At 43.3% G+C, this 57,671-nt stretch carries 56 protein-coding genes and 1 tRNA gene; 29 read left to right on the forward strand and 28 right to left on the reverse strand.

The annotated features are described in order from the left end of the window. A partial coding sequence (locus CCS90_RS15030; RefSeq protein ID WP_211336972.1) for a hypothetical protein occupies positions 1-251 on the forward strand: 251 nt, incomplete at its 5' end. 99 nt (positions 252-350) lie between these two features. Here the strand turns inward: CCS90_RS15030 and CCS90_RS00165 are convergent. From CCS90_RS00165 to CCS90_RS00195, 7 genes are all read right to left on the reverse strand, one after another. Further along, the gene (locus CCS90_RS00165) at positions 351-914 is read right to left on the reverse strand and encodes a YjaZ family protein (RefSeq protein WP_211336970.1); all 564 of its coding nucleotides are present in this window, start codon (positions 912-914) and stop codon (positions 351-353) included. A 471-nt stretch (positions 915-1,385) separates the two neighbouring features. Beyond that, entirely contained in the window at positions 1,386-1,784 is a 399-nt protein-coding gene (locus tag CCS90_RS00170) for a hypothetical protein (protein ID WP_099017492.1), read from the reverse strand. Then, positions 1,781-2,005 carry a hypothetical protein gene (locus tag CCS90_RS00175; RefSeq protein WP_099017493.1) on the reverse strand — a complete coding sequence of 75 codons (225 nt, stop codon included), beginning with the start codon at positions 2,003-2,005 and terminating at the stop codon, positions 1,781-1,783. The genes CCS90_RS00170 and CCS90_RS00175 overlap by 4 nt, the downstream gene beginning before the upstream one ends. Positions 2,006-2,008: 3 nt before the next feature. Continuing rightward, a complete protein-coding gene (locus tag CCS90_RS00180) occupies positions 2,009-2,329 on the reverse strand; it encodes a hypothetical protein (RefSeq protein WP_099017494.1) in 321 nt (106 codons plus the stop codon). Then, positions 2,319-2,519, reverse strand: a complete 201-nt coding sequence (locus tag CCS90_RS00185; RefSeq protein ID WP_099017495.1) for a helix-turn-helix transcriptional regulator — start codon at positions 2,517-2,519, stop codon at positions 2,319-2,321. The genes CCS90_RS00180 and CCS90_RS00185 overlap by 11 nt, the downstream gene beginning before the upstream one ends. Before the next feature lie 475 nt (positions 2,520-2,994). Continuing rightward, positions 2,995-4,224 carry a tyrosine-type recombinase/integrase gene (locus CCS90_RS00190; protein ID WP_099017496.1) on the reverse strand — a complete coding sequence of 410 codons (1,230 nt, stop codon included), beginning with the start codon at positions 4,222-4,224 and terminating at the stop codon, positions 2,995-2,997. A gap of 185 nt (positions 4,225-4,409) precedes the next feature. Then, positions 4,410-4,485: transfer RNA gene (locus CCS90_RS00195), tRNA-Thr, on the reverse strand. A 164-nt stretch (positions 4,486-4,649) separates the two neighbouring features. Between CCS90_RS00195 and CCS90_RS00200 the strand changes: the two genes are divergently transcribed. From CCS90_RS00200 to CCS90_RS00260, 13 genes are all read left to right on the forward strand, one after another. Then, on the forward strand, positions 4,650-5,402 hold the full coding sequence (locus tag CCS90_RS00200; RefSeq protein ID WP_099017497.1) for an FAD-binding oxidoreductase: 753 nt from the start codon (positions 4,650-4,652) through the stop codon (positions 5,400-5,402). A gap of 119 nt (positions 5,403-5,521) precedes the next feature. Further along, positions 5,522-6,955, forward strand: a complete 1,434-nt coding sequence (locus CCS90_RS00205) for an alpha/beta hydrolase (protein ID WP_099017498.1) — start codon at positions 5,522-5,524, stop codon at positions 6,953-6,955. After that, positions 6,952-7,680 (forward strand): ABC transporter ATP-binding protein, encoded by a 729-nt coding sequence (locus tag CCS90_RS00210; protein WP_099017499.1) that lies wholly within the window; start codon positions 6,952-6,954, stop codon positions 7,678-7,680. The genes CCS90_RS00205 and CCS90_RS00210 overlap by 4 nt, the downstream gene beginning before the upstream one ends. Continuing rightward, positions 7,677-8,864: an ABC transporter permease gene (locus CCS90_RS00215; RefSeq protein ID WP_099017500.1), complete on the forward strand. Its 1,188-nt coding sequence runs from the start codon at positions 7,677-7,679 to the stop codon at positions 8,862-8,864. Before CCS90_RS00210 ends, CCS90_RS00215 begins: the two co-directional genes overlap by 4 nt. Positions 8,865-8,866: 2 nt before the next feature. After that, positions 8,867-9,400, forward strand: coding sequence for a DUF4124 domain-containing protein (locus tag CCS90_RS00220; RefSeq protein WP_099017501.1), 534 nt, complete (start codon positions 8,867-8,869; stop codon positions 9,398-9,400). A 45-nt stretch (positions 9,401-9,445) separates the two neighbouring features. Further along, positions 9,446-9,952 carry a hypothetical protein gene (locus CCS90_RS00225; protein ID WP_099017502.1) on the forward strand — a complete coding sequence of 169 codons (507 nt, stop codon included), beginning with the start codon at positions 9,446-9,448 and terminating at the stop codon, positions 9,950-9,952. Positions 9,953-10,127: 175 nt separating this feature from the next. After that, positions 10,128-11,834, forward strand: coding sequence for a proline--tRNA ligase (locus CCS90_RS00230; RefSeq protein ID WP_099017503.1), 1,707 nt, complete (start codon positions 10,128-10,130; stop codon positions 11,832-11,834). Further along, on the forward strand, positions 11,831-12,415 hold the full coding sequence (locus tag CCS90_RS00235) for a class I SAM-dependent methyltransferase (RefSeq protein ID WP_099017504.1): 585 nt from the start codon (positions 11,831-11,833) through the stop codon (positions 12,413-12,415). Before CCS90_RS00230 ends, CCS90_RS00235 begins: the two co-directional genes overlap by 4 nt. 36 nt (positions 12,416-12,451) lie before the next feature. Further along, a complete protein-coding gene (locus CCS90_RS00240) occupies positions 12,452-13,174 on the forward strand; it encodes an aspartate/glutamate racemase family protein (RefSeq protein ID WP_099017505.1) in 723 nt (240 codons plus the stop codon). A gap of 163 nt (positions 13,175-13,337) precedes the next feature. Continuing rightward, positions 13,338-14,009 carry a hypothetical protein gene (locus tag CCS90_RS00245; protein WP_099017506.1) on the forward strand — a complete coding sequence of 224 codons (672 nt, stop codon included), beginning with the start codon at positions 13,338-13,340 and terminating at the stop codon, positions 14,007-14,009. A 93-nt stretch (positions 14,010-14,102) separates the two neighbouring features. After that, a complete protein-coding gene (locus tag CCS90_RS00250) occupies positions 14,103-14,993 on the forward strand; it encodes a hypothetical protein (RefSeq protein WP_099017507.1) in 891 nt (296 codons plus the stop codon). Positions 14,994-15,005: 12 nt separating this feature from the next. Beyond that, on the forward strand, positions 15,006-15,536 hold the full coding sequence (locus tag CCS90_RS00255; protein ID WP_099017508.1) for an RNA polymerase sigma factor: 531 nt from the start codon (positions 15,006-15,008) through the stop codon (positions 15,534-15,536). Position 15,537: 1 nt separating this feature from the next. Beyond that, positions 15,538-15,927 carry a hypothetical protein gene (locus tag CCS90_RS00260; RefSeq protein ID WP_099017509.1) on the forward strand — a complete coding sequence of 130 codons (390 nt, stop codon included), beginning with the start codon at positions 15,538-15,540 and terminating at the stop codon, positions 15,925-15,927. Positions 15,928-15,972: 45 nt separating this feature from the next. Here CCS90_RS00260 and CCS90_RS00265 read toward each other — a convergent pair whose 3' ends face one another. Then, on the reverse strand, positions 15,973-17,835 hold the full coding sequence (locus CCS90_RS00265; protein ID WP_099017510.1) for an ABC-F family ATP-binding cassette domain-containing protein: 1,863 nt from the start codon (positions 17,833-17,835) through the stop codon (positions 15,973-15,975). A gap of 77 nt (positions 17,836-17,912) precedes the next feature. Between CCS90_RS00265 and CCS90_RS00270 the strand changes: the two genes are divergently transcribed. Next, positions 17,913-18,128: a hypothetical protein gene (locus CCS90_RS00270; protein WP_099017511.1), complete on the forward strand. Its 216-nt coding sequence runs from the start codon at positions 17,913-17,915 to the stop codon at positions 18,126-18,128. A gap of 825 nt (positions 18,129-18,953) precedes the next feature. Here the strand turns inward: CCS90_RS00270 and CCS90_RS00275 are convergent. The 3 genes from CCS90_RS00275 to CCS90_RS00285 all read right to left on the reverse strand — a co-directional run bounded on the left by CCS90_RS00275 (position 18,954) and on the right by CCS90_RS00285 (position 20,972). Further along, positions 18,954-19,949 (reverse strand): NAD(P)H-dependent glycerol-3-phosphate dehydrogenase, encoded by a 996-nt coding sequence (locus CCS90_RS00275; RefSeq protein WP_099017512.1) that lies wholly within the window; start codon positions 19,947-19,949, stop codon positions 18,954-18,956. Further along, positions 19,949-20,434 (reverse strand): protein-export chaperone SecB, encoded by a 486-nt coding sequence (gene secB, locus CCS90_RS00280; RefSeq protein WP_099017513.1) that lies wholly within the window; start codon positions 20,432-20,434, stop codon positions 19,949-19,951. Before secB ends, CCS90_RS00275 begins: the two co-directional genes overlap by 1 nt. Positions 20,435-20,546: 112 nt before the next feature. After that, positions 20,547-20,972, reverse strand: a complete 426-nt coding sequence (locus tag CCS90_RS00285) for a rhodanese-like domain-containing protein (RefSeq protein WP_099017514.1) — start codon at positions 20,970-20,972, stop codon at positions 20,547-20,549. A 195-nt stretch (positions 20,973-21,167) separates the two neighbouring features. Here CCS90_RS00285 and CCS90_RS00290 point away from each other — a divergent pair, with 195 nt between their 5' ends. Beyond that, positions 21,168-22,298, forward strand: a complete 1,131-nt coding sequence (locus CCS90_RS00290) for a murein hydrolase activator EnvC family protein (RefSeq protein WP_099017515.1) — start codon at positions 21,168-21,170, stop codon at positions 22,296-22,298. Positions 22,299-22,524: 226 nt separating this feature from the next. After that, positions 22,525-22,926 (forward strand): hypothetical protein, encoded by a 402-nt coding sequence (locus tag CCS90_RS00295; protein ID WP_133566439.1) that lies wholly within the window; start codon positions 22,525-22,527, stop codon positions 22,924-22,926. Positions 22,927-23,037: 111 nt separating this feature from the next. On the opposite strand, the gene CCS90_RS00300 is transcribed toward CCS90_RS00295, so the two are convergent. Further along, the gene (locus tag CCS90_RS00300) at positions 23,038-24,054 is read right to left on the reverse strand and encodes an isoaspartyl peptidase/L-asparaginase family protein (protein WP_099017517.1); all 1,017 of its coding nucleotides are present in this window, start codon (positions 24,052-24,054) and stop codon (positions 23,038-23,040) included. Between the two features lie 70 nt (positions 24,055-24,124). Here CCS90_RS00300 and CCS90_RS00305 point away from each other — a divergent pair, with 70 nt between their 5' ends. Both CCS90_RS00305 and CCS90_RS00310 read left to right on the forward strand, forming a co-directional pair. Continuing rightward, positions 24,125-27,163 carry an aminotransferase class III-fold pyridoxal phosphate-dependent enzyme gene (locus CCS90_RS00305; protein ID WP_099017518.1) on the forward strand — a complete coding sequence of 1,013 codons (3,039 nt, stop codon included), beginning with the start codon at positions 24,125-24,127 and terminating at the stop codon, positions 27,161-27,163. A gap of 81 nt (positions 27,164-27,244) precedes the next feature. Continuing rightward, complete coding sequence (locus CCS90_RS00310) at positions 27,245-27,706, forward strand: FKBP-type peptidyl-prolyl cis-trans isomerase (protein WP_099017519.1); 462 nt, start codon at positions 27,245-27,247, stop codon at positions 27,704-27,706. 627 nt (positions 27,707-28,333) lie between these two features. On the opposite strand, the gene CCS90_RS00315 is transcribed toward CCS90_RS00310, so the two are convergent. The 5 genes from CCS90_RS00315 to CCS90_RS00335 all read right to left on the reverse strand — a co-directional run bounded on the left by CCS90_RS00315 (position 28,334) and on the right by CCS90_RS00335 (position 34,708). Next, on the reverse strand, positions 28,334-30,385 hold the full coding sequence (locus tag CCS90_RS00315) for a choice-of-anchor Q domain-containing protein (RefSeq protein ID WP_099017520.1): 2,052 nt from the start codon (positions 30,383-30,385) through the stop codon (positions 28,334-28,336). Positions 30,386-30,592: 207 nt separating this feature from the next. Next, the gene (locus tag CCS90_RS00320; protein WP_099017521.1) at positions 30,593-31,789 is read right to left on the reverse strand and encodes a HEAT repeat domain-containing protein; all 1,197 of its coding nucleotides are present in this window, start codon (positions 31,787-31,789) and stop codon (positions 30,593-30,595) included. 69 nt (positions 31,790-31,858) lie between these two features. Next, a complete protein-coding gene (locus CCS90_RS00325; protein ID WP_099017522.1) occupies positions 31,859-33,403 on the reverse strand; it encodes a HEAT repeat domain-containing protein in 1,545 nt (514 codons plus the stop codon). 10 nt (positions 33,404-33,413) lie between these two features. Next, positions 33,414-34,163, reverse strand: a complete 750-nt coding sequence (locus CCS90_RS00330; protein ID WP_099017523.1) for a hypothetical protein — start codon at positions 34,161-34,163, stop codon at positions 33,414-33,416. Next, on the reverse strand, positions 34,160-34,708 hold the full coding sequence (locus CCS90_RS00335; RefSeq protein WP_162846746.1) for an RNA polymerase sigma factor: 549 nt from the start codon (positions 34,706-34,708) through the stop codon (positions 34,160-34,162). Before CCS90_RS00335 ends, CCS90_RS00330 begins: the two co-directional genes overlap by 4 nt. A gap of 132 nt (positions 34,709-34,840) precedes the next feature. On the opposite strand from CCS90_RS00335, the gene CCS90_RS00340 reads away from it, so the two are divergent. Beyond that, a complete protein-coding gene (locus CCS90_RS00340; RefSeq protein WP_099018690.1) occupies positions 34,841-35,446 on the forward strand; it encodes a DUF4166 domain-containing protein in 606 nt (201 codons plus the stop codon). After that, on the forward strand, positions 35,430-36,551 hold the full coding sequence (locus CCS90_RS00345) for a saccharopine dehydrogenase NADP-binding domain-containing protein (RefSeq protein WP_099017525.1): 1,122 nt from the start codon (positions 35,430-35,432) through the stop codon (positions 36,549-36,551). Before CCS90_RS00340 ends, CCS90_RS00345 begins: the two co-directional genes overlap by 17 nt. A gap of 7 nt (positions 36,552-36,558) precedes the next feature. On the opposite strand, the gene CCS90_RS14885 is transcribed toward CCS90_RS00345, so the two are convergent. After that, entirely contained in the window at positions 36,559-36,711 is a 153-nt protein-coding gene (locus CCS90_RS14885; RefSeq protein ID WP_162846745.1) for a hypothetical protein, read from the reverse strand. A gap of 161 nt (positions 36,712-36,872) precedes the next feature. After that, on the reverse strand, positions 36,873-37,064 hold the full coding sequence (locus tag CCS90_RS00350; protein ID WP_099017526.1) for a hypothetical protein: 192 nt from the start codon (positions 37,062-37,064) through the stop codon (positions 36,873-36,875). Positions 37,065-37,270: 206 nt separating this feature from the next. On the opposite strand from CCS90_RS00350, the gene CCS90_RS00355 reads away from it, so the two are divergent. From CCS90_RS00355 to CCS90_RS00380, 6 genes are read left to right on the forward strand one after another with little or no spacing between them, the layout of a single operon-like run. After that, positions 37,271-38,170, forward strand: a complete 900-nt coding sequence (locus CCS90_RS00355; protein WP_099017527.1) for a recombination-associated protein RdgC — start codon at positions 37,271-37,273, stop codon at positions 38,168-38,170. Continuing rightward, positions 38,170-38,817, forward strand: coding sequence for an HD domain-containing protein (locus CCS90_RS00360; protein WP_099017528.1), 648 nt, complete (start codon positions 38,170-38,172; stop codon positions 38,815-38,817). The genes CCS90_RS00355 and CCS90_RS00360 overlap by 1 nt, the downstream gene beginning before the upstream one ends. A 4-nt stretch (positions 38,818-38,821) precedes the next feature. Further along, positions 38,822-40,822 carry a transglycosylase SLT domain-containing protein gene (locus tag CCS90_RS00365; RefSeq protein ID WP_099017529.1) on the forward strand — a complete coding sequence of 667 codons (2,001 nt, stop codon included), beginning with the start codon at positions 38,822-38,824 and terminating at the stop codon, positions 40,820-40,822. Next, positions 40,768-42,057, forward strand: coding sequence for a multifunctional CCA addition/repair protein (locus CCS90_RS00370; RefSeq protein WP_306475071.1), 1,290 nt, complete (start codon positions 40,768-40,770; stop codon positions 42,055-42,057). The genes CCS90_RS00365 and CCS90_RS00370 overlap by 55 nt, the downstream gene beginning before the upstream one ends. Before the next feature lie 4 nt (positions 42,058-42,061). Next, a complete protein-coding gene (locus tag CCS90_RS00375) occupies positions 42,062-44,584 on the forward strand; it encodes a M14 family zinc carboxypeptidase (RefSeq protein WP_099017531.1) in 2,523 nt (840 codons plus the stop codon). Positions 44,585-44,586: 2 nt separating this feature from the next. Beyond that, positions 44,587-45,228 (forward strand): sulfotransferase family 2 domain-containing protein, encoded by a 642-nt coding sequence (locus tag CCS90_RS00380; protein WP_133566438.1) that lies wholly within the window; start codon positions 44,587-44,589, stop codon positions 45,226-45,228. A gap of 291 nt (positions 45,229-45,519) precedes the next feature. Here CCS90_RS00380 and ggt read toward each other — a convergent pair whose 3' ends face one another. Further along, positions 45,520-47,214, reverse strand: a complete 1,695-nt coding sequence (gene ggt, locus CCS90_RS00385; RefSeq protein WP_099017532.1) for a gamma-glutamyltransferase — start codon at positions 47,212-47,214, stop codon at positions 45,520-45,522. 97 nt (positions 47,215-47,311) lie between these two features. Here ggt and CCS90_RS00390 point away from each other — a divergent pair, with 97 nt between their 5' ends. Together CCS90_RS00390 and CCS90_RS00395 are read left to right on the forward strand one after the other, a co-directional pair. Then, complete coding sequence (locus CCS90_RS00390; protein ID WP_133566437.1) at positions 47,312-47,839, forward strand: hypothetical protein; 528 nt, start codon at positions 47,312-47,314, stop codon at positions 47,837-47,839. Continuing rightward, complete coding sequence (locus tag CCS90_RS00395) at positions 47,832-48,422, forward strand: hypothetical protein (RefSeq protein ID WP_099017534.1); 591 nt, start codon at positions 47,832-47,834, stop codon at positions 48,420-48,422. The genes CCS90_RS00390 and CCS90_RS00395 overlap by 8 nt, the downstream gene beginning before the upstream one ends. Here the strand turns inward: CCS90_RS00395 and CCS90_RS00400 are convergent, their stop codons facing one another. From CCS90_RS00400 to upp, 8 genes are all read right to left on the reverse strand, one after another. Beyond that, positions 48,423-48,884 (reverse strand): GNAT family N-acetyltransferase, encoded by a 462-nt coding sequence (locus CCS90_RS00400; protein WP_099017535.1) that lies wholly within the window; start codon positions 48,882-48,884, stop codon positions 48,423-48,425. 175 nt (positions 48,885-49,059) lie between these two features. Beyond that, entirely contained in the window at positions 49,060-49,473 is a 414-nt protein-coding gene (locus CCS90_RS00405; protein WP_099017536.1) for a helix-turn-helix domain-containing protein, read from the reverse strand. 159 nt (positions 49,474-49,632) lie between these two features. Next, entirely contained in the window at positions 49,633-50,112 is a 480-nt protein-coding gene (locus tag CCS90_RS00410) for a YybH family protein (protein ID WP_099017537.1), read from the reverse strand. A gap of 578 nt (positions 50,113-50,690) precedes the next feature. After that, positions 50,691-53,822, reverse strand: coding sequence for a VPS10 domain-containing protein (locus tag CCS90_RS00415; protein WP_099017538.1), 3,132 nt, complete (start codon positions 53,820-53,822; stop codon positions 50,691-50,693). A 14-nt stretch (positions 53,823-53,836) separates the two neighbouring features. After that, entirely contained in the window at positions 53,837-54,601 is a 765-nt protein-coding gene (locus tag CCS90_RS00420; RefSeq protein WP_133566436.1) for a hypothetical protein, read from the reverse strand. Positions 54,602-54,904: 303 nt separating this feature from the next. Next, positions 54,905-55,960, reverse strand: coding sequence for a 2OG-Fe(II) oxygenase (locus CCS90_RS00430; protein ID WP_099017541.1), 1,056 nt, complete (start codon positions 55,958-55,960; stop codon positions 54,905-54,907). A gap of 18 nt (positions 55,961-55,978) precedes the next feature. Next, positions 55,979-56,686 (reverse strand): SGNH/GDSL hydrolase family protein, encoded by a 708-nt coding sequence (locus CCS90_RS00435; RefSeq protein ID WP_162846744.1) that lies wholly within the window; start codon positions 56,684-56,686, stop codon positions 55,979-55,981. A 9-nt stretch (positions 56,687-56,695) separates the two neighbouring features. Beyond that, on the reverse strand, positions 56,696-57,322 hold the full coding sequence (upp, locus tag CCS90_RS00440; protein WP_099017543.1) for a uracil phosphoribosyltransferase: 627 nt from the start codon (positions 57,320-57,322) through the stop codon (positions 56,696-56,698). Positions 57,323-57,671 lie beyond the last annotated feature (349 nt).

Here is a 57,671-nt window from a genome sequence, read left to right on the forward strand (position 1 = left end):
CATTAAGGGACACAGGGAATGGCAATTATCAGTACAACGGTACGGCCAAAGAAACCGGTGCCGAATACAAAATGAATCAGCGCACCATAAATCACAAAATTACACTAAATCATATTGAATCAAATCGACTTGTTTATTCTGGCTACATGGACACTACTAGAGGCGGAATACTTTCGGGCAATGCTAGCATGATTAAATCGGCAATGAAAAAATTATCAAAAGTCTTTAAAAAGCTAGAACTTATTAAGTAACTGTTAAACTATAATCATTTACAACTTTGACTAGTCATTTTATATATGTATGGAAACTAATTATATCCAACTATTCAGTAAATCGTTACTGTGTGACAGTTAAAAGCCAGGGGATGGCAACTTTTTACCTATCGCAAGATTGAAGCAAATAAACCAAAAATTAACTTTTTTAATTTTCCCTTTTGAGCCTGGATGAACGTTTAATGGATATGCACTTTCAATGTGAAGTCTTAGTTTATTCTGTGACCTAAAGGCCTTAAAAACTACTTGATAATATCTAAGATTACCGTTTGCATCTTCATATTCACATGTACAGTACTTCCCATAATGCCCATGATAACAGAACTTTTCGGGCAAGTTTTCAATAATTTCTGGCAACATAAGCGACAACTCATATCTATCTATATCAAATAATCTAACGTCATTTGGCTTAACAGAATATAAATCATTTGGATCTACTAAGTCCTGTTGTTTTACACCCTCTGTAAATACATGATGTGAGAATGTAATAAAAAATTTATATTTTGCACCGGTTTCCCTTCGATTGTACGTGATTTTTTTTGCATTTAGATGCTCAAATGTATATTCAACACCTTTGTATTGAAATGGCAACCAGTATTGATATTCTTGGTCTGATAATGAAAAAAATCTATTAGAAGGCAAATGAAATCCTTTTAGCTATGTGCAGAAATAACAAAGGCTCCAACTAGGGAGCCTTCGCTGAGTAATAAATCACTCAGTATTCAGATCACCATTACCGGACATCGCCTCGACTCCATAAAGAGTTGTGTGGTGGCGTGTAACAACACGTCTGCAAACACCATAGACGTATTATATGTAATCATAAAGATTATTTCAACTAAATTTAAAATGCTGTTAATTTATTTTGGTGGCTACCCTAGAGAGTCAATGCAATCAACTCTTTAGGGTATAGTAGGCTTCAAATGTTATTATGGTAATTCCAGCACCTACAACCACGCTGGAAATTAGTTAAAATCATTTACTCTTATATATATCTTTTCTTTTCCCATCTAATCATTTCAACTCACTCTATAGCACCATCTAATAAAAGGTGCTTAAAAACGTTGGTATATTTAACTTTGGGCTTGATAACAATAAGTGAAAAATGGCAAATCATAAAGGCTTCAACTTAACAATCTTTGACGTTCTAAGCGGTAAAGGTATTTCATTTTGTTCAAAGTCATGGGTGCGGTCTTTAACAACTGCAAGCAATACCAAACCTTTCAACTTTGATAGTGGAAACCTGTCCATTCTTGAAAAGTCATGAGTTGGAAAAATCGAAAACCAAAACCGTGCAAATTCCTGTGTTTTCTTAACAGAGAAACCGCCTTTTTTATTGAACTTCTTTAATTGAAAATACTTAGTTAAAATCGCGTTCTGATGCTCTGTAAGCTGTGCAATTGTAAATTGTAGCAATAAGGTAGGCCGTCCGAACTTAGACTCAAAGCGGTGGCCAAAATAGGCCACCTCATAATCACCTTCTTTAACATGTGGCTCAAAATCCCATCTCATGACAAACCGCCTTGATTGATTTTTTTTAAGGCTGTAGCATGATCCTTGAAATGACCGTTTATAAAAAGCACGTTTGCAAAATAACCAACATCATCCGATTGATAACTGGTTATATACCCACTTCCAACATCAAAAACCAACTCAAGCGAACCTGAACCCAACCAGCGCCACAACTTAACATCTGGCGCAATGTCCATAACCAAACTTCTTGTTTCTTGCATATATCACCCTTTAACCGTTTGATATGGTCTAACTGGCCATAATGGACAACCATTAATTTCACAATTCCTTATTGCATCAGTTGGTTTAGGGTCAAAACCACAACCTATACAATCAAAACATTTAGCATTTATTGCCAATCTTAAACTAGTGGGCTTTTCGAGTGCTTTTTCAATTGGTGTTTTCTTGGTTGAAAAACCCTTCGTGTAGGGTGTTTCTATCTGCTCTCTTTTAAAAGTAGCACCATTGTATGCGTTTGACCTAGTTGAGTTTAAAAACAAGCTGTCACGCCCACTTTTATGAACAATTTTTTGATTATCTATCACTACGAACCTCCATACAATTATCAATAAATTGCTGAACGTCCTCTCTTTTATAACCAACGGCCATTTGTGAAAGTTTGATTTTTTTTAATTTTCCAGCTTTGACCAAACGGTCTAAAGTGGATTGTGAAATGCCTAAAATATTGATAACTTCATTGTTACGCAATATTGACAATTGACTTTTATCACTCATATTTTGCACCTTTAAAAGTGTAATTAAATATCGCAACTTCAAAAAAAACTGCGCCTTTAAACAGCAAAACTAAAGATTATGAACAAGATGACATGCAACCTTGAGAATGACAAAAACACTATTATTCTCTTTACATTTAACACTCAATGGTTAATATTGTGAATGCTTACTGTAAACTTCTTGTTTATTGTATGTAATAAATTTTGGATCGAAAACTGAAATTTAAAAACAACTTGGTCGTGAATTATTTTGATGTGGTAGTTAAATTAATTCACGGCCATTTCTTTAATTTGCTATTAAGATTTACAAGCAGAATAAAACTAACTTCTACTTACTTTAAATCAAAGCATTTCGCTCTGACTTCCCTCAATATACTATAACTTCTCACTGCAAATCCATTCAAAATTGCTAACTTTTATTTTTTCAAAAAAAAGTGTACCAAAAATTTTTATCTAGTAGCTATTCAACGACATCGTTATTTAATTTTCTTATGGCCTATTGGAACAATATTAGAACCATCTGCCCTATCAACAAAATCGGCATATTCTTGCATCATGATTGTTCTGTCATGAATGAATTCAGCACGGTTGTATCGCTTCTCTGTTTTGTTTTTTATCTGATGGCTCATTTGCTTTTCTACATGCCGTCTATCAAAACCCAATTCATTCAATATGGTTGTGGCAAGGTGTCTAAAACCGTGAACGGTATGCTTTCCACGATAACCCATTCGATACAAAGCATAAAGCATGGCGTTCTCACTGAATGGCTGTGTGTCTGGCCTGTGTCGTGAAGCAAAAACAAATGGATAATGACCCGTGTATGGATGTAAGTCCTTTAATACCTGAATAGTTTGTTTAGATAACGGCACGATATGATCTCGACCCATTTTCATGCGTTTAGCTGGTATCAACCATTGTCTGTGATCAAAGTTAATTTCATCCCATCGAGCAAACCTTATTTCACTGGTTCTTAGGAAGGTATAAAGGGCAATCAATAACCCTGCTTTGGTTGTCGGCTCCATTGATGTGGTTCTGATGGCTTTAACCAATGCAGGCAATTCTTTAACGTCTATACTGTTAAAACTTTTATCTGATTCATTATCCTTCAAAAGCAACTCTTGACCCTCGCATGGGTTTGTTTTAATCAATTGCTTAACTTTGGCATAAATGAAAATGCCGTTGCATCTTTGACGTACCTTTTTCAGTATTTCATAAGAACCACGATTTTCAATTGTCTTTAGAACCTCGGTTAATTTTATTGAATCAATTTTATTGATTGCCGTGTCACCAATAAACGGGAAAACATTTGACTCAAGTGATTTTAGAACGTCCTTTGTATAATCTGGCTTCCAAGCATTGCTTTTTAATTCAAGCCACTCAAGAGCAACTTTCTTGAAAGTGTTTCTTATTTGCTTGGTGGTGGCGTTGTTTGTCTTCTTTCTTTCAGCTGATGGGTCAACTTCATTGGCAAGTTGGCTTCGTATCTCAGCAACTTTCAATCTTGCATCAGTGAGTGCAACATGTGGAAAAACACCTAATCCAAGGGTTTTTTGGATTTTATTAAAGGTGTAATTAACTCGAAAATATTTAGAACCGTTCGGATGAACCAAGACAAACAGACCTTTTGTGTCGGTGTCATGCACCTTGTAAGGTTTGTCTTTTATAGATAAATTCTCAATAACCTTGTGGTTTAGCTTTTTTTTCATAACTTGGTACAAATCAATAAAACACCATCATCGAACTGATGTACCAATTAATGTACCACTTTAATTCATGGGTTGTAAAGAAGTTTTATGACGCCTAATGACGACATAGATTGGGCGTAAACAGCTATATATGGGGGCTTTTTTGGTATGGATGATGCTTTTTGAAGTGTTTTGAATGAAAGAAATGGTGCCGACACCAAGAGTCGAACTCGGGACCTACTGATTACAAGTCAGTTGCTCTACCAACTGAGCTATGTCGGCACTTAAATTTCCGCCTCGTCAGAAACGAGGATGCGAAGTATAGACAAAAACATTTGATTGTTCAACTTTTTTTTAATCAATCGATTGTCAACAGGAATGGGCGTTTGTCTTCTCATTTGGGGCAAATCTTGCGATAATGTGATTTTGACCTCAAGACAACTGACATGACCCCACTTAAATTAACCATGCAAGGCGTTGAATCTTTGAATGATTCTACGGTAAACATCACTTTCAATATCGAGTCCGAACAGCCCTTTGTGGTGATTGCTGGACAGTTTTTAAGGCTTCATTTTACCCAAAATGATGGGATTGAAACATTCCGAAGCTATTCCATTGCCAATATTTTTCCTGAAGAAAAGAGTGTCTTGTCTCAAGTTGAAATTGCGGTTTCCTGGGTTCCTGGTGGATTAGCCACAGAGAAACTGTCAAACATGGCGGTGGGCGAACAGATGGAAGCCACCGGTCCCTATGGTCGTTTTTGTTTATTACCGGATCGACACGAAAGGTATTTTTTGATTGCCACTGGAACAGGGGTTACACCCTATCGAGCCATGCTGAAAGAAATCGAGTTAAGGTTACAAGCGGGTTCTGAGTTTTATGTGGTAATGGGCGCACAAAAGGAATCAGGCTTATTGTATGAGTCAGACTTTGTGAATCTAGACAAGCAATATGAAAATTTTCATTACGTGCCTTGTTTATCTCGTGAGTCCAGACCAAACCCAGGTCCCAATGACCAATCAGGCTATGTACAAAATTATTTGGCTGGACATCAATTTGATGCTGAGAATGACATCGCCTACCTGTGTGGCAACCCCAATATGGTTGATGATGCATTTGCCTTGTTGAAAGAAAAAGGGTTGCCAGTGCCATTGATTAAACGTGAAAAATACATCAGCCCTGCCACCAAGAAAAAATAATCATGACAAGTTCTCATGACCACAATAAATTGTGTGCACGCCACTATATGACCATTGGGACATGATTACTTCATGACATTTTAATTATAATCATTTACGTTAAACAGCAAAAATCTCTTATGAAAAAACTCTTAATCACATGGGTGACTTGGTTAACTGTCGCCAATGTTCAAGCACTTGAATTAGAACCATGCTTTATTGGAGCCATTGGTTCAGGCGTCAGCACTGCTGCAGAATGCGGCCAGTTAACGGTCCCTGAAAACCGACAAAACCCCGATAAAACCATTGATTTGAATTTGGCCGTTATTCGTTCAACGTCAAATGAAAAGTTAAATGATCCTTTGTTATTATTGGCAGGAGGACCCGGCCAAGGCGCGGTTGATACTTTTGCCGGCATTGTGAAAATATTTGATGCCATGCTGCCATTAAGGGACATTGTTTTGGTTGACCAAAGGGGAACCGGCAAATCCAATCCGCTGCGCTGTGAAATTGACCCCGATGAATACGAAGCTTTGAGTGACATGGATTCAGATGCTTGGAAAGACTGGACCAAGAAATGTCACCAAGGATTGGATGCCGACACCCGTTATTACACCACTACAGAAGCCATCAACGACCTTGAAGCCGTGCGTGAAGCTTTGGAGATTGAACAGTGGAACTTATATGGGGGCTCTTATGGCACCAGAAAAGCACTGACCTACATGAAAATGTTTCCTGATTCCATTCGCTCCGTAATTTTAGATGCCTCGGTTCCTCAAGAACAGGCATTGGGTGTCGAACATGAAACCAATTTACGCAATACTTTACAGCAAATTTTTGCCTTGTGTGAAGCGGATGAAGCCTGCCAAACTGCTTTTGGTGACGCTGAACAGCAATTATGGAAATTCCTGGATCAGTTGAAAGAAGCGCCGATTAATTTGCGCATTCAAAATTCGAGTACAGGCACATTTGAAGATGTGCTGATGACTCGTGAGTACGCAGTGATTGCTATGCGCATGTTTGCCTATTCACCTGAAACCATGGGACTGATTCCATTGATGGTTTCTTTGGCCAATCATGGACAACCGGAAACCATGGCGGCGCAAGCTCAAATGGTGATGAACAGTTTAAATGAAGGCTTGAACAATGCCTTGGAAATTTCAGTTTCGTGTGCAGAAGACGTTCCGTTTATGCCCAAAACAAGCAACACCACGAACTCATTATTTGGTGACGAATTATTTGAGTTGATGCATGCCAGGTGCGAGTTGTGGGATTCAATTGCTGTTGATCCATCATTCAAGGAACCCGTGGTTTCTGACATTCCTACCTTATTGTTGTCTGGAGAATATGACCCAGTCACACCACCGAAAAACGCAGAACAAATCATGCAAACACTCAGCAATGCACAACACCTGGTGGCCAAAGGCCAAGGTCACATTGTCGGTACTCGTGGCTGCATGCCAAAAATTGTGACGGCATTTATTAAAGATCCAAGCAAAGAACTCGAAACAGAATGTATGAATGATTTCAGAGATTTTTCATTTTTCATTAACATGAATGGGCCAAAAGAATGATTACAGTACAAAACATCAGCAAATCCTTTGGCGAAGTCCAAGCGGTAAAAGACGTCAGTTTGGTCGCTGAAGATGGCCAAATCACTGCACTTTTGGGTGCCAATGGTGCAGGAAAAACCACTTCAATGCGCATGATTTATGCCCTGATCACCCCTGAAACCGGTGTGGTCACAGTTGATGGCATCAATTCCACCGAAAACCCCATTGCTGCCAGAGGCCGAATGGGCGTTTTACCCGATGCACGGGGGATATACAAAAGATTAACTGCACGTGAAAACATGGCCTATTTCGGTCGCCTACAAGGGATGAGTGAAGCGGACATCAAAACCCGTTCTGAAGAATTAATCGCACGACTTGGCATGGAAAAGTTTGCCGATCGCCAAACAGATGGTTTTTCCCAAGGGCAAAGGGTCAAAGTGGCCATCGCACGTGCCATCATTCATGACCCACAAAACATCCTGTTGGATGAACCCACCAATGGTTTAGATGTCATGAGTACCCGTGCCATTCGCGCTTTTTTAAGGGACGAGAAAGCCCGCGGTAAATGCATCTTATTTTCATCGCATGTGATGCAGGAAGTTTCTGCTGTTTGCGACGTCATTACTGTGGTCGATGCTGGCATCATTCGGGCCACTGGCACCGAACAAGAACTGTTGGCAATGACTGATGAGAACAATTTAGAAGATGCCTTTGTGAATTTAGTGACTCAAGGAGAAGTGAAATGATCAGCAACGTATTCAAAGTGGTCTTCCTCAAAGAGGTGACAGAAAACCTAAGAGACAAGCGAACCATCATGTCTTCTTTGGTCATGAGTGCTGTATTTGGTCCACTGTTCATGCTTGGACTGATTCACATGATGACCAACATCAGTAAAGGCAAAGCCGAAGAACAACTAGAACTTCCGGTCATCAATATGGAAGGTGCACAGAACTTAGAGAAACATTTGCTCAGTCAAGGTGTGAAAATATTGACCCTGGGTGAGAAGTCACCTGAACAGAGCATCTTGGACAAAGACCATGATGTTATTTTAGAAATTGACGAGAGCTATGCTGATTCATTCACTCAAGGACAACCGGCCAAAGTCAAATTGTATTTTGACGGTTCGGCCAAAGGCTCCACCAATATATCAGTAAGAAAAGCCAGGTCCATCATCAATGGCTACTCTTCCAGCATTGGTGCCATCAGGCTCCAGCTGCGCGGCGTCTCTCCCAGTATCATGAAAGCCGTCAGTATTGAAAATCATGACCAAGCATCGGTTCAATCCAAAGGTGCGCAGTTTATGAACTTCTTGCCATACTTTTTGATCATTATTTTGTTTTCTGGAAGCATGTATTTGGCCATCGATACCACGGCTGGAGAAAAAGAAAGGAAATCACTAGAACCTTTGTTCCTCAACCCTGTCAGCAGAAAAGAAATTTTAGCGGGCAAGTTGGCAGCCACCATCACTTTTGGGGTGATCACTTTAATCCTCAGCATCATCGTATTTAAGCTAACCATTCCTTTTTACCCGATGAAAGCAATGGGGATCAGCCTAGAATTGGGATTCTCAAAACTCATTACCATGGTTTTGGTTTTGATGCCGTTGGCCGTTGTGGCCGGTGCCATCCAAACCATCATTGCCTCATTCAGTAAGTCATTCAAGGAAGCACAAACCTATGTCGGCCTGCTGATATTGATCCCAATGGTGCCGAGCATGGTGTTGATGTTTTTATCGATCAAAGAAAAACTTTGGATGATGGCCATTCCCATTTTGAATCAAAATTTAATCATCAATCAAATCATCAGAGGCGAAGAACCAGGTCTTGCTGCCATTTTGGTCACTGTTTTTGGAACACTATTCTTTGGCTTGATACTTGCATCGATTGCAGTGAGGTTGTATAACAAAGAAAGTATGTTATTTGCGGATTGATTATGAACAAACATGGTTTAATATTGGGCTTACTGGTTGTTGCAACTTGGGCACAAGCTGCCGAAGAGAAAAAAACGATATATAAATACACCGATGAAAAGGGTGTCACCCATTACTCTGAAACCAAGCCAAACGAAAACTACAAGGAAGCTGACTTACCTCAGCTTTCTGTCGTTCCCTCAACCCCGATAAAAAACACTGCCAGCAGCAGTTCCAGTACCGAAGCAGTTGATCCTTCGGTGGTCACTGAATTTGAAATCCTGTCTCCAAGCAATGAACAAAACATTTGGGGCAGTGGCAATAAATTAACTGCCACGGTGACCGGTTTAACTGAGGCGCAACAAGAAATTTATACCATTCAGTTTTCAATCGATGGGGAAAAACAAAAACCCTCTGATCAACGCACCCAAACTTTTCAGAACATTCACCGAGGTGAACACACTGTACAAGCCTTCCTATTGAATAAATTCACTTTAAAACAAGTCAGAAAAACCAACACAGTCACTTTTTACATGCATCAACATTCAATTAAATAGTCAATACAGTCATTAACCACCTTATTGAATGAAAGTTGAAACCATATGACTGAAATCTTACTGGGCTTGTTAATTGGCTTGCTGCTGACGCATGCTTTGCGGTTAAAGTCCTGGGTAGTCAGCATGACTTTGTTGTTACTGACCAGCTCCGTATTGGCGGCTGAATTGACAGCTGTTCATGCCGTTATGCCTTTTGTTTCTGTTTTATTGTTACTGGCTGTAAACGTTCTTCTCAACCAAAATCAATTTGCCTTCGGCGACCTGTTGGCACTGAATTTATTGCTGTTGTTTCATGTGATAGCTGGCTACGTCAGCCCACACAGCATCCTGATAATAATCAGTCTTTTTGCTTTGGTCTATACAAGCATTCGAATCATCAGAAAACAAGCATGGCTCAATGCACTGTTGCTGTTGTTGATGGTGTTGTGGAGCTTGCTGGTAGAACCCGCTTTTTGGCATTTCATGGCTTACGCTTTCTGGATATTGCTGTTATTCAAACAACAACACCAATTGATCAGTGACCAACAATTCACATCTCAAGCCAAAGGGTAGTTAAACCTGGTTTAACTTGTCACAGCGTCTAGGCAATGTCCTCAACTCCAATAATTAAACATGTCAGTTTTAAATAGTGCCATAGAATAAATGGCAACATTGAAAGCAACATTTACTGAAGCAGACGGTGAGATTATCAGTTAAAATATCGCTACTTTAATAAAAAAATAAGCCCATGAGAACCACAGCTTTTCATTTAGTCACCCGCAAGGAAACCCCACAAGACGCTGAGATCATTTCTCACCAACTGATGATCAGAACTGGTATGATCCGAAAACTAGGAGCCGGACTGTATACTTGGGCACCCTTGGGCTTAAAAGTTTTACAAAAAATTGAAAACATCATCCGCGAAGAAATGAATGCAGCCGGCGCATTGGAAATGTTAATGCCAGCGGTTCAACCAAAAGAATTGTGGCAAGAAACCGGACGCATTGAAGATTTTGGCGGACAACTATTGGCCATTCATGACCGTGCTGAAAGGGACTACTTTTTTGGCCCAACCCATGAAGAAGTGATCACAGATTTCGTGCGCAATGAAGTCAATTCATACAAACAACTGCCCATTAATTTCTATCAAATTCAAACCAAGTTCAGAGATGAAATCAGGCCTCGATTTGGGGTGATGCGCTCACGAGAATTCATCATGAAAGACGCGTATTCATTTCACTTGAATCACGAGTCACTGGTAGAAACTTATGAAAAAATGAAACTAGCGTATACCAACATCATCAGCCGCATAGGCTTGGATTTTAGGTGTGTATTGGCAGATTCAGGTGCCATTGGTGGCTCTGGATCACAAGAATTTCATGTCATCGCGGACTCTGGCGAAGACGCCATCATGTATTCAGAAACCGGAGAATATGCTGCCAATTTAGAAAAATGTGAAGCCGTAGGTTTGCTTGACAGTCGAGCAGCAGCCACGGCTGAAATCGAAAAAATCCATACCCCGGAACAAAAAACCATAGATTCTGTTGCTGCCTTTTTGCAGGTGGACAAAACCCAAACAATCAAAACTTTGTTGGTTGCAGGCGTTGATGAACCAGTTGCATTGGTGGTGCGTGGTGACCACAGTTTGAATGAAGTCAAAGCAAATAACCTGGCCAGTGTTGCATCGCCTTTGAGGATGCTAGATGATGATGAAATCAAAGCCGTTGCCGGCTGTGATGCAGGTTCGATCGGCGTAAAAGGGTTCAAAGGTCATGTGGTGGTTGACCGCACGGTTGCTAATATGAGCGACTTTATTTGTGGCGCCAACGAAAACGACTACCATTTCACAGGTGTCAATTGGGACCGAGATGCGTCATTTGATGAAATACAAGACATTCGAGATGCACAAGTTGGTGATCCCAGTCCTGATGGTGTTGGTACATTAAATGTCGCCAGAGGTATTGAGGTGGGTCATATATTTCAATTGGGCAACAAATATTCTAAAGCCATGAATGCTGTGGTATTGAATGAGCAAGGCAAATCACAAGCCATGGAAATGGGCTGTTATGGTATGGGCGTAACCCGCATGGTTGCCGCTGCCATAGAACAAAACCACGATGACAAAGGCATCATTTGGCCAGCCAATATTGCACCCTTTGCAGTGGCTATTTTGCCCATGAATTACCAAAAATCTGAACGGGTGCGTAGAACAGCAGATGAACTGTATGAATCTTTAACTTCACAAGGCATTGAAGTCATTTTGGATGACAGGAAAGTCAGGCCCGGTTTTATGATGTCGGATTTTGAGTTGTTGGGCATTCCTCACCAAGTCATCATAGGCGACCGTGCTTTGGATGAAAATGAAGTGGAGTATCGCAACCGCACAGACATGGAATCAATCAGAGTAAGCCGTGATACAATCAATGACTTCTTAGCCGAACAAATCAAGGCATGACTAAAAAAGTAACAAACTCATTGAAGGACTCCGCCTTGTTTTTAAAACATGCCTTGAAATCCCCGATGCAGGTTGCTTACTTCATGCCCTCATCCCCCTGGCTGATTGATCAAATAGCCAAATGCGCCCATTTGCACGACGCCAAACACATCATGGAACTGGGCCCTGGAACCGGAGGAACCACCAAAGGCATCCTCAAATACATGCAAGATGATGCCCAATTAATCAGTGTGGAGATCAATCAGAAATTCATTGATCATATAGAAAAAACCATAGACGACAAACGCCTTTCCATGAACAACAAAGGCGCTCAAAACCTGGTTGAAATCATGGATGAATATGACTGGGAATCTGCTGATGTCATCATTTCAGGCATCCCATTCACCACCTTGCCTAAAGGCATGGACAAAGCCATCATGCAATCGATATATGATGCACTCAAACCAGGTGGTATTTTCTTGGCCTATCAGTTGAGAGACCATGTCAGCAAATTGGCTCAACCACTTTTTGGTGATTACACCTTTAAAAAAATCGAATTCAAAAACATCCCACCGATGCGAATCTATACTTGGATGAAGTGATTTGTTTGCTTTGACCCTTTCCACACAAGCATACAGATGAAAACCATTGGTCTATTGGGTGGCATGAGCTGGGAAAGTACTCAGGTTTATTATCGACAATTGAACCAACTCATCAACCAACAACTGGGTGGTTTGCATTCTGCTGAATTGGTTTTGGTGAATGTCGATTTCGAGCCAATAGAAAAACTGATGGTCCAAGGCGAATGGGCTCAAATTGCTGATATTCTGATCAAACATTGTTTACAAATTCAAGCCGCTGGTGCTGACTTCCTGCTGATTGCCACCAACACCATGCATCAATTGTGCCAGCCCATCGAACAAGCCCTTGACATTCCTTTGCTGCACATAGCCGATGCGGTTGGACAAGACATCAGTTTACAGAACAAACAAAAAGTGGGCTTATTGGGCACTGAATTCACCATGGAGCAGGCGTTTTATCATGAACGCTTGTCGACTCAATTTGGCATTGAAACAATCACCCCAAACCAGGTTGATCGAACAACCATCAACCAAATCATCTTCAAAGAATTGTGCCAAGGCATTTTCAGTGAATCAGCCAAACAATGTTACTTGGCAATCATTGACAAATTGGCCGCGCAAGGCGCCGAAGCCGTGGTATTGGCATGTACTGAAATCGGCTTGCTGATCAATCAAACAGACAGCAAAGTACCCTTGATAGATGCCACTGAAAGTCACATCAGAAAAGCCGTCCAATTGGCCACAACAGACCAGACCAGCATTAATACATTTTCAATGTAATTGAAATTTTGTGACTGGTTCAATGGCCAGCAAAACGGGGTGGCGGCCATGCTGTCTTGGTTTTATGTTTGTATTTTCTGTTAACCTTCAATACGCGGTGAACCCTTTAATTTAATAACCACATGGGTGTTCCCAAACCACTCTTTTTGGTTAAAATTCAGCCATGAACTATTTTTTCAGAGAACTCAAAGAGCTGTATATGGCATGGCTTGCGATGCTGACCTTTTACGCCTACCCCAAATGGCTGGTCAACCGCACCCAGCAACACCACAATGCCATTGAATTTTCCATGCAAAATGTGAAGAAATCGATTGCCTTGATGGTCATCATCATCACGGTATTGTCCTTGATATTTTCAACTTTTGAGTTTGTTCAGGACAACGAGAAACCAGGAGAAATTTTTGCGGTGCTGTTGGTTCATGGTGCCATATCGTCTCTCATCGTGGCATTGCTTGCTTGGTTGGGCTTAAAAAACCGGCATCAGGTTGGTTTATTGATTGGCTGGTTTATATTGGTTTATTGGATCCCATTATGGCTATGGAATATGGTGTTCGAAATTCATGTTGGATTCTCAGTTGAACACAACACCCATTTGTTTTTGCAACTGGCTCATGACGAATCGTTGCTTGATTGGCACATGTATTTTCTTGGCATTATTTGGGTTCATGCCACGGCCGTTGCTGTCTATGGGATACGCCACTTGCTCAATGTCAATTCCAGGTACTTGAGCTTTTTGGTCTTGTTGTCATCCATCTTGTACCTGTGTTCTTTTTTGTTGTTGCATCGCACGCATAAAACGGTGGAAGTCATCTACTTAATATTTGGCATGGGTTAATGACATAAACTGAACATTAATTTTCATAATTTGTAACCTTTGGCAGTTACCAAGCCTATAAGTTTTCATATCTAATAGTTACAGGAGCCAATTATGAAGCACACATTACTCACAATCACCTTTTTAATCACCTTGTCCTTTACCAGCCAAGCCGTTTCTTATGACAAAGCCAATTGGTACGTCAGCGTAGATGTAAGCCAAGTCCGCAGTAAAATCATTCCCTTATTACCACAAGCAAAAAGTGCCCGCATTCAATTTTCAATCAACAAACATTTGCCACCTGAAGTTCAACAAATCAGTCTTTATGGCCACAGTGAGGTTGAAGATGACCTCTCTCTGGTTATCAATGGTGACTTTGCCACATTCGAACTCAACAACTATATCAACAACCTGATGTACTTGGTTCCAGCCGAAGAAGACATCACTGTGGCCCTGTTTGACACCCATAAATACCAAGGCAGCCTCATTGAACAGTATAAAGTCGCGGATGACGATGAATCCAAAGCTTTCTACAGCGCCAAAATAAACAGTGACTTGATTGTGGTTAGTTTAGAGCAAGAAGAAATTAAAAACTGGATCGATCAGAAGTACAACAGTCACGAGTTGAAAAATTCTGGGCTGGTATCGGTGTTGGTTAACATTGAATCTGCCATGGCACACATGGGTGCTGATTTAAGCAGCAACAGGCAATCATTCAATTCAGCGATGTTCCAAAAAATAACTCAATTTTCTGCCAGCGTATTCGAATCAAGCGAGCACTTAGCCATCGATGCGGCGCTGAGTACCGCCGATGAAGCCACCGCCAAGCAACTTGAACAGGTTCTCAATGGACTGATTGCAATGAATGCCTTGTCGAATTTAGACCAAGACAAGCCGTTAATGTCTGCATTGATGTCTAACTTATCCATCAGTAACCAGGGCAATGCGCTGTTAGTTTCAAGTCAATTCGCACTCAGTTTAATACCTGAAATCAATCTGGATTGATGCGCCCATCGCATGAACGAACAACAACTCATCAGTAAAGCTCAACAAGGAGCCACCGATTGTTTTACCCAATTGGTGGCTTGCTACCAAGCACGACTATACAGTTATTTGCTGGCTCGTTGTCAAAACAGTTATGATGCCGATGATGTGCTACAAGAAACTTTTTTCAGTGCCTATAAATACCTGAAAACTTACGACGCCCAATGGCAATTCAGTACTTGGTTATTCACCATTGCCAGACGCATCTTAAGCAATCTAAAAACGATATACCATGTAGCCATTGATGCCATCTCAGGTCATGAGTGCGTCAGCGAAATAGATCCCTATGTGCTAGACCGCAACAACATCTGGAACATCATCAAACAGGATTTATCACCCAACTGTTATGATGTTTTGTGGTTTTTCTATATGGAACAAGCCAGCATCAAAGAAATTGCCCACATCATGAATCAATCGGAATCATGGGTGAAAACCAATTTACATCGCAGTAAAATGAAACTCAGTAACAACTCAGCACTTGAGCTGATGTTAGCCAAAGAATGACATGAAAAAGCAATTAGAAACACAATTACGGAATGACGGACAACACATCAGAATGCTGGCCCAAGATCGATTGGCAACGCTTGATTTGAATCAGAAAATTCTGGATGGCATTGATGCCAAGAAAAACCCCGCAAACAGCAAGCGAATCAAATATTTAAGTTTGGCTGCGGTGCTTTGTTTGTCTGTTTTGTTGGGATCATTGATACAGGAACATGGTCCAAAAAATCAAGTCACCCCGACAAGTCAACTCAAAATCAGCGCCTCACTGAACCAAAAAATCAAACAAATTCCAGCATCCATTGAACAAAACATCAATCAACCGCTGCAAGATGAACAACAAGCCATCATCAGTGATTTAAAAGCCTTGAAACAACAGTTGTTGTCTATTTGAATAGGTGGTCACAAAAACACATGGCCGTTGAATAACGACTTTGATTCAATCTTCTAATTGTTCACTGAGTTCCAACCACTCGGCTTCATAGTCATCTAATTCGCTTTTGAGTTTTTGCGATCGATTCATGCATTGTTGTAAGTCAAGGGCATTTTCAGGCAGGTACATTTCATCAGAACCAAGTTGAGCTGTGACATCGACCAGTTTTTGAGTGTGCTGATCGATCAGCTTTTCTAGTTTTTGCAACCTGTTCTTGGCCGCTTTATTGGCTTTGTGGTCTTGTTTTTTGTTGATGGGAACGATGTTGTTTTCTTGGTTTTCTTCGGCTTCGGCCTGTTTGATTTGGGCTTTGATAAAACCCTGATACTCATCCAAGTCTCCATCAAAAGGATGGATTTGTCCTCGATCGATATAAACCATTTCATCAATCACCGAATTCAACATGTGCTTGTCATGTGAGACCAAAATCACCGCACCTTCATAACTCTGCAAAGCAAAACTGATGGCATCCCGCATGTTTAAATCCAAGTGATTGGTCGGTTCATCCAGTAACAACAAATCAGGTTTCTGGTAAACAATCAAAGCCAAAGCCAAACGGGCTTTTTCGCCACCGGAGAATGGCGCAATCGGTGAATCGGCCTTTTCACCTTGAAAACCAAAACCACCGAGGAAATTTTTAATGCTTTGTTCGGTGGCATCTTTATCCAGCTGAATCACATGTTCGATACAACTGCTGTTCAGGTCCAGTTGTTCTAATTGGTGCTGGGCAAAATAACCGATGTGCAGGTCTTTGGCCGTTTTCAGCACCCCTTTTTGTAATTCTTTTTCACCTGACATGGCCTTAATCAAAGTCGATTTACCGGCTCCATTGCGTCCCAACAAGCCAATCCGCGCACCCGCCGTGACAGAGAAATTCAAATCTTTGAATATTTTATGTTCACCATAAGCAATATCAGCATGTTCCAATTCGACAATTTGATGGCGTAAATTTTGACAAGGATAAAATTCAAAATGAAATGGGTTTTCAACTTGTGCAGCAGCGATGGTGTCCATCCTTTCCAATGCTTTCAAGCGACTCTGTGCCTGTTTGGCTTTACTGGCTTTGTAACGGAAACGATCCACATAAGACTGCATGTGAGCGATGTGCTTTTGTTGTTTTTCAAACATCGCTTGTTGTAATGCCAGTCGCTCCATGCGGGTTTTCTCAAAAGCCGAATAGTTACCGGTATACAAAGTCAGTTTTTCATGCTCAATGTGCAAAATGTGTTTCACCACGCCATCCAAGAAATCTCGATCATGGGAAATCAACACCAACGTCCCTTCATATCGTTTCAACCAATCTTGTAACCAAACCACCGCTTCTAAATCCAAGTGATTGGTCGGCTCATCCAACAACAATAAATCTGATGGGCACATCAAAGCTTGCGCCAGATTCAATCGCATACGCCAACCACCAGAGAACGATTTAACCGACTTGAGCTCTTCACCTACAGCAAAGCCCAAACCGTGTAACAAGCGCCCTGCTTTGGCGTGAGCGGCATAACCGCCAATGCTTTCCATTTCTGCATACAGCTCGCCTAACTTTTCATGTTGTTCAGCTTCTGTGGCTGTAGCCATTTTTTGTTCAACTTGACGAAACACCACATCACCATCTAGCACATAATCCAGTGCCGATTGTTCCAAGGCGGGTGTTTCTTGTTTGACATGAGCGATTTGCCAATGTTTTGGCACACTACAATCACCTTGGTCAGCATGCAGTTGATTCATCAATAATGCGAACAAGCTTGATTTGCCAGTACCATTGGCACCCGTCAAACCGACTTTCTGTCCAGGATGAATGCTCAAACTCGCTTCTTCAAACAGTATTTTGTGCCCGCGGCGCAGCGATAAATTGGTCAATTGAATCATAGCGCGACATTCTGGCTGAGCCTTGCAAGAAAATCAATTATAATCATGGCTTAGCCACAAAAGAGCTTAAGAAAATCATGATTGAAGAAAAAATAATCGGCCTGTTGTTTGTGGTCTTGGCTCTGTTTATCCTGATGGCTGTGTTTTTCTACAAATTAATGCGCCAAACAGAACAGATGAATCAATCACTCAAAGACATCGCCCAATCACAACGCATCCTGGCCAACAACCCCAAAAACTTCGAAGAAACCAAAAAGGCCAATGCGATCAAAAACAAGTCGCCTTATGATTGAATGAATAATTCAGTTGACTTAGCTCATCACTGACAACCCAAACTACCTGCTGTCATCCTGAGTGCAGCGAAGCGAAATCGAAAGGTTCATCCCTGACAACCCAAACTAGCTACTGTCATCCTATGTGCAGCGAAGCGAAACCGAAGGATTCACCCCTGACAACCCAAATTACCTACTGTCATCCTGAGTGCAGCGAAGCGAAATCGAAGGATTCACCCCTGACAACCCAAATTACCTACTGTCATCCTGAGTGCAGCGAAGCGAAATCGAAGGATTCACCCCTGACAACCCAAACTACCTACTGTCATCCTGAGTGCAGCGAAGCGAAATTGAAGGATTCACCCCTGACAATCCAAACTACCTACTGTCATCCTGAGTGCAGCGAAGCGAAACCGAAGGATCTCCCAATGGAATGATTATTCTTTATAGTTAACCTGATGTGGGCAGCCAGTATAAAGGTTACGATTTTAAGCGAAGCTTAAAGACAGCTACCGCGTCGACCCACAAGGAAGTGGGAAATGCAGAAAGTTGACTGGATCAACTTCTGTCCTGCTATCGCTGCAGACCTACATTCTTGTAGGTCAAGTGGCCTCGGAACAATCCAAATCATGGCGACCGTTGGTGAGCAACGCGAATCAGCAGTCGACTCATCAGATTCTGTGCAGAGGTTACGGTTTTAAGCAAAGCTTAAAGAAGTGGCCTCGGAACAATCCAAATCATGGCGACCGTTGGTGAGCTTCGCGAATCAGCAGTCGACTCATCAAATTCTGTGTAGAGGTTACGGTTTTAAGCGAAGCTTAAAGAAGTGGCCTCGGAACAATCCACTTAATCGAACTCTGGCTTGAGCTCTCTGCCCATCAAAGCCGACAAGGCCTCCACTGTGGTCATTTCATCGTGTACCACTTTCCAGACATGTTCGGTGATTGGCATTTCAACATGGTATTTTTGTGCCAGGCGCATCACCTCGTCGGTGGTGCCGATGCCTTCTACCACTTGACCAATGGTTTTCTTGGCCTCTTCGATGGTCTGACCACGACCCAGGGCCAAACCCATGCGACGATTTCTTGACAAGTCACCTGTAGAGGTCAAAACCAAATCGCCCAAGCCAGACAAGCCCATTAAGGTTTCTGGTTTACAACCCAAAGCCTCACCCAGGCGCATCATTTCGGCCATACCTCGAGTCATCAGTGCGGCACGGGTGTTGTCACCCAAATCCATGCCATCGGCAATTCCTGTGGCCAAAGCCAATACATTTTTCACAGCGCCACCCAATTCAGCACCCATCAAATCTTCTGAAATATAGGCTTTGAAATTATCACTGCGCAAGGCCAAACTGACTTGTTTGGCGAAATCTTGATACTTAGCGACCGATGCCACAGCCACCAGTGTGGGTTTGTTCATGGCCACATCTTTGGCGAATGAAGGACCAGTCACCAGCGCCATCGGCACTGAATCACCCAAAATTTCATCGGCCACTTCATGCAGAAAACGTCCTGTACCGGGTTCGAATCCTTTGCTGGCCCACGCCAATGGCCGTTCACCCAATAAAGGTTTAACCTGTTGCAAAATATCGCCAAAAGCATGCGATGGACACACCACCAAAACGGCATCACTTTGTTCAATGGCTTGTTGTAAATCAGCTTCAATGATTAACTTTTCTGGAAATTTGATTCCCGGAAGGTATTGTTCATTTGAACGACTTTCTTGCATGGCGTCCATGCCTGCTTTGTTTCGCCCCCAGAGAACGGTTGGCTCATTGCGCGACAGTTGCATCGCCAAAGCCGTTCCCCAGGAACCTGCACCAAGTACAGCAAATTTCATTATTGCTTGGTGCTGGTGGCTGCTTGTTCTTGAGCTTGTTGCATTTGTTGTGCGTACATTTGCTCGAAATTAACAGGTTGTAACATCAATGGTTGGAATCCACCGGTCATCACTAAATCACTGACTTGCTGACGAACGTATGGGAACAATGTGTTAGGACAGTAAACACCCAAAGTTTGGTGTAAAGCTTGTTCTGGGAAATTGTGCATGTTGAAAACACCGGCTGTACACACTTCAGCCAAGTAAGCTGTTTTTTCATTCACAGTACATGTCACAGTCGCTGTCAAAGCCACTTCAAAAGTATTGTCATCCAATTTATTGACCTTTTGATTCATGTTTAATTTGATTTCAGGTTGACCTTTTTCATTGAATATATGTGGTGCATTGGGTGTTTCAAATGAAATGTCCTTGTTGTAGATTTTTTGTAAAGACATGGTTGGTCCTTGAGTTTCAGCGTTCGCTGCTGCTTTATTTTCTTCTGTCATGATAGCTTCCTAAAATAATAAATGGATCAATGATCCTTTTGTAAGTTGTTTGATGATTTGATTGTGTGCTTGTGAGCCCAATCTACCCTGTCTTGATTTTTGCTTTGCTGTATTAAGCCTTACTGAGGGGCAGCTTATCATTCAACCATGAATTGATACCACCTTGTAAATTAAACACTTGTTCAAAACCGGCATCAGATAAATGCTGGCTGGCTTTCAATGAACTTTTGCCCACTTGGCAATAAACGATCACTGGTTTTTTCTTCAACTTGTCGATCTTGGCTTTACCCGCGGTGATGTCGTCCAAAGGCATGTTGATGGCATTGACGATATGACCTTGATCAAAAGCTTCTTTAGGCCTGACATCAATCACTTGGGCATTTTTGTGATTAACCAAACGAGTCAACTGATCCACGTTTACATTTTGGTAGGCTTTGCTTTTTTCTTTGTACAAAGAATTCAAGAATAAAAACAACACCACCAAAAACAAAACAACCATAAATGGGTGGTTGCCTGCAAACTCCATCAATTGTGACATCGCCTGTCTACCTAAAATTAAAAAAAGACAATATAAGGTATCAGCACGAAAAATCAAGTCAAAAGCTCGAAAAACCAAGGATATGTGTCATTAAGAAAAATAATCAAAGGTAAAACAGTTTTTTCTCAGCATTGAGTTTGCTAATATGACCACTTCTTATACACACCGAGAAATTTTCTGATCTGCCTGCGTTTTTTGATTTTAGTTTTGCTGTTGCTGCCACATTGCCAGTGGGTATCGGCACAAAATGATGTGGACGAAGTCGCAATCAATGAAAAGTTGAATCACATTCGTTTGCGTTTAACCGATTTGAAAAATGCCTTAAACCAAGCCGAAGGTGAAGAAGCCAAACTGATCAAGGAATTAGAAAATCAGGACCAAAAAATCAATCAACAAGGCCAGTTAATCCGGTCCATCAATGACAAAATTTCCACGGCTGAACAACAAATTGAAGTCTTGGGTCAGGAAATCAAAAATAAAAATGAAAGCATCAGTGTACAAAAATCACAAATGGCCGATTTACTGCGCCTGCATATTTTCATTAACCATGATCGCATCCTAAAAATGATGCTGTTAAACCCAAGCACCAAAAATGCAGAAATCACCCAACATCAAATCAAATACCTGCAATTTAAACTCTATGATTTGATAAAAAGCATCGCTTTACAAATCAAACAACTGGTGTTGTATCAAGGTCAAATCAGCATTCAAAAAGACGAATTGGTGCAACAACAGCAACAACTGGAACAAGAGAAGGATGTGATGTTGGAACAAAAACGCCAGCGAGCAGTGGTATTAAACGCCTTAAGAAACACCATAAAAACATACCAAACCGAAAATGAAACACTCACCAAAGACAGCGAACGACTTAATCAACTGCTGTTACAAATCACCCAGTACTTGAATGACTTGCCGGAGAATTTAGGTGAAGATGTTTCCTTTGCCAAACTCAAAGGCAGCCTTACCAAACCGTTGGATGGTACGGTGATCCGTTCATACCGTTCCCTGCGTGCTGGCTACAGTCGCTGGGACGGCATAGTGATTGGCAATGAAGCGGGTCAAAACGTTGTGGCGACGGCCTATGGCCGGGTGGCTTTTGCCGATTGGTTGCGTGGCTATGGCTTGTTGATTGTGATTGATCATGGCGATGACTACATGACTCTTTATGGCCACAATGAAACCTTGTTGGCAGAGGTAGGTGATTGGGTTCAAGCCGATCAAGTGATTGCGACTGCCGGCAACTCAGGCAACATCGACCCAAGCGGCGTGTATTTTGAAATCAGAAAAGCCGCAGACCCTACCAATCCAATTCCTTGGTTTAAGTAAATGGCCATCTTCCCACACAGCTCCCATAACCATTCACCGCCTGTAATGAACTTTGATCCCAATAAATACTGATTCAGCACGAGTTACTGAATCCAATGGCAATGCAGTTAACAGTTTGTCCATATCAGATGAAATCACTGCAAAAATTCATTCTACATTCAGTTTCGTAGGTGTAATATTGTTTTACATTGTAGAACTTTTCCTCACCACCGATAGGAGCATTAAAATGAAAAAATTAACATTACTCACTGCTTTGTTACTTTCTGGAGCTGCATTTGCTTTTAACTTTGCTTCTCCCAGCGAGCCATCAGCAAAAATCATCTTGAGTCACTCAAATGCAGCCAAGCAGATATTTCCGGTTAAATTATTGATGGTTAATGGCGAGAACATCAATGTTCGCTCTGATGCCGTGTGGTTAGCACCGGGTGAATATGAATTGCGTTTGGCCTCTTTTGTAAACAAAGACTACACCAAACAAATCATGAGTCCAAAAGAAAGGCGTGGCATCAAAGACTGGAAAAACACCATGAAAATTACAGTGGAAGCCGACAAGTCTTATTACATTGGATACGACGCTTCAAGCAATCAAACTGAAGATTGGCAACCGGTTGTCTATAAAGTGAAATAATCACCAACAGGTTTACCTCAAAAAAGGCTGTGTGGCATAAGCCCACAGCCTTTTTTATTTGTCCAATTTTATGTTGACTCACCCACAGTGGTGCAACATCAAATCAAACCATTACTCATCGCCATAAATCGCCACTTTTGATTTTTCAGTGGTTTTATACCCGCGGTACATGCCTGGCGTATTGAATACCATCACTGGCTTACCCGCAGGATCCATGCCGATGATGCCACCAGAACCACCCACCGATTTTAACTCTTCCATGATCACTTCATCCGCGGCTTGTTGTAAGGATTTGTTTTGATAACGCACCCTGGCGCAGATGTCATGAGCCACGGCATATCGAATAAAAAACTCACCATGACCGGTGGCGGATATACCACAGCTGCGGTTGTCTGCATAAGTACCGGCGCCAATCACTGGAGAATCTCCAATGCGGCCCCATGCTTTGTAAGTCATACCGCCGGTTGAGGTTCCGGCTGCCAAATTGCCTGCTTGATCCACAGCGACTGCACCCACTGTGCCAAATTTAAATTCAGCATCTAATACGTCTTGCCCAGAGGCAATCTCTGCCTTTTTGGCTTTTGTTTTGGCATCCACTTCTTGCCAAGCTTTGAACCTTGCTTCGGTATCAAAATAATCATTGTCCACTTGTGCCAATCCTTTGAGTTCAGAAAAGGTGTCTGCACCGCTGCCCGCCAACATCACATGGGGTGAATTGAGCATCACTTGTTCAGCCGCTAAAATGGGGTTTTTGGTGAAAGACACACCAGCCACAGCACCGGCTTCTAAATCACTGCCTCGCATGATGGATGCATCCAGCTCATGCTTTCCAGGTTTGGTATAAACCGCCCCTTTGCCCGCATTAAAATTGGGTGAATCTTCCATCACTTTAATGGCAGCAATGATGGCCTGGGTAGAATCACCACCCGATTCCAATACAGCATAACCAGCATCCAGGGCCGCTTGTAAAGCCTGTTTAATACTTTCTTCTTGAGCTGCCGATAATTGATCACGTTGAATGGTTCCGGCACCACCATGGATCACGATTGAAATATTTTGTTTTGCTGCCACCGCCATACCTCCAGATAAAATAACCACTAAAAACACCACTAAAATCAACTTTTTCATTTAAGCCCTCGCAAATATAAACACTTCCACTACAATAACAAAAATTCGCTTCATTTTGGCAGAAGATTACATGCAACCAACAAACCCAATCAGCACTGAACAAATCCAGATTTGGTTAAACACCCACTGTGGCATCAAAGGTCAGGTAAGCGAGTTGGTGGGTGATGTTGACCACAATTACCGCTGCCAAAGTGACACCCAGGCTTATACCGTTAAAATCGCTCATGTCAGTGATTTAAGTGAATTTGCATTTGAAACCGCATTGCTACAACACATTGCTGACAGTGCTGACCCAAGCCTCTCCTTACCGCTGCCGGTTTTAAATAAAGACGACAACTGGCTCAGTGTGGTCAGTCAACACAACGATCAACTGACTGTGATGCGGGTGCTAAAATGGGTTGAAGGCAGCCTGTGGTCTGAATACTCCCCTCATGCTGAACCACTGCTGACTCATTTGGGGCACCAAACAGCCCGTTTGAACCTCAGCTTACAACACTTCGAACACCCCGATGCCACAAGACCATTTGAATGGGATTTGGCTCAGTGCTTGTGGGTTAAAAATTATTCTGACCTTTTTACAGCCGACCAATGCATCACATTGAAACATTTCATTGGTTTATTCGAAGCACAAGAAAACAATTACCAATCATTAAGAAAACAGGTGATTCACAATGACTTGAATGACAACAATGTTTTGTTACAAACGGACGAAAAAGACCGGCCTCATGTCAATGGATTTATCGATTTTGGTGATGCCATCTGTACACAATTGATCAATGAATTGGCCATCGCTGTGGCTTATGGCATCATGCACAAAGCAGACCCTTTATTGGCAGCAGCACAAATCGTCCAAGGTTATCATCAAATCAACCCTTTACAGGATGAAGAATTGGTCCAACTGTATCAGTTGGTGGGAATGCGCTTGGTAGTGAGTGTAACCCAAGCCGCCATCGCCAAAACAAAAAACCCGGACAATGCTTATAAAACCATCAGTGAACAAGCCGCTTGGCATGTGTTGAATCTTTGGAAAAACATCCATCCCCGATTTGCCTACTACCAATTCAGAGCAGTCTGTGGGTTTTCCCCACATCCCGAGCAACAAACACTCGAGTCACACCTGCTGCAAACCAAGGTGACATTGAGCCAAATGTTTCCTGAGCACCACAACAAACCCCATGTGCATGTGGTTGATTTAAGTGTGGGCAGCACTTTACTGGGCGCGGCGGCTGAATATGAAGACCATGACCACCAAAGCTTCAAAATTGATCAGTTGCAAAAAAAAGTTCCGGATCACTTTCTGGCAGGCGGTTATTGTGAAGCACGATCATTTTACGCCTCTGATGCATTCAGCATCGAAGGCAACACCGGCAAAGAGTATCGCACCATGCACCTTGGGCTCGATGTGTGGTTACCCGCTAAAACCGCCATCCATGCACCTTTGGCTGGAAAAGTTGTTGGCTTACACAACAATGCCTTTAAAAGAGATTATGGCCCGACCATCATCTTGGCCCATGAATACACATTGGCATCTGGCAAACCCGCTCTTTTCTATACTTTGTATGGACACCTCAGTCAAACCACCTTAGAGCTACACACAGTGGGTGATGACATCCAGTCAGGTCAATTGTTGGCCTGGGTGGGCGAACCCCATGAAAATGGCGGCTGGAGTCCGCATTTACATTTTCAAATTGTTCATGATTTACTGGGCAAAATAAATGACTTTCCAGGTGCTTGTACCCCCAATCATCTGTCGGTTATGAAGGGCATTTGTCCCAACCCCAAACACCTTTTCAGTTACCTTGAACCTGCTTCAACTCAGATACAAAACAACCATAAATTAATTGAATACCGCCACAATCACTTGGGTAAATCTTTGAGCCTGGCCTATTCAGAACCCATCCAAATGTTGCGTGGTGATGATGTTTATTTGATTGACCATTTGGGCCAAAAGTACTTGGACACCTGTAACAACGTGGCTCATGTGGGACATGAACAACCACAGGTGGTGGCTGCTGGACAAGCACAAATGGCGGTGCTCAACACCAACAGTCGATATTTACATCCTGCCATTGTTGAGTTCACACAAAACTTACTTGCCACCTTACCTGCTCAATTATCGGTGGTGCACCTGGTTAACTCTGGCTCAGAAGCCAATGAATTGGCCCTGCGCATGGCCAAAGCCTTTAATGGAGGTGATGATGTGATTGCACTGGAATCAGGCTACCACGGCAACAGCAATGCCTGCATCAACATCAGTTCCTATAAATTTGATGGTAAGGGTGGACAAGGGGCACCCAACAACACTCACATTGTGCCTTTGCCCGATTCATTTCGTGGCCGTCACCGAGGTCAGTCTTGCGCATCAGCCTATGGCGCTTATGTCGATCAAATCATCGAGAAATTATCTGCTGAGAACAAACAACTGTCTGCGTTCATCGCTGAAAGTATCGTTTCTTGTGGTGGTCAAATTGAATTGCCTGCTGGTTATTTACAACAGGTTTATCAATCTGTCAGGACTGCCGGTGGGGTTTGTATTGCTGATGAAGTACAAGTGGGCTGTGGTCGCATTGGTTCGCACTTTTGGGCCTTCGAGCCACATGATGTGGTTCCTGACATCTTGACCATAGGCAAACCCATTGGCAATGGTCACCCATTGGCCGTGGTGGTTTGTACCCGAGAGGTGGCCGATCGGTTTGCCAATGGCATGGAATATTTCAATACCTTTGGCGGCAACCCAGTATCAGCCACCATAGGCAATGCCGTGTTGAACGTCATCAAACAACACCGGTTACAAGACAACGCCTTGACCACAGGCCACTTTCTTAAACAACAATTGAAACAAATGATGGCCGTCCACCCCATCATCAAGGATGTGCGCGGACAAGGCTTGTTTTTGGGTTTTGAATTGTGTGATGATGACTTGAACCCGTTACCGCAAAAAGCCAGCTACCTGGCAGATCGCATGCGTGACTTAGGGGTTTTAATCAGCACCGACGGACCTGACCACAATGTGATTAAAATCAAGCCGCCCATCTCCTTCAATAAAAACCATGCCCAAGAGCTGTTAAAACGATTGTCTCAGGTGTTTAACGAAACAGCGATGCAATGACAATCAGTAAAAACAAGCTCATAAGCCATACAGGCTGAAGTTTGTGATAGAATGCCGGGCTCAAAATAATCAGGATACAACATGCAAATCAAAAAAGATTGTGTGGTAGCCATGCACTACACATTAACCAATGACCAAGGTGAGGTTTTAGATTCATCTGAAGGTCGCGAGCCCTTGAAGTTTTTACAAGGTGCACATAACATCATCATCGGCCTGGAAAAAGCCATTGAAGGCAAGCAAGTCGGAGATGCTTTTGATGTCTCTATTGAGCCAGAAGAAGCTTATGGCGTACGTCATGAACAAATGATTCAAAAAGTACCAAAGTCGGCCTTCCAAGGTGTTGACAACCTGGAAGTGGGCATGTCATTCCAAGCAGAAACCGAACAAGGTCCAGTCCCTGTAAAAATCACCGAAGTGGTGGATGATGTGGTTACCGTTGACGGCAACCATGAATTGGCTGGTGAACGCTTACACTTTAAAGTCAGCATTGAAGAAGTCAGAGAAGCCAACAAAGAAGAAATGGAACATAACCACGCCCATTAAGCTGTTAGCTTTGCAAACGCTTCTTTTTCCTTCGGAAAAAACCGCAATTGCTTCGCAGTATAAAATGAGTTTTATCTGACAAGCTTCGCTTGCCAACCTAAAACATACTTTGTTTACTATGGAACAATAAGCCTACAGGAATGTAGGTTGCAGCTGAAGCTGTTGGCCTACATGGATGTAGGTCTGCAGTGGTGGTTCATAACATTTAATCCATCAAGTCGGCTGTATTACATGACCTGACTTCGCTCATCAACTGAAAATATAATTGGATGGCTTCTATAGCAGCCTATCAGTTTCGCTGAAAACCGCAATGGCTTCGCAGTATAATATGAGTTTTATCTGACAAGCTTCGCTTGCCAACCTAAAACATACTTTGTTTACTATGGAACAATAAGCCTACAGGAATGTAGGTTGCAGCTGAAGCTGTTGGCCTACATGGATGTAGGTCTGCAGTGGTGGTTCATAACATTTAATCCATCAAGTCGGCTGTATTACACGACCTTGCCTTCGCTCATCAACTGAAAATATAATTGGATGGCTTCTATAGCAGCCTATCAGTTTCGCAGCCTTTGATGAATTTTCAAACTTGCGCTTGGTATTCAAGCATTATCTACAACATGCAACTCATCACAAATCACAAGTGATGCCTGCAGGTTGGGTCAATCGAACATGGTTTAATTCACCACTGCCATAGCCTGAAACCGTTGAATGGTAACTGATGTCTATCTCATTGCAGCCAGGTTTGTGAGTGATTGTCACCTCTCCCCAAGATGAAAACTGGATTTCATTGCTGTTGAATTGACTGCCAAAACCAGTGGTTGCTGTCGGATACAACATGTTGGCGGTGATGGTGTTGCCATTGATGCTGGCACCAGAACCAACCAACCAAAACTGTTCGCCTGATGGGGTATAGGTATAGAAGAACACCACCGCGGTGTTGTCATCAATCACATCAATGAAAATACCCTCTCCTGATCGTTGTGGATCAAAAAACGAACCTGATCGTCCGATTTTTTCTGAGGGCTGGGTTTGTGCACAAGTCAACAAGCGTGAAAGTGTGAAAGCTTCAACCAATAAGTTTTCCAGTGGTTCCTCCATTTCTTTGTTACTTTCAAAAACCATGCGACCTGGCTTATCAGTGGCCTCACAATCAGGGAACACCAATGACATGCTGCCAACGAATTCGTTCTGAATGTTACTGGCATCAAAGGCCGCTCCAAAAGCACCGCCACTTGCCCGATACACTTCATCAATAACGATGGAATTACCCATTCGACTGCCACTGCCAACAAACCACATCAAATCAGTCTGATTTGGGTGATAAGTAAACATCGCCACCAGAGCACTGTCATCACCCAACATTTCAACATGAACCCCTTCACCATTTCTGTCGGTATCAAAATACAATCCACTTTGTGCTTCGGTTATGTCTGGGCCACCTTGGACTTCATAGTAACCCATGTCGCATTCAAACACGCCATCACCATTGGCATCTTGAGGTCGTCCCAAACCCCTGGCGTCGATATAACCACAAGGCAAATAATCAACACCATCAGGATTGTCTTGCATCATCGAGGCACCCGCATCAATCGCTGGTGAACCGGCTTTAAGTGCAATCACATCATGTTCATCCGGTAGGTTAACCATCGGATCGGTATCAGGTAAATCTGTACTTTGGTCCAAGCCACAACTGTTTTCAGTTGAAATGTTATAGCCCAATGAATGAAACGCATCGGTGCCAAAATCATTGCACAAGGCTTTTAGAATACCTGATGTCTTGTTGTTAGTACTGGTTGAAATCGCATCAAACAGATTGCCAAAAAAATTGATGGTGTCGGTTGAATCAAATATGTCTCCCCTGCCAACAACACTGTTGTTTCTGAAAGACATTCGACCCCTTGGGTTTTCAAATAACACATTGTTGCAGTCAGCAGAAAATGTGTTGTTTTCTACCGTCAAGGTTGAAAATGTGGCATTGATGGAGGAGTTTAAATTCAGGTCGCAACCAAAAACACCGGCTGAATTATCAGCAAAAACCTGATGTTTAATCACTGCCCTGGATTGTCCTTGGATGCTGATGGCTCCACCAACAGTACCCGCTCTGTTTTCTCTGAATTCACCACCAAAATCGTTTCTGTAACCAAAAGTATTTATACACATCAGTTCTGATTCACCACCCATGTAAATGGCGCCACCTTCCCCAGAAGCAAAATTATTGCGAAAGTTGGTGCCCCTACATTGCACGGTTGTCTCATCGCCAGCCAAGATGGCCCCGCCATTGCCATTCACCGAAAAGCTTTCAACATTGATAAAACCATTCATACCTAATCGACCGTGGCCCGATACCTCAAGCAATCTAAACTGAGGGGCATTGATGTCTCGCTTCAATGTGATTCTGTTTTGCGCCGCAGGCGTTGTAACGATTTGAACCACGCTAGAAATCACCGGCAAGGCATTGTCGGTTCCCATATAAGCTTCAGTGAATGTAAACGAGGTTTCTCCTGCAGGACCGGGTTGAATGAAAATTTTCGCAGCAGCCGTATTGTTATTGGCACTTTCTATGGCTGCTATCAGCCCTTGGTTGTCGCCGGCATTGACCACAAATATTTGGGTGTTGTCCTGCGCTTGAGTGCATTGAATGAAAAACATGAAAATGAAGCTGATGAAAATTTTATACATGTGTTGATCCTTTAAAATGGAAGCTACTAATGTATGCGTAAATAAGCCTTGAATCGCGCCATATTTTTGATCAAATCAATTTACTTTGCTCGTTGACTACGCATCCACTGTGGTTGGCTTATCATTATACAGAAAATCAATCAGGCATAAAAAAACCAAGAATGATGCTCAGATCTCTTGGTTTTTCAAGCATTGAAAGGTATTTGTTTACAATAACTGCGCCAATTTTTCTAAGGTGTCGGCATCATCAGATTGGCTCAACCAAAAAATGGCTTTCTTTTTGATGTTGATGCCAAAGTTCCCTCTGACAATATTAAACAAGGCTGCAGCGGATTCCTTGGCAGGTAATTGTGACAGCACAAACACTGCATTTTCTTGCTCTGCTTCTGTACCGCCGGCTTTGAGTAAATTCAACGCCGCTTTTTTGGCTTGCTGTGGGTTGTTTTGAGCCAACCAAAACAAAGCCTTTTCGCGCACTTCAGCCTCTTTATGGTCTTTAACCAATTGGACCAACAATTGATTGGCTTCATCGTTGTTGATTTGTGACAATGAAAATATGGTTTTTTCTTTGATGTTTGCACTGTCAGAGGTATTCAGCATATCAAGTAAAAAAGCAGGCAAGTCAGCCACATCATCGGCTTGACTGAGCCAAAAAATGGCGTCAAGCTGTTGTTCTTGGTCTTGGTCATGTTGGGCGATTTGTTGCAACAGTTTTACCGCGTCTTCATGTTGATTCTGACTCAAAGCAAAGTTCACTTTTCGTCTGATTTCACCCACTGGCATGTCCTGATACAATGACTTTAAATAGGCGAAGCCGTCTTGCTGCCTTTGACCCAACCAGAAAACCGCTTGCTCTGAAGTATCACCGGCATTGGCTTCGGCCAATTCAAACAAAGTGATTGCTGCCTGTTTTCCTTGGTGTAGGCTCAATGCATACAATCCACCTGTTTCATTTTTATCTTGCTCAGCCACCACCTGGTCTTTGAGCCATTGAATGCTTTGCTGACCAGAAACTCCATCCAACCAATCGATGGTTAAGCCTTTTGCGGTGACCTCACAGTAATCACCAACAGGCATGATGCGGGTAACCTTTCCTTGATTGAGGTGCACAAACACATGGATGTTTTCCGTGGTCGGGCTTTGGCTGCTGGAACCAAAACCATGCTGGGTTTTATTTAAATCACAAACGGCTTGATAACCTTGATTGAAACAACACATGGAAGCGGTATTTTCTGTCGCTGGAACGCTGTAAGCAAACCATTGATTTGCTGATTGTTGATTCACGTATGGCTGTATTTGACTGGACACTATGTTGACGTTTAAATTTTTAAAAACGGGTGCAGTTGAGTTGGACCATACAGGGCTTGTAGCCAACAGCAGTAAATATATCATTGGTTTTTTCATGTTATTCTCCGGCTGGGGTTGAGTCCTAAAGCCTCAACCCCTGTTATTATTTGAATGTTATATACACCCTCAATCTTCGATGGCATCAAGCAATGCATCAGAATCAGTGATGGCTATGGTTTGGATGATTTGTTTCTTAACTTCATGATCAGTTTCTGATTTCAAGAGCTTAATCATCACTTTGACGTTGTCTTGCATCATCAATGCTTGCAACACAGCTGCTTTGACATTGGCATTTCCTGCATTGAATCTTTCGATCAAAAAGTCTTCATCCAAGGCTTCTGAAGTCATACCAAAGGCATGAAAGAATGCCTCATCATTGGCTATACTTGGGTCTTTTCTATACAGCTCCATCAACACATCAACGGCATCCATGGCTCCCAGTTGGTGAATGATGGCTTGTTTGGTATCTGAGTCAGTCTCTAAGGCATACAGGTCACGAACTTGGCTGACCGCATCCATGGCCATCAAGGCATTCAACAAACTGTGTTTGCGTTCTTTGCTGGTCTCAGATTTAATCAAACCCACAATCAAATCAGGGTCGACATCGGTCGCTATAAAGACATTTGAAATGATGTCTTTTTCAGATGAGTCCTTGGCCTTTTGGTACAATTGAACCAAATAGTCACCCATGCCTTCATCATCAACCATGATCAACGAATGGATGGCTTGGTTTCGCACTTCTTGATTGGTTTCATGATCGATGACTTCATACAAATAGCCCGCTTCACCGGACAACGCCAAGGCTTCTAAAATGGCTCGTTTTTGATCACCACGTGACGCTTTATACATGTCTTTCAATGCGGCGGACTCACCTTTGATGCCCAGCATTTGAATCATGTAAAGACTCAAGTCTTCATCTTTTTCTTGCTTCATCAATTTCAGTAATTGAGTGCTGTCATCATGGTGAATAAAGCTTTGAATGATGGCGCCTTTGATGTCCTTACTGCTGCTTTTTTCATACAGTTTGGCCAGCTTGTTTCGACTGGCTGCACCACTTCGTAGGCTCAACATTTGAATCGCTTGGTGTTGTAATCCTTCGTTTGTTTCACTTTCAATAAAGCGAAACAAATAATCAACCACTGCTTCATGGTCGCTTAAACCCAGCAACTGAATGGCATTCATTTTGGTCCTTTCAGAGTCTGATTCCTCAAGCATTTTATACACTTTGGGCAAGGCTTTTTCAGGGTTGTTGAACATGATTTGCTGTAAGGTAAATAATTTCAACTCTTCATCCAAAGCGTCTTGATACGTGACACTTTCTCCCCCATCACCATTTTCATACAACAACACTTTGGCATCATCAACCCATTGACTGTCTGGGTAACTGCTGATCAGTTTTTCCAACAACCTTTTGGCCTGAGCCTTTTGTCTGATTTTGTAATGTGAATAAGCTTCCCAATACATGGATGCTTCCTTCAAGCGTTTATTGTTGGCTGCCTGTTGAAATGATTCAATGGCATCACGCCAATCTTTACTTTGAATGGATATTTTGCCGAATTCATAAGCTTCCTTGGCTGCCAGTTCTTTGTTATTGTCCTGATCATCTGCATAGACATTGAATTGACATAACATCAGTCCAATGATGAATGATTTTTTAATTTTGTTTAGCATGTGTCTGCTCCTAAATAATGTCGTTTTTTTGGGCCAATTGCTGTTTCATCACTTTGATTTGAAACATCAGGTCATTTGATTTTGAATCGCTGACCCAATTGGCTTGGGGTTGTTTGCCATGGGTTTGTTCTGAGGGGTTTGGTGCGCTGCCGTTGGCATATTCCAACAATATCGGCTCCAAATCTTGCAAAAGTTGACTGGTAAAATGACCCTTGTGATTGGCCAAGGCTTGTTTAAATATTCGGTTAGATGATAATAACCTTTGAGCCGTTACCTGACTGTTGTAGCTGCCATTGTCATTACTCACTTGGGTTAAAAACACCTCGCTTTGAGTCAAATGCAATTGAATGTTTTGTGCCAACAACAGTTCTTGTAATTCACTGCCGATGATTTCATTGTTTTGATTGCGACCGGTATAAAAAGCCAGTAAAACCAATGCCATGATGGTGGCAAAGCTTGCCAATGAGTACTGAGGCACCAAAAACATGTTTTTCAGCGATGGTAACCAGGCTGAAACACCTGATTTTGGTTTGACTTCTTCAGCCACCAATTTATCAGCGATTTGATGCCACAATTGTTGACCATAATCTTCAGGCAAATCATGTTGTTTCTGTTGTAGCGTTTCTATGGCATTCATGTCTGCCTCCAGTTGATCCAGCTGATCACAGCGTGCTGGTGAGCTCAAACATTGATCAATGTCTTTTTGCTGGGCTTCATTGAAATAAATCATCAGTAATTTTTCATCTTCTGTGGATTTCATGCGCTCACCTCTGTGGTTAATTGTTTGCGTAGTTTTTGTACGGCTCGGAATATGGTTTGTTTACAGGCGTTGTTTTTAATGTTCAAAACCTGAGCGGTTTCGTCAATTGAATAGCCCTGATGGTGTTTCATGGTAATCGCCAACCTTTCCACATCACTGAGGTCCGACATGGCATCACTGAGGCGGCGATTCAAATCCAATCGATCACCGGTGTCCATGCTGTGATCGGTGATTTCCCGTTGGGCACCCTCTTCATCCAAAGATTGGGCCATTTGACGGTTGGCCTTACGCAAATAGTCAATCGCACTGTTGGTGGTGATGCGCAACAACCAAGTTGAAAACTTGGCTTGTGCCTGATACCTGCCAATCGCTTGGAAAGCTTTGATAAAAGTTTCCTGGGCAATGTCTTCGGCATAACTGGCATCAGCCGTATACCTATAAGCCAATCGATTAACGGCTTGGGCATAATGTAAGACAATCAGCCGAAATGCATTCTTGTCACCTGCAGTGGCATTTTTTACCGTTTTGTCATCGATTTCGTTCATCATGTCAGCTTAAACGCAGTCTGTTTGGATTTGGTTATTATTTATTTTAAATATTTTCATTCCCATTGACAGGGATTCCTGGCTGTAGCGCAATTGTTGTACAATGGCACCATCATTCAAAGCAGTGATTCCATGCAAAAACACAACACCATCAAATGGCACCTTGGCCACAACTGGCATCAACTGCATCCCAATGTTCAACGTCGATTTAACCGCTTACCCACCGAACAGAACCCAATCATTTATCAAGGCACAATGGAAACAGTTCAGTGCTCCAAAGCAGGTTGGCTGTTTGCCTTTTTAACCAAAATAATCGGCAACCCATTGAGTCCGCATCAAGGCACAGATGTGCCCATGGAAGTCAAGCTCACCAGCCGAGAAAACCAAGCAGGGGTTTATTGGCAGCGCACATATCATTTTCTCAACCAAGCACCCTTCCAAGTCACCTCAGTAAAAAAAGATGACCATGGAAGAATGATGGAAATGGTGGGTGGTGGTTTTGGTATGTTTTTAGACGTGTTAGCGGAAAATGGCGAATTACATTTCAAAAGTACGCGATACTTCTGGAAGTTCATCCATTGGTATGTGCCTTTGCCTCATTGGTTGAGTCCTGGTAAAACACACGTCATCCATCAAGATTTGGGCGCCGGTGAATTTAGATTCACCATCACCATGAATCACAGCCTATTGGGCCAAACCTTCTACCAAACCGGTGTTTTTCATGAAGCAAACAAATAAGCAGCAACGGATTTTGGTGCTGGGCGGTTATGGCACTTTTGGTCGTCGCATCGTGAAGGCTTTATGCTCCAAAGGTTTTACCCTTTTTGTCAATGGCAGAAATAAAACCAAAGCTCAAGTTTTGCTGGAGAACATCCTCAAACAACAACCAGATGCCAAAGTCATGGACGCTTGTTTTGACGTATTTGTGGAATTGAAGACTCATCTGGAAAAAATCAAACCTGACTTGGTCATCCACTGTTGTGGTCCATTTCAAGACCAAGACACCGCCATAGCACAAACCATCATCACTGCAGGCATCCACTACATAGACCTGGCTGATGGTCGAGCGTATTGTCAAAATATACTTAAGCTCAACAGCCTGGCAGAACAAAACCAAGTAACGGCCATAACCGGCGCCAGTACGGTGCCTACCTTGTCTTCCGCCGTGTTGCTACACTTACAAAAAACCTTTCACATCAAATCGTTTGAATCCGTTCGAATCGGTATTTCGCCCGGACAAAAAACCAGCCGTGGTCTGGCCACCACCCAAGCCGTGTTGTCATATGTGGGTCAACCATTGAAACCGTGGCCAGGACTGAACAAAACCAAATTTGGCTGGCAAGACACCTATTTACAACCCTATCCTGGGATAAAAAACCGACTGATGGGCAACTGTGAAGCGGCGGATTTGGATTTGCTACATCAACACTTCCCGATTAACAAGCTGAGTTTTTCTGCCGGCATGGAAAGTAAGCTGTTACACGGTTTGATCTGGTTTTGTTCATGGATGGTAAGGCTGGGACTGCCGCTGAAATTGGCAGATCATGGGGCACGATTGTTGTCTGTCAGTCGTTGGTTTGATTTTTTGGGGGGCCACGATGGCGGCATGCATGTTGAGATCAAAGCATTGGATCATCATGGAACTCACATCAGCAAAACCTGGTATGTGATTGCAAAGCACAATGACGGACCACAGATTCCATCTATTCCAGCCATTATCTTGGCGGAAAAAATATTGAATCAAAACTTAGCCACAGGCGCCAGAAGCAGTGTCAACCAAGTCAGTCTCACAGAATACTCAGACGCGTTCCAAGGCCTGGCTATTCAAACCTTGATTCTGTGACATCGCTTTATTTGTTTCTTCTGTCCGAACTTTGCCTGCGATCTGAATTACTGTCTTCTTCGCGACTTTCAGCTCTGCGGTCAGTTTGATCACTTCTGCGATTGGCTCGTCTTCGCTCAATCGGTTCGTAACGATATGATTTTTTTGCTAACTCAAACATTTTTTAGGCCCTAATATTATTATAATTTGCTCAAACACAACACCAAGATAGATAAACTAACTATTCTCAGCTTAATTAAAAAATACCACAGATAGTCAGACTTTTCATTATATTCAGCAAAAACCGCGCAGTTTCTGACACAAAGGACCGCTTATTGATTTTTATTTTTTGTGCCCACCCCATTTGTCGACATTTTTACGGCGATCATCAATCTTCCTTCGATCATCCTTGTCAGGTTCCCAACGCACGTCGTCACGGCGGTCATTCTCAGAATTCCTGCGTTGTTTTTTCCTTTTTTCAGAACGACTTTTATCAGGCTCTTTCTTTTTGTTTTTTTTAAAAAAACCAAACATGCTTAACTACCTCATCTCTTCACTGTTTTAATTATCTGCCAAAACAGATTATACACAAATAAAATAGCATAAAATTCCTTAACTGTCTTCATTGAATGATGAAGTTTTTATATGACCAGCCTTGCCGAGACCAAAGATTAACTGAGATAAGTGTAACCATGGTGTCTTTTATTTATTAAAATAACAGCTTTTTTTAAGGATGATTTATGTGGTTTAAAAATGCTCGATTATTTCAACTCAATGAAAACTTTACTATGGATGCAGAAGCATTTTCTGACGCCCTTAAAAATGATGCATTAAAATCTTGCGCTCCCATGGAAGCCGTTTCAAAAGGCTGGGTTTCGCCTTTTGGTGAAGGCAGTGAGTTGTTCGTATTGAAGAGTGGCGATGCCATGTTGTTTACCTTAGGTATGGAAGAAAAAGTGCTGCCCGCTGCAGTGGTCAATCACCAACTGAACCAACAACTGAATTCAATCAAATCAGAAACTGGACAAAAACCAGGCCGCAAACAACAAACTGACATGAAACAACAGCTGATGCTGGAAATGTTGCCCCAAGCCTTTGTCAAACCGAAATCCGTCAGTGCTTACATCGACTTAAAATTGAATTTATTGGTGGTGGATTGCGCCAGCCAAAATGCAGCTGAGGACCTGGTTTCACAACTGCGTCAAACCCTGGGCTCTTTCAAAGCCTCGGCCTTTGGTCCATCGTCTTCGATGGCACAAGTTTTGACCCAATGGGTGTTACATGCCGAAGGGGCTGCAGGATTTCAAATCGACAATGAAATCGTATTAGAAACCTTGGATGACAACAAAGGCGTGGTTCGCGGGCGCAACATCGAACACCTGGATGATCAAATGAAACAACACATTGACAACGGCTATTTGGTGACTCAACTGGGTCTTGAATACCAACAACGTGTTGAGCTGGTTTTGGCTCATGACATGGGCATCAAAAAAATCAAGTTCACAGACATTGTTCTTGACCAATTGGATGAAGCAACCATTGAATCTGAATGGCAAATGCTGGACAGTCGATTCACCTTATTCAGTTTAGAATTAAGGGCCATGTTAAAAAGCCTGTTTGAAGTTTTCGGCAGCCCATAATGAACAGCCAATCCATTGATGTCGATTTTTGGCAAACAAAATTCGAAAGCCACATCAGTCAACTAGAAGCCGTTGACCCTGGTCACGACATCAATCACATCAAAAGGGTGGTTAAATCGGCACTGCAATTTGCCGATGAAGAAGGTGCTGACGTGGCGGTGGTATTGCCGTCGGCTTGGTTACATGACTGTGTGCAAGTGGCCAAAGACTCGCCGCTGCGATCTCAGGCGTCTCAATTGGCGGCCAAACAAGCCACCCAACTGCTGTCCTCCTGGGGTTATCCTGAACAGTACATGACAGACATAGCACACGCCATTGCCGCCCACAGTTTTTCAGCCAATATCAAATGCGAAACTTTGGCTGCCAAGGTGGTTCAAGATGCTGATCGAATGGATGCTTTGGGCGCCATTGGAATCGCCAGAACCTTTTTAGTCGGTGCCACATTTGGCAATCCCTTAACATTTCATGAAGACCCTTTTTGTTATCATAGAAAACCGGATGATCAAGCCGCCATTGTTGATCATTTTTACACCAAATTGTTGAAACTCAAAGACAGCTTTCAGACCGATGCTGCCAAAAAAGAAGCCCAACGACGACATGATTTTATGCAAGTGTTTTTAAAACAACTGGAATCTGAACTGATATAAATTGATGAACATCACCCACAAAAAAAATACCGGACGGACACTGATTTCTATGCGGTGTCTTGCGGTGTTGTGTTTAATAACCCAATCCTTGGTCTCAATGGCCAGCGTTCAGCAACAAAGACAGCTGTTCGGAAAACTTTACAGCCTAGCACTGGCTGGTCAAGAACAACAAGTCCAACAACAACGCCAGCCATTGAACGGCTACCCCATTGAACATTACTTGGACTATGCTTTGATTCAAAGCAAAATGCAGACGCTGCCTGAATCAGCCATTGCGGATTTTAAAACCAAACACCCCAACAGCCCACTTAATAAAAGATTGAAAAGTGCCTATTTAACTGCCTTGGGTAACCAGGCACAATGGCAAAAATACCTACAACACCACCAAGGCTTTGACCAAGGTAAAAAACAATGCTGGTATTTACAGGCTCGGATTAAAACCGGTCAAACCCAAGGCATTGAGCCTTTGATCCAAGCCATGTGGTTAAGTGGTTTATCGGCACCTGATGCTTGTAACCCTGCTTTCAAATGGTGGCAAGACCAAGGTCACATCAGTGAAAATTTATACCTTCAGCGCATTAAACTGGCCTATGAAAGCCGCAACAGTTCGTTGATTGAACATTTAAAAAAGAAGTTAAAACAAAAACCGTTGTGGGTAGATCAAGCTTTGTCATTGATCAAAGACCCAGCGGCAAGCTTACAACAATCGACCCAATGGCCCCCCACAACAGAAACCCAATGGTTGGTTTTTAAAACCAGCCTGTGGTTGGCCAAAAAAAAGCCCGCCACCTTACATGGGTTTTGGCCCCAAGTTAAAGCCGCTCATGCTTTGACCATGGCCCAGGTCAACCAAATTGAAAGACAGATGGCCCTGTTCGCAGCGACCGATTACGAACATTTTTCAATTGATGCGATGAAACAACTGCCCGCCGACATGAAAGACGATCAAATCAAAGCATGGATTGTTCGTTATCACCTTTTCAATCAGCAATGGCCAGATGTACTACACGCCTTGAAACAGATGTCGAAAAGACAACTTGACCAGGCCAGGTGGCAGTATTGGCTCGCAAGGGCTGAAGCCAAACTTGGCAACAAAGCAGTGGCCAAAAGCATCTTTAAGAAATTAAGCAGCCAAACCAATTACTATGGTTTCTTGGCAGCAGATCACATGAGATTGCCTTACCAGCTTTGTCATCAACCACCAGCACCAGCAACTGCTAACTTCACACCCCCGGCGGGCATCAACCGTGCCATCGAATTACACCATATTGGCTTTCTCAGTATGGCGCGCAGTGAATGGAACCTCGGTTATCGCGGCTTAAGCAAAACTGATAAACAGGCTTTGGCCAAACGGGTTCAACAAGAGGGCTGGTATGCCAAGTCCATCGCCATTATGGCCGATTTAGGACAATGGGAAAATTACCAGTTGCGCTACCCCATTGCGCATCAAAAAATCATCCAACAACACGCCAACGGTAACAAACCGATGCCGCAGTGGGTGATGGCCATCATTAAACAAGAAAGCGCCTGGACCAAAGATGCCGTATCGCATGCCAATGCCCATGGTTTGATGCAATTGTTACCCACCACCGCAAAACAACTGGGACAACAACTGGGCATCAACATCACACAAAACAATGAATTACACCAAGCGCCTCTGAACATCTTGTTAGGGGTTCAGTACCAGAAAAATTTGTACCAACAGTTTGACCATCCCTTGTTGGTGGCCGCTGCCTACAATGCCGGCGAACGCAAATCAATCGATTGGAGTCAGGATTTTCCTGCCTCGCCGGATGTCTGGCTTGAAACCATCCCCTACAGAGAAACCCGTGATTACATCACCAAAATTTTATCCAATGTAACCATTTATGACTGGTTGATTAACAAGCAACCAAAAAGAATCAGTCATTGGATGCCAACCATACCGATCAACCAAGCCGCCAGCCAACCATGGCCAAACGCCACCATCAGCCAACAACTCGCGACCATCCAATGTTCGCCGTAGATTTACCCAACACCGAGACTTATTTGGTCGGCGGGGCTGTCCGTGACAAGCTCTTGAACTTGCCCACCAAAGACAAAGATTATGTGGTTGTTGGCGCCACGCCAGAACAAATGTTGGAGTTAGGTTTTGTGCCAGTGGGTAAGGACTTTCCGGTTTTCTTGCACCCCGAAACCAAGGATGAATATGCCCTGGCCCGAACCGAAAGGAAAACCGCCAAGGGCTACCACGGCTTTGAATTCAACACTTCCACCGAGGTCACCCTTGAACAAGACTTGATGCGTCGCGACTTGACCATCAACGCCATGGCTATCGATGAACACGGCCAATTAATCGACCCATTTGGTGGCCAACAAGACATCAACCAAGGTGTGTTGCGACATTTATCGCCTGCATTTGCGGAAGACCCCGTGCGGGTGCTGCGGGTGGCACGATTCATGAGTCGACTCAGCCATTTGTCATTCACAGTCCACCCTGAAACCATGATCTTGATGCAACAGTTGGTTAATCAAGGAGAAATTGAAGCTTTGGTTCCAGAACGTGTTTGGCAAGAAATAAAAAACTCACTGAACCAAGTTACGCCTTCTGCCTTCTTTATGACCTTGCGTGAATGTGGGGCTTTAAAGGTATTGTTACCAGAAATTGACTGCTTGTTTGGCATTCCACAAACCAAACAATGGCACCCAGAAGTGGATACAGGGATTCATGCCATGTTGGCGATAGACCAAGCCAAAAACACAGAAAATGATGTGGCTTTTGCGGTGATGGTTCACGACCTGGGTAAAGGCATCACACCACCACACATCCTGCCCAGCCACCGTGGCCATGAGTCGGCCGGAATACCCCTGGTCAAAGCCGTTTGTAAGCGGCTCAAAGTACCCAGTCATTACAAAAAACTGGCGCTGTTGGTGTGTCAATGGCACCTCCACGCACACACCATTATGGAGCTGCGGCCAGAAACGGTTGAAAAACTGTTTTCAAGACTGGACGGCTACCGAAACCCCAAGCTGGTAGAAAAATTCATCCAAGCTTGTCAGGCTGACGCCACCGGACGATGGGGCGAAGCATTCAAGACCTATCCACAGGCAGACTACATCAGATCACTGTTCAAAGCGGCTCGTCATGTTGATAAGCAGCCGTTGTTTGAACGCGGTTATCAAGGCACCGAACTGGGCGAGCAAATTAGACAATTGCGAGTGTCTGCCATACAATCTATGAAACAAAAAATAAAACAATAAAACCATGAAAAAATCCATAACCTTGATTTGCCTGTTACTGAGCAGTTTTTCTTTATTGGCCAAACCGATTGAATACTTTCTGCCCAAAGGTGAAATGTTTGATGCCAGCATCCCATCTCCTGAAGCGGTGCTAGGGCAACCATTGGGCAAACAACACTTAAGACACGATCAAATCATCAGCTATTTAAGTATCTTGGCATCTTCAAGACCAGAAGCCAAAATGATTGATTATGGCAAAACCAATGAAGGTCGCAGGCTGGTGTTATTGGCCATCAGTTCAGCAGACAACATCCAAAACCTTGAACAGCTCAAAAGCGATCCTGATACCTTAAAAATATGGAATGGCTTCAGTGTTCATGGCAACGAATCCAGTGGTGCCAATGCATCGGTATTGTATGCTTGGTATTTATTGGCCACCAACAACCCAGCAATCAGACAAGCTTTAAAAGAGACCGTGGTATTGATTGATCCAAGCATCAACCCAGACGGGCTGGCTCGATTCACTACCTATGTAAACAACAACCGTTCCTTGACCACGGTCACCGATGACAACGACATTTCCCACGTCGAACAATGGCCCAGTGGTCGAACCAACCATTATTGGTTTGATTTAAATCGAGATTGGCTGTTATTGACCCAAACCGAATCGAAAGCCAGGTTAAGCCAGTTCCATGCTTGGCAACCTCACATTGTGACAGACCACCATGAAATGGGCGCTTCTTCTACGTTCTTTTTTCAACCGGGTGTACCCAGCAGAAAAAACCCTTTGATCAGCAACAAGAACTTGGAACTGACCAATGAACTGGCAAAATATCACGCCAAAGCCTTGGACCAAGTCGGACAATACTATTACAGCAAAGAAAGTTTTGATGATTTTTATCCTGGAAAAGGATCCACCTATCCTGACTTACAAGGCAGCATCGGTATCTTGTTCGAACAGTCACGAGCCAACGGCGGGGTGATGGATACGCGCAACGGACAACGCAGCTTAACCGATGGCATCAGAAATCAATTCTTGACGGCGCTGTCTACTTTTACTGGTGCCCAAGCCAACAAGAAAGCCTTGATTGATTACAAAAAAGACTTTTTTGAAAAGGCCATGCAAGCTGCCGGCAAATTAAGCACCAATGGCTTTGTCTTGGATGTGTCAAAAAATGCTTACGACGCTGAAAAATTGAAATCGTTTCTGACCCAACACCAAATTAAATTTGCCAATGTAGCCGCAGACAAAACCATCAAAGACCACACCTTTAAAAAGAACCAATCCTTGTACCTGACTTTAAACCAAGCACAAACCACCCTGATTCAATCCTTTTTCAATACCGACACCACATTCAATGACAACACCTTTTATGACGTGTCTGCATGGCATTTAGGCATGGCCTGGGGATTTCCGTGGGCACCGGTAACTGGTGGCATCAGCACCAACAATGAATGGCCCAGCAGCCAACCCAAAAACAGCTACCAAAAGAATGCCATCGCTTATGTCTTTGATTGGCACAGTGGCAATGCACCAGCTGCCTTAAATTACATCAGCCAACTACATGACAATGTACTGGTATCCGGCAAACCTTTGGCAGTTAATGAGGTCAAAGTTCCTGCCGGTAGTTTTATCTTACCGGTGGATGCTGATACCAATCAAGACCAGCTGTTTTCTACCCTCAGTTCAGTCACTGATGCCTTTCAGGTGCAATGGTACCCGTTGACCACGGCATTGGCCGACAGTGGGGTTGATTTAGGCTCTCCCAATGTACAAAAACTCAAACAACCCAAAGTCATGATGGTCGTTGGCAATGGGGTCAATGCCTACCAAGCTGGCAGTTTATGGCATTTATTTGACACGCAAGTCTATTTACCCATCAGTAAAGTCAGGACCGCCTACTTTAACCAAGTTGATTTGAATGAATACACCCACATCATCATGCCCAGTGGCAGTTATGAGCGGTACTTGGATGAAAAAACCAGCCAAAAACTTAATAGCTGGATCAATTCAGGCGGGCATTTAATCGGCATCCAAACAGCCGCAAATTGGATTGAAAAAAACCTCCAAAAGCCTGAAAAACAAGACCAATCAACTACCGAAAAAACACCTGCTGATAAAGCAAACAAAGACCCAAAAGAAGCGGTTGTTCGCAAAGCCTATGGTGATTACGAAAAAGAGGCCGCTGAAAAAGTATTGGGTGGCGCCATTGTTTCGGCCGATGCTGATTTAACCCATCCATTGGCATTTGGTACCCACCTCAGCAAACAACACGTCATGATGAAAGGCAAGTCGGTACTCAAGCCGACCAACCAGCCCTATGACACCCCGCTGCAAGCCACCGAAGCAGTGAAAGCCGCTGGTTTTGTTTCTGATTATTGGGTAGAGAAATTAAAGAATGCACCCTTGGTGACAGCACAAAGACAAGGACAAGGCAGCATCATTAAATTTGGTTTCAATCCGAATTTTCGGGCTTTTTGGTATGGCACCCAACGGTGGATCATCAATGCGATCTTTTTATCGGACTTGATTCGAAACACCAAATAATAATGAAGGCCATAGCCAAACTAAAAAACGGCTTTAAAGTAAAACGCAGGTACCTGAAGAGGAAGATACACACCTTTCCTCTTTGGTACCAGGAACCTGATTATATTTTCATTCATATCAACAAAACGGGAGGCAGCAGCATTGAAAAAGCATTGAACCTGCCTTTTGAACACTTGACCGCGCTTGAAAAAATACAAGAGGTTGGGACAAAAAAATGGCAAGAAAAATTCACCTTCGCCTTTGTCAGAAACCCATTTGACAAAGTGTGTTCGCATTACCGTTATCGAGTTAAAACCAATCAAACCCAATTAAAAGTCAAACCCCTCACTTTCAGTGAATGGGTTCAATTAAGTTATGGTGAACGCGACCCTGATTACTATGACAAACCCAAAATGTTCATGCCACAAACCCAGTGGCTTTGCGACAATGCAGGCCAATTGTTGGTCGATGAGGTCTACCAATTTGAGAAGCTGCATACTGATTTCGCCGAATTCTGCCAAAAACTCGAGATTTCAGATGCCCAATTGCCACACCTCAAAGCCTCACAATCTGTTGATTACAGGGCCTATTATGACGCCAACAGCAAAGCCATTATTGAGCAACGTTTTGCCTCAGATTTAGCACGTTTCAATTACCAATTTTAAATTTCAGACAAAAAAAATCCCAAACCAAAGCTGGATGGGATTAAGAGGTATAAACCGAATGTTTGAGAAATCGGTTATCGGGCACATTTGTTAAGCATTACAATAACATACGCTATATTCTTAAAGCAAGCCTTAACCTGAAAAATTTAAAATTAATTTTAACTATATTCCATAAATATTTGATTTATATACCTTTTAATGTTTTGTGAAATTTTGTCTAAATACCACTGTTTTTAACCAAAAAACCACCGAACAAAGGAATGACGGTGGTTGTCTCAAGTGTTGAACCATTCAATAACCAGCCGCATGTCCGTCTTTTCTTGACTCAGATGCACCCCAATAAACCCCGTTGGGTGCTCGCATGATCGCTTGGTAACCACCGTATGGACCATTGGCAAACTGAATGTTGTGGCCCATGCGCATCAAAGACCTGATGGTTTCATACGGATAACCCGTTTCTAAATTCAATACACCACCATCATTCATTACTTCACCTGTGGGTTCAGAAGAACCGCTGTGGTGGATTCTAGGTGCGTCACCCGCAGCTTGTATGTCCATACCGAAATCGATCATGTTGATAACGATTTGTGCATGCCCTTGTGGCTGCATCGCGCCACCCATTAAACCAAAACTCATCCAAGGTTTGTTGTCCTTGGTAACGAAGGCTGGAATGATGGTATGAAATGGTCTTTTACCGCCTTCAAACACATTGAAGTGCCCTTCCTCTAGGGAGAACATTTCACCCCGATCTTGTAAAATAAAACCCAAGCCAGGAGGCGTCATGCCTGAACCCATGCCTCGGTAATTACTTTGAATCAATGAGACCATATTGCCATCCTTATCAGCCGTGGTCAGGTATATGGTATCGCCATGCTCTAAAGCTGGATTTCCGGCAGGGTAATGTTTGCCAGCCCGTTTTAAATCAATCAATTCGGCACGCTTTTTGGCATAACTTTTTGCAATCAGTTCTGCCACTGGAATTTTGTTGTAGGCCGGATCGGCATAGTATTTCGCTCGGTCCTCAAACACCACTTTCTTGGCTTCGGTAAACAGGTGAACAAATTCAGCTGAATCATGTGCCATCTTCGACAGGTCATGCTGTTCGATGATGTTCAATATTTGCAAAGCAGCAATGCCCTGACCATTCGGCGGTAATTCCCACACATCATAGCCGCGATAATTGGTGCTGACCGGCTCAATCCATTCACCTTGATGGCTTGCCATGTCTTCATGACTTAAGAACCCGCCATTGGCTTGCATATAGCGACTGATGGTTTCAGCAATTTCACCTTTGTAAAAAGCATCACGCCCACCTTGGCTCAATGCCTTCAAAGTGTTGGCCAAACCCTGGTTTCGCCAAACCTCTCCTTCTTTCGGCGCCTTCCCATCAACAGTAAACTGCTCAGTGAAACCCGGGTACTTGCTTAACAGTGGCACCGAACGGTTCCAATAATAAGCAATCAATTGAGTGACCGGAAATCCCTTTTCAGCATATTTAATGGTCGGTTCCAGCACAGATTTCATGGGCAGCTGACCAAATCGTTCATGCAACATGAACCAGCCATCAACAGCTCCAGGGACAGACACCGGCAATGGACCATGTGATGGAATTTTGTCGTAGCCATTATCTAAAAACCATTGGCGACTGAGTGACTTGGGCGACCGTCCTGAGCCATTCAAGCCATAAAGTTTTTCGGTTTTGGCATCCCAAACTATAGCAAAAATATCACCACCCATCCCATTACCCGTGGGTTCAACCAAACCCAACATGGCATTGGCAGCAATCGCCGCATCGATGGCATTACCCCCTTGTTTCATCACATCCAGCGCCACTTGTGTGGCCAAGGGTTGAGAAGTGGCCGCCATGGCTTCGGTGGCCAAAACAGGAGAACGGGTAGCAAAAGACTTGCCTGTTACACGATCTGCTGCCTGAAGGGTCATGGAAAAAATAAGGGCGAAGAAAATGGTAAGCATAAAATTTTTCATTTTTTTGTATCTTTTGTGTTGGGAGTTCGTAAAGATTATAATCTAATTTTTCTTGATGGGCATGAATATGGTAGATCAAAGCTACAGCAGATCCGGTTTGTTAAATTTTCTGAAAGAAGCGGCGGTCACTGGCATCATGAATCCAGCGGTGGCTCGCAGCAGAAAAACGGCCGCAGAAAAATTACTTGATCATGTTTCTGCTGAAGAACGCATCAACCTTCGCATGTTGGATGTGGATGAATTGTGCTCTCGCATCCATAAACTCGAAGATTCATCCATACGCGAAGAGGCCATGAACCTCTATAATTCCCGACTGAAGTCCGCATTGGCCGATTATTTTGACTGGCTGCAGAACCCAGAGTCATTCACCTCATCGGGCAGTCACATGGCACCGGTCAAACAAGTCCAAAAACGCGATCGTGATGAGCAGAAAGCCTTGGAGTCAATTGCCTTGCACCATGCGGGAACACAAGATGACATCATCCCCATCCCCTTGCGAGAAAATTTAATAGTTTACTTACAAGGACTGCCATTGAATTTAACTGCCAAGGAAGCCACCAAGATTGTCAATGTGGTTAAGGCCTATGTGCAAAGCGATTCAGACCAAGGAACAGCCGATGAATAAATACCTGATGTATGCACCGATGGCTGTTTTTGGTTTAGCGGCTTTTCTCTTGTTTCAATATTTCATGGCACAAAACACCGAACATGCTTTTCGAGACAACTTGGTCCCTGAGCTGATTGGGTTTTGTTTGGAAGGGTTTTTCTGGATTGGCTTGTTGTCCTATTTTCAAAAATCCAGAGAGATGCAGCGCAAAAATGAATTGTGGTTGTCTTTAAGGGGTTCCTTGAGGAGCTTTCTGTCCTATTTGGACATTGGTTTTTTGGGCCAACATGCCGAACCCATGCCGTCCATCGCCTTAGAAAAAGACCCCACCATCATCACCCGTTTCATTACCCAGGTTGAAAACCATGAACTGGATATAGAGAGCATGGTGTTTTTGAAAACAACCTGCATCAACTCGCTGGCCTTGGTTCGTGATTTGGTACCGGTAGCGGCACAACTGAGTGCTGGACACATGCGTTGGTGGATAGCCATCACCGATTCCATGCGCCAATTGGCCGATTCCAGCGACCGCATCAAAATAGAAAAAAACACCTTGATACTGCTGAAAAACATCCAAGAGTTTGATGCCTTGGAATATTGATTAAACTAAAGGATAAACCATCAATGGCAACAGGCGCCCAGGGATGCTCAATGATTCAAGTGTCCCAACCTGCAAGCACCCTTGTTTGCGATAAAAGTCGGCGGCGTAAGGATCTGATTGAATCTTCAGGAAAAGGTGGTGTTTGGCACGGGCTTTTGTCACCGCATGTGAAAACAACTGTGCTCCCACGCCTTGGCCGATGAAATCTGGATCGACAAACAAAGCATCGAGCTCTGCAGTCGATGAATCAATGGCGATCAATTGATAAAAGCCCAATAGGTTCGAACCTTTGCTGGCGATAAAAGTCGGGTGTTGTTGGATGTCGTTTGCTTGGTAAGTCAGCTCTGCCTTGACTTGTTGCATGAAGGCTTCATCATAGCCCCAGTGTGCTTTGGATCGCACAGCCAAAGCACCGATGGCTGCGGCATCATGGGCTTGGGCTTGAGTAATGATTACTGACATACATGATTTTTCTGTGAAGCCATTTTATTATCAACAGCATCAGCCTAGGTATCAACCTTTAATTGCTTCACAAGGGTCAATGGCCACTGAACAGGCCATTAGTGGTTAAGGTTTGCGCCGAGCTCATTTTGCGTGTGTTTTTACGCTAAAATTCTGCGTATGGTTATACACCTATTCACCAAATTCGTTTGTCATCTCCATACCTGATCGCAAGCCCGGTAAAATATGTTGCCATAAATAATCCAGCAGCTATATGCTTGCTATCAAAAGCAAACAGCGCCAACAACCCAAATACCAGTAAAGAAAATTCTGCATAGACTTGAATTCGCCTTGATGCGACTCCAAAAAATGCAAGCCTCAGCCACCAAGGTTGCTCTTTCCAAACTTCTGATTTTTTATCTATCACTGTAATCTCCTCTGTTAGTTTTGAAATTTCAACTTCAAATACGGAGGCAAGACTTTTAAGTGTTTCTAAACTGGCCTTTTTTCCACTCTCAACCCTCTGAACAGTTCTCACATTTAAACCACAAAGTTCAGCCAAGTGTTCCTGAGACCAATTATTTTTATCTCTTAATTTTTTAACAATCATATTTGCTCCGCTTCATTCTGCGATGAAATAGTGTCATTTAGATATAGCTGTCGGCCACGACTTTATACCGACAGCAGCCAGACAATGGTATTTCTGCAACGTAGTAGCTGTGCGGCGCAAACAAAGCGCAGCGTAGTTTGCCTCCGAACGAGCGCCTTGTTAGGCATCGTTATTCATGTGAGGGACGCTGCTATTCCAGATAACACGTGCCTGCTTCCATGAACCATCAGACATCCGTTTGTAAACCCAAAGATACTTCCCAAGCTCATTTTTAGGAGGTCCACCCTGCACCTTTGAGGTCAGAATTTGTGTGAAGGTGCCACGATCAAATGCCCAATCGTCAGCTATAACAATTTCTTCGCTACTGTACTTTATCTGAATATCAAAGGCTTCAAAAAATCCTCGCATAGCACCAGTAACGTCTACAATTCCAGCGATAACCGGCATGTTCGGCCCCATCATCACAATGTCATCAGCAAAATGCTTACGCATATCTTCGACACTGCCAGCATTTTCTGCTGCTTCGGTCTCCTGTCTAGCTTTATCAATTAGAGATAGATTGGCAGAATTCTCGGATGGCTGACATGCGATCATTATCATTGTGAGAAATAATCCTGCAAAGACAAATTTAAGATTCATAATAGTACCTCCTGTCGTTAATGGTAACCAATCAGATGCCTAACAATTTATTATTAGTGCATCAGTGTCATCTATCAAGATATTGGCTTCTATTCGTGCACGCTTTTTTTTAAGGATTTATTGTAAGTCATTGATTTCTGACTTTGAAGGAAATTATTGACTGCATGATTATCAGGAAATGAGCGGATAGATGTGCACAAATGCCTTTATTTAGGCATATTACTGGCTAAACGTGCATAAAATGAAAGTTTTCGATTCCCGCATTGATTGAAATGTCCTGTTCCTATTACATCATTTCAGTGGCTTTCTTGGCATACAACGGCTGCCTTAAAGCACCTGCTGTTGATGACCGCATTATCCAGGTGCGCGTTTACTCGGTGACCACTAGACATCAACAACTTGAAAGATCGAAAGCATGGCTTCCTCCGCTCGCCTGCTGGAATGACGGGGATTGAAAGGTTTTCTGAACAATTGATACACCGATTTTGATCATTTATAGCGAGCAGTGCTTGGATTTAATGGCGTGATAAAAAAAGGGGTCTGATCAGACCCCTTGCATCAGAAAACAAAGTTGAAGATCAATGGTAGACGTGACCACCATTGACAAACCACGCCTTATTGACTTTTTGGGTGGCCAGGCCCAAACCATTTTTCTCATCCCAGGTGGCCCGGTCTAACAGTTTGATCGGCTGATCATCACCCAATGATTTGCTCAGGGCTGGTAACTGTTGATCAAGTAAATCTTGACCCGCTTTGAGCGCCACACCGACTTCAGCCACCAAAGTATCGGCTTGTTGATATTGGGTTTGGCTGGGTTTGCCATTGAATCCAACCACATCACCAAACAAAGTTCCTAACTGCTCTCGCAGCTTGGATTCGCCGGTGATCATGCCTTTTTTGGTGGCGGTGAAGCGGGCATTCAGCTGGTTATAAGCTTTTTCAAACTTTTCAACTTTAGCCTGCTGTGATGACTTCAATCCTTCCTTTTCATTCAGTTGAGTCACCACGTCTTTCAACTGGGCCAACTGAAAGGTCAAATCATTGATGGCATCATACAGCTTCATCGACAAGGCTTGTTGTGCCATGCGGTCTGCTTTGCTGTGTGACGAACGGGGATCAGGTACCAGCTCAACCGTTGAGTAGTACTTTTTCTTGCCTTTGATCAATTCCACCTTATAAGTCCCTTCAGCAACCCTGGGACCCTGGAAGCCCGGGACCAATGAAGTGGATGGTGGGAACTTCGGTGCTTTCAAACGCATCGGCCAATCCACGCGGTTGATGCCGCGTCTTTTACCAGCCACCAAAGAGGTGATGATTTGATCCTGGTCATCCAGTACATTGATTTTCATGTCACCAAACATGTGGCGTTTTTTCAAATAATAGGTAATGACCGCCACTTCTGATGGGTTTTCGCCAATGAAATCATTGCCCCCAGAAAAGCTTTGTAATGCACCACCTTCCACCATCACCGATGGCCTGGATGGCAACATCACCACATTTTCCGACAGCATTTCTTGGGTCAAAGCACGCAGTGGTGAAATGTCATCGATGATGTAAACGCCGCGTCCATGGGTGGCTAATATTACATCGTGTTCAGTCGGGTGAATGACCAAATCATGGACCGCCACTTTGGGTAAATTCTCTTTGAATCTGGCCCAAGTAGATCCTGCATCTAAACTGATGTATAAACCAAATTCGGTACCAAGGAACAACAATTCAGGGTTCACACGGTCCTGTTTCAACACCCAAGCATAACCCAAATCATCGGCGGCCAAGGCGCTCCATGATTGACCATAGTCATCGGTTCGATAAGCATAGGTCTGCATGTCACCGGTGCGGTGACCATCGAAAGTCACGAAAGCCGTGCCGGCTTGATGTGGACTGGCTGACACCCGAGACACCCAGGTTCCTTTAGGAATGCCTTTGATGTTTTTACCGACATTCTGCCAGCTTTCACCGGCATTTTTCGAGACGTGGATGATGCCATCATCCGAGCCCACCCACAACAATTGATCATCGACCAAGGATTCAGCAATGGTGTAAATGGTGGCATTGTTTTCTGCCGTTGAATTGTCGATGGTGAGTCCGCCGGTACTGGCTTGGCGCTGACGTTTGGGATCATCGGTGGTCAGGTCTGGTGAAATGGTGGTCCATGATTCACCTTGATCCATTGAGCGGTGCAGGTACTGTGAACCGTAATACAGGGTGCCCGGATTAACTTCACTGACCAACAAAGGGGTGTTCCAGTTAAATCGCAACATTTCTTCGCCGTCACCGGCCACTGGTGGGATGTTTTTAACTTCCCCAATGTGGCGGTTCAAACGCAATAATTTACCGCCTTGGTATTCAGAGTAAATGATGTTCGGGTCTTGTTTATCAACAAAAGCCCAAAAGCCATCACCCATGCCGATGGAATTCCAATCTCCTGGCTTGATGCCACCTGGAGCCCTGGAAGGCCCTTCCCAGGAACCATTGTCTTGTAGGCCGCCATACACATGGTATGGCCATTGGTCATCGTGTGACACGTGATAAAATTGACTGACGGGTAAAGTACCGACCATGCGCCAATTGCCACCTTTGTTGTAACTGATGTAAACGCCACCATCGGTGCCCAGTACCAACTGATTGGGGTTTTTGTCATTAATCCACAAAGCATGATGATCTGGGTGAACCGGAAAATTAAACCCACCGCCAAACATGGATGAAAAAGTTTCTCCACCATCTGTACTGGTCACTGTGATAAAACTTGGCTTATACACCCGCTCTGGGTCAGTGGGGTCCACTTGTAATTCGCCAAAATAAAATGGCCTCATTTGAACCATGCCAGCATCAGATTTTTTCTGCCAACTTTTACCCATGTCATCTGAACGATATAAGGCCGTACTTGCTGACTCCACAGTGGCATATACGGTGGTACTTTGTGATTTAGCAATGGCCAAAGCGATGCGGCCTTTTTCACCTTTTGGCAATCCATTACTCAGTTCTTGCCAGCTGTCGCCACCATCAACCGATCGGTACAAACCGCTGCCTTCGCCACCTGAAGTAAAGTAATCTGGGTGGCGTCTAAATTGCCACATGCCAGCATAAATGATGTTCGGATTGTGAGGATCCATTACCAAATCTGAACAACCTGTGGACTCATTCACATACAACACTTTTTCCCAATTCAAGCCTTGATCAGTGGTGCGATAAACACCCCTTTCTTTGGCATCACTCCACAGCGCGCCCGTGGCACAAACAAACACCGTATCACTGGATTGGGTGCTGACTTCAATGGCCGCAATGCGCTCGGTTTTTGCCAAGCCCAAGTGTTTCCATTTCTCACCAGAATCATCAGAAAAGTAGACCCCGTCACCCACCGAAACGGTGTTCCTGACCCAAGATTCACCCGTACCTACCCAGATGTTTTCCTGTTGATTGGGATCCACTTTGACTGCGCCAATAGATTGGTTGTGTTCATCAAAAATGGGGTCAAAACCAATCCCACCATCTTTTGATTTCCACAAGCCACCACTGGCTGTACCCACATAAATAATGGGTACATCACCAGCCGTGGCATCTAGCGCAGATATGCGGCCACTCATAACAGCAGGGCCTATAGACCTGGCTTTAAGCCCGCCGAATGTGTAAGAATCTATCTTGATGTCTTTGGCCCACAGGGTCGTGGGCAAAACAGCAGCAACAATCAGTCCACTTATCAATTTTCTCATTGGCTCAGTCCGGCTTATTCGATGGCTTCAGCGGCTTCTTTTTTCTCAGCGACTGCAGGCATTACAAATATTGAATCATCAATTTCTGTGTTAAATTCAACCTTATCAAAATTCATGCCTTGTAGGTTTGAACCATTGATTTTAACGTCCATGCTGTGCGGAATCGGCACACCGGCTTCACCCACTTCTTTGTAATCACTGAAGTAAGTTTCTGCTTCAATTTCTTGACCCATCATGCTCATTTTGGCGCGGGTCATTACTTCAAGCTTGTACTCTTGATCCAAGAACAAATGAATCACGTCACCGTTCTTTTTGGTGGCTTTGATTTCAACCACATCAGTGCCTTCAATTTCAGTCGGGCCGATTAACTCAAGCTCAATGCCTTTTTCTTTTGAGTTGATCAATGGACCTTCAATGTCAGCCTGGTCTTTGATTTGTTTTAACTCATCTTCTGACATCAATACAGCTTCGGGTTTACCCATGAAAGGCATCACTTGCCAACCAGTTACACCGTCAAAAGCTTGAATCCCTTTCATGCCTTGCACTTCAAAAGACATGTAAACTTTGTCTGGTGCTTTGACGGTAAACGTAAAAGGAAACTCCATTGGTCCTGAAGTCATTGTTCCAGTTGCTGTCATTGATTGGGTGTTTTCAATCACTTCCATGCCACCTTTAGCCTCCACATATTCGGCCAATATTTCATCTAAACTTTGTTCTGCTTGCACGGTGAATGACGAACCAACCAAACCAGCAATTAACCACAAACTGTTATTTTTCATGTTTTCTCCAATAGCTAAAAATAATTTATCAATCATTGTACTTATTTTTATGGGTTTCATCAGTGCTGTTGGTCACATTGTTACATGCATGACATGCGACCTATGTCATGACCTCAGCGTACTGCCTTATAGTAATTGGTCACTGAAAAAAACCAAGTGCTTGACTATTGTGGGTAAAGACACTTTTCAATTTGGTACCATGAAAATGAAAGTTAAATTCAACCAAGACCACAACGGTAACTCCACTTCATTGTCGTTGATTGGTTGGGGGAAACCTCAAATATATGACAAACAGAACAAACTTTAAACCGACCTACCCAGCCACCGCCTGAGTTTTCTTAAGGGTGCGGTCATTTTCCAGGAGCTTGAGTTTTCCAACTCTTGAACCCGGTTAAGCAAACGAGTTTCGTCATAACTCAACAACGCCATTTGTCGTTCGATCAGCTCAACTTGTTTGCTGGGGTTGGCGCCCAAGGTTTTGTATCGCAGCACATCGGTTTTTAATTGGTTGATTTCGATGGTCTGAGCCGTAATGGTTTTGTACAACCTGGCCAAGTGTTGGTCTCGACGAGCCACCGATGCTTTGATTTGATTGATTTCCTTATCTGTCAAAACCTTGTTAACCAAAAAATCAGGCGGTAAATGCCTTTCAACATAAATGGTTGAATGAGGGTCTATGCTTTGTTGTCTTTTGTTGGTGTAGTAATACAAAGCAAATGATTTTCTGCTCACACCCTGTTTATCATCGGGCAAACCAATCGGAGGAAAGCCGTGCCAAGAATGGTTGTGGGTTTCAAAAATAACCGCTCGGTTAAACAGCGGTATTACGCGGGTGATTTCATCTTCATCAGGATCTAATCTTGGGTTCTTATGAAACTCCAAATTGCCACCCCAAGAGGCGTCCCATTCATGGTTTAAATAAACAATTAAATTCAAACGGCGGTGGTGATTGGTGATGGGATGGTGGGTAAAATCAACATGTGGATCAAGCTCTTGACCATCTAAATTGTTGTGGGTGCCGCCGCCAATATAATGCGGGTCATAAAGCAAATCATCGATGCCAGTGATTTGAGAAATCATGGCCAAAAACTCAGGACTTTGAAACATTAAATCCAATGATCGATACGAATGACTGATTTGGCTGACCGTTTGGACCACGGCTTTTTTACCCAGTGTTTTGTTTTCATCGATCGCGTCTTTGTTGTCAAAATCTGGGAAATCATCCAACAATTTTTGACAAAATGATGTGGTGAAAAAATCGTCAATCACCACATGCTTGAAAGGCTTGGCTGTGTCAAAACTTTGTTGGATTGAATCCAGTTGATTCAGTGTGGAGTGATTGATCAATTGTTCTATCATGGTTTTAAGTGTGGATGATTAATGCTGACATTCAATAACAGACTTTGCAATGTCATCTGACAAATATTGTGCCCACAAAGCATAAACTTTTGGGCCTGGATGAAAACCATCGACTGCCGCCTGAGCCTCAGGTGGGTATCCCCTTAATGAGTGAAACATGACGCGATCTTGTCGGTCACATAATGCAATCAAGGCTGTATTAAAATCATCGGCACACTGACCCATATAGGCATTCAATGGCCACGGCAATGCTGGAAATTCCCTGACCGGTGGCAAACCAGATACATAGGTCATTTGTGGTGAAAATTTTTGATCAATCAGCTCGAGTAAATTTTGTTGTTGCTTGAGCCAGCTTTTAACCGGCACTTGTGCGGTGACGTCATTGACTCCCAAAGCCGTGATAACCACATCGTATGACTGACTGGTTTGTGACTTTAATGCTTCAATCATACCTGCTGTGGTTTGCCCGGTTTTGGCCAACATCTGATAATTCACCTGATGTGCTGGGGCAAGGTTTTTCAACAGCTGCCCCAATAAAGAAGCTTCGGCGGTTTCGGCACCAACACCGGCTGCTGAAGAATCGCCCAACAACAGCAGCTTTATGGGCTTGCCGTGGCCCAGCGACCCACTGGTTTGATCCACTGGCTCTGGTAATACAGGTGTCTTTTTACGCACCCACAGACCTTGTAATAACAACAAAGGGCCCAGCAGGTATTTATAGATCATCATGGCGGCTTACAGCGTACCAAATATTTTATCACCCGCATCACCCAAACCAGGCAAGATATACCCTTGTTCATTCAAATGACCATCTATGGCAGCGACATAAATATCCACATCAGGATGAGCCGCTTCAATTCTGGCCAATCCTTCAGGTGCGGCCACCAAAAAAATACCTTTGATCTTGCGGCAACCTGCTTTTTTGAGCAACTCCAATGTCGCCGCCAAAGTGCCGCCGGTCGCCAACATGGGGTCAATCACCAGCACATCTCGGTCTTTGATGTCAGTAACCAATTTTTCATAATAGACTTCGGCTTCCAATGTCTCTTCGTTGCGAGCAAAACCCACCACCGAAACACCGGCGCCTGGAATCACTTGTAACACACCATCTAACATCCCCAAACCAGCCCGTAAAATGGGTACCACAGAAATGTTTTTACCACTGAACTTTTCAACTTCAGTGTGCCCTGCCCAAGTTTCTATCTGGATTGTTTCGGTGGTTAAATCTCTGGTCGCTTCATAGGTCAACAACACACCAATTTCTGAAACGATGGTCCTGAAGTCTTTGACTTTTATGTTCTTCTGACGCAACAAACCGACTTTGTGTTTAACCAGAGGATGATTGATTTCGTGAACTGCCATGTTGTTTCTTATGTTTTAAAGGCAATGATTTTAACAGATGTGGCATTTAAACCATACAGACTTGTTGTTGAAGTTGGCGCGGCACTGGCAGCTGGATGACGCAAAAGTGACGTTATGGCGTAAAGCCATTAATGTTTCAATGGATGATTTAAACTGAAATGAGCACAACAATAAAAACCAAGACATGAACACAGATACGGCAAATTTTTGGCTTGTATTTAAAGTTTAAAAGTTGAAATCCGATGCTGAATTGTCTCAATTAATCAAAGACATCAACAACAAAAAACCGCTCTGAACAATCATTTTATAACCGCTAAGTCATGATTAATTACCGTTCATGCGATTGCCT

Origin of the sequence: Marinicella litoralis (assembly GCF_002591915.1) — a bacterium.
Taxonomy (GTDB): domain Bacteria; phylum Pseudomonadota; class Gammaproteobacteria; order Xanthomonadales; family Marinicellaceae; genus Marinicella; species Marinicella litoralis.

Coding starts and splice junctions, on each gene's coding strand:
- CCS90_RS00375 (WP_099017531.1), top strand. CDS start 42,062: ATGAAAAAATCCATAACCTTGATTTGCCTGTTACTGAGCAGTTTTTCT.
- CCS90_RS00260 (WP_099017509.1), top strand. CDS start 15,538: ATGAAAAAGCAATTAGAAACACAATTACGGAATGACGGACAACACATC.
- CCS90_RS00235 (WP_099017504.1), top strand. CDS start 11,831: ATGACTAAAAAAGTAACAAACTCATTGAAGGACTCCGCCTTGTTTTTA.
- CCS90_RS00330 (WP_099017523.1), bottom strand. CDS start 34,163: ATGAAATCCACAGAAGATGAAAAATTACTGATGATTTATTTCAATGAA.
- CCS90_RS00230 (WP_099017503.1), top strand. CDS start 10,128: ATGAGAACCACAGCTTTTCATTTAGTCACCCGCAAGGAAACCCCACAA.
- CCS90_RS00245 (WP_099017506.1), top strand. CDS start 13,338: ATGAACTATTTTTTCAGAGAACTCAAAGAGCTGTATATGGCATGGCTT.
- CCS90_RS00345 (WP_099017525.1), top strand. CDS start 35,430: ATGAAGCAAACAAATAAGCAGCAACGGATTTTGGTGCTGGGCGGTTAT.
- CCS90_RS00395 (WP_099017534.1), top strand. CDS start 47,832: ATGAATAAATACCTGATGTATGCACCGATGGCTGTTTTTGGTTTAGCG.
- CCS90_RS00200 (WP_099017497.1), top strand. CDS start 4,650: ATGACCCCACTTAAATTAACCATGCAAGGCGTTGAATCTTTGAATGAT.
- CCS90_RS00240 (WP_099017505.1), top strand. CDS start 12,452: ATGAAAACCATTGGTCTATTGGGTGGCATGAGCTGGGAAAGTACTCAG.
- CCS90_RS00430 (WP_099017541.1), bottom strand. CDS start 55,960: ATGATAGAACAATTGATCAATCACTCCACACTGAATCAACTGGATTCA.
- CCS90_RS00190 (WP_099017496.1), bottom strand. CDS start 4,224: ATGAAAAAAAAGCTAAACCACAAGGTTATTGAGAATTTATCTATAAAA.
- CCS90_RS00325 (WP_099017522.1), bottom strand. CDS start 33,403: ATGCTAAACAAAATTAAAAAATCATTCATCATTGGACTGATGTTATGT.
- ggt (WP_099017532.1), bottom strand. CDS start 47,214: ATGAAAAATTTTATGCTTACCATTTTCTTCGCCCTTATTTTTTCCATG.
- secB (WP_099017513.1), bottom strand. CDS start 20,434: ATGACAGAAGAAAATAAAGCAGCAGCGAACGCTGAAACTCAAGGACCA.
- CCS90_RS00360 (WP_099017528.1), top strand. CDS start 38,170: ATGAACAGCCAATCCATTGATGTCGATTTTTGGCAAACAAAATTCGAA.
- CCS90_RS00355 (WP_099017527.1), top strand. CDS start 37,271: ATGTGGTTTAAAAATGCTCGATTATTTCAACTCAATGAAAACTTTACT.
- CCS90_RS00300 (WP_099017517.1), bottom strand. CDS start 24,054: ATGAAAAAGTTGATTTTAGTGGTGTTTTTAGTGGTTATTTTATCTGGA.
- CCS90_RS00285 (WP_099017514.1), bottom strand. CDS start 20,972: ATGTCACAATTGATGGAGTTTGCAGGCAACCACCCATTTATGGTTGTT.
- CCS90_RS00320 (WP_099017521.1), bottom strand. CDS start 31,789: ATGAAAAAACCAATGATATATTTACTGCTGTTGGCTACAAGCCCTGTA.
- CCS90_RS00400 (WP_099017535.1), bottom strand. CDS start 48,884: ATGTCAGTAATCATTACTCAAGCCCAAGCCCATGATGCCGCAGCCATC.
- CCS90_RS00210 (WP_099017499.1), top strand. CDS start 6,952: ATGATTACAGTACAAAACATCAGCAAATCCTTTGGCGAAGTCCAAGCG.
- CCS90_RS00270 (WP_099017511.1), top strand. CDS start 17,913: ATGATTGAAGAAAAAATAATCGGCCTGTTGTTTGTGGTCTTGGCTCTG.
- CCS90_RS00275 (WP_099017512.1), bottom strand. CDS start 19,949: ATGAAATTTGCTGTACTTGGTGCAGGTTCCTGGGGAACGGCTTTGGCG.
- CCS90_RS00420 (WP_133566436.1), bottom strand. CDS start 54,601: ATGAAAAATAACAGTTTGTGGTTAATTGCTGGTTTGGTTGGTTCGTCA.
- CCS90_RS14885 (WP_162846745.1), bottom strand. CDS start 36,711: ATGTTTGAGTTAGCAAAAAAATCATATCGTTACGAACCGATTGAGCGA.
- CCS90_RS00295 (WP_133566439.1), top strand. CDS start 22,525: ATGAAAAAATTAACATTACTCACTGCTTTGTTACTTTCTGGAGCTGCA.
- CCS90_RS00310 (WP_099017519.1), top strand. CDS start 27,245: ATGCAAATCAAAAAAGATTGTGTGGTAGCCATGCACTACACATTAACC.
- CCS90_RS00305 (WP_099017518.1), top strand. CDS start 24,125: ATGCAACCAACAAACCCAATCAGCACTGAACAAATCCAGATTTGGTTA.
- CCS90_RS00185 (WP_099017495.1), bottom strand. CDS start 2,519: ATGAGTGATAAAAGTCAATTGTCAATATTGCGTAACAATGAAGTTATC.
- CCS90_RS00365 (WP_099017529.1), top strand. CDS start 38,822: ATGAACATCACCCACAAAAAAAATACCGGACGGACACTGATTTCTATG.
- CCS90_RS00350 (WP_099017526.1), bottom strand. CDS start 37,064: ATGTTTGGTTTTTTTAAAAAAAACAAAAAGAAAGAGCCTGATAAAAGT.
- CCS90_RS00405 (WP_099017536.1), bottom strand. CDS start 49,473: ATGATTGTTAAAAAATTAAGAGATAAAAATAATTGGTCTCAGGAACAC.
- CCS90_RS00435 (WP_162846744.1), bottom strand. CDS start 56,686: ATGATCTATAAATACCTGCTGGGCCCTTTGTTGTTATTACAAGGTCTG.
- CCS90_RS00370 (WP_306475071.1), top strand. CDS start 40,768: ATGGCCAAACGCCACCATCAGCCAACAACTCGCGACCATCCAATGTTC.
- CCS90_RS00250 (WP_099017507.1), top strand. CDS start 14,103: ATGAAGCACACATTACTCACAATCACCTTTTTAATCACCTTGTCCTTT.
- CCS90_RS00225 (WP_099017502.1), top strand. CDS start 9,446: ATGACTGAAATCTTACTGGGCTTGTTAATTGGCTTGCTGCTGACGCAT.
- CCS90_RS00315 (WP_099017520.1), bottom strand. CDS start 30,385: ATGTATAAAATTTTCATCAGCTTCATTTTCATGTTTTTCATTCAATGC.
- CCS90_RS00410 (WP_099017537.1), bottom strand. CDS start 50,112: ATGAATCTTAAATTTGTCTTTGCAGGATTATTTCTCACAATGATAATG.
- CCS90_RS00415 (WP_099017538.1), bottom strand. CDS start 53,822: ATGAGAAAATTGATAAGTGGACTGATTGTTGCTGCTGTTTTGCCCACG.
- CCS90_RS00205 (WP_099017498.1), top strand. CDS start 5,522: ATGAAAAAACTCTTAATCACATGGGTGACTTGGTTAACTGTCGCCAAT.
- CCS90_RS00255 (WP_099017508.1), top strand. CDS start 15,006: ATGAACGAACAACAACTCATCAGTAAAGCTCAACAAGGAGCCACCGAT.
- CCS90_RS00340 (WP_099018690.1), top strand. CDS start 34,841: ATGCAAAAACACAACACCATCAAATGGCACCTTGGCCACAACTGGCAT.
- CCS90_RS00380 (WP_133566438.1), top strand. CDS start 44,587: ATGAAGGCCATAGCCAAACTAAAAAACGGCTTTAAAGTAAAACGCAGG.
- upp (WP_099017543.1), bottom strand. CDS start 57,322: ATGGCAGTTCACGAAATCAATCATCCTCTGGTTAAACACAAAGTCGGT.
- CCS90_RS00335 (WP_162846746.1), bottom strand. CDS start 34,708: ATGAACGAAATCGATGACAAAACGGTAAAAAATGCCACTGCAGGTGAC.
- CCS90_RS00215 (WP_099017500.1), top strand. CDS start 7,677: ATGATCAGCAACGTATTCAAAGTGGTCTTCCTCAAAGAGGTGACAGAA.
- CCS90_RS00220 (WP_099017501.1), top strand. CDS start 8,867: ATGAACAAACATGGTTTAATATTGGGCTTACTGGTTGTTGCAACTTGG.
- CCS90_RS00265 (WP_099017510.1), bottom strand. CDS start 17,835: ATGATTCAATTGACCAATTTATCGCTGCGCCGCGGGCACAAAATACTG.
- CCS90_RS00175 (WP_099017493.1), bottom strand. CDS start 2,005: ATGCAAGAAACAAGAAGTTTGGTTATGGACATTGCGCCAGATGTTAAG.
- CCS90_RS00170 (WP_099017492.1), bottom strand. CDS start 1,784: ATGAGATGGGATTTTGAGCCACATGTTAAAGAAGGTGATTATGAGGTG.